Consider the following 57,671-nt stretch of genomic DNA (forward strand, 5'->3'; position numbering starts at 1 on the left):
TCCGCCACGCCCGCGGGTTCCGGAGCGGTGTAGGAGTAGAAGGCGGGCGAGGGGAAGTTGGCGTCGCCGAACCAGAAGCCGAAGGACACGACCTCCCGGGAGTACGCCTCCCGGGTCACCGGATCGACCTGCCGGGACGGGTCGGTCCGGTTGTCGGAGAACCGGGTGTGGGCGATGTCGAAGGTGTGCCAGAAGTGGTGCACCGGACTGACCTTGCCCGAGAACCCGGCAGCGAACTCCTCGAGCACCGAGGCCACTTGGCTGAGCACCCGCCAGTACCGATTGGCCCGTTCGGGATCGTAGGCCGCGTGCTCGGTGTCCTCTGCGAACGGCCGAGCGCTGTCGGGCAGGTCGAAGGGCCTGGGGACACTGATGCTCACCGCAACGCCGAGCGCCTCGAGCGCGGCGAGGGTGCTCCGGTGGAAGGACGCGACGGACTGGCCCACCAGCGGGAACGACTCCGCCCTGCCGTCGAGCGTGGTGACGAGCAGCTGATGGCCGACGAAGTCGAAGTCGATCGTGAAGAGAGGACCACCGTCGGGCTGCCGCATGGGACGTGTCGTGATACCGCGCCCGGTGAGATGGAACGGAGCGTTCCACCAATGGTTGCGCCGGGCGCTCGATGCGAGACGGATCTTGCCGACGATCTGTGCGAACCGGTGCAGCGTCTCTTTGGTGTCCCGCCACTCGGCGAGTGGCATCGCCGGGAACGGCTCCATCGCGTTCCCCTTCCTGCCCGGCACTTCTGCCGGCCGGACCCTTCCCATGATGACCACGCAGGCGCCGCTCGGCACCTCGCGGACGGCCCGCCGCAGGCCGGCGCCTCGGGCCGACACTTCGGTGCGCGGCGGAGCCTTGCACCGCCCCGGGGCCCCGTCACACTGTCTCCCTGCGCACCCTGTACGCGCTGTTCGAGGAACAGCAGGAGGGCGTCGCGACGTCCATCCGCCGCCGGCGGCTCGAGCGGAGCCGTGCCGACCTCGCCCGCCCCGAACTGCTCAGTCACCCGATCCAGGCGATCGCCGCCCGCTGGGGCTTCACCAGCGCCGCCGTCTTCAGCCGCTCCTTCCGTGGCGCATACGGCATCACTCCCACCGAATACCGTCACCAGCAGCGACCAGGGCTGGTCCGACCAGTACGAACACACTTGTCCGCAGCGCGAATCGCCTTTGCACTCCCAGCCCGAGGCATCAGGATCAGCGCCGGACCGTTTCTCGACATCGACTGCGGGCCGGTCCCGGGGGACCGGCCCATCGGAGGACATTCCCATGCCCCTTGAGCGCCTCACCGCCGCAGCCTCGCCGATCGCGCGCTTCGGCCTCGGCCTGGCCGCCGTAGGGCGTCCCGGCTACATCAATCTGGGACGCAACGAGGACCTGCCCGACGACCGCTCTGTCGACGTGCTGGCGGCCCGCACCCACCGACTGCTCGACGCCGCCTACTCCCAGGGCGTGCGGTACGTCGACGCGGCCCGCTCCTACGGCCGGGCCGAGGAGTTCCTCGCCGACTGGCTGGATGCGCGCCCCGAGGCTCAGGATGTGGTGGTCGGCAGCAAGTGGGGCTACACGTACGTCGCCGGCTGGCGCACGGACGCCGAGGTGCACGAGGTCAAGGACCACAGCGCCGCCACGTACGACCGTCAGCTCGCCGAGACGCGCGCGCTGCTGGGTGACCGGCTGGACCTCTATCAGATCCACTCGGTCACCCCGGACAGCCCCGCCCTGACCGACCCCGCCCTGCACGAGCGACTGGCCTCGCTCGCCGCCGAGGGCGTGACGATCGGGCTGTCGACCAGCGGACCGAGGCAGGCGGATGCCATCCGTGCGGCGCTGGCGATCACCGTGGGCGGCGAACCGCTCTTCGGCAGCGTGCAAGCCACCTACAACCTGATGGAGCCGTCGGCCGGTCCGGCGCTCGCCGAGGCGCACGCCGCGGGACGCATGGTGATCGTCAAGGAAGCGCTGGCCAACGGTCGTCTGGCCGATCGCCACGCCACGGGCCCGGAAACGGCCGTGCTGCGCGAGACAGCAGGAGCGGCGGGAGTCCCGTGCGACGCCATGGCGCTGGCCCCGGTCGCCTCACGACCATGGACGGACGTGGTGCTCTCGGGTGCGGCCACCGTCGAACAACTCACCAGCAACCTCATGGCGGCGGACCTGCACCTCGAGCCGGAAGAACTCGACCGGCTCGCCGCGCGGACCGAGCCCGCCGAGCACTACTGGGCGCACAGGGCGCGACTCGACTGGGCGTGAAGACAGCGAGGGCCCACAGCGCTCCCCCACCGGCCTGTGGTTCCGGCACCGCCGGAGGGGACGGCACAGCGGCGTGCATCCCTTCAACTGTGCCGGAGCGCCATGAGGATGAGGTGCATCGCACCGGCGTCCGCACCTCACCTGAGCAGCTCATCACCTTTTGCGCCGCCTCCGGCAGCCAGGTTTGGTGGGTTCATGCAGCCAGAATCAGCCGGTTCGGACAAGCGCGCAGCGCCGCCGCTCGAGTGGTCGCACTGGGTGGCGTTCGCCGGGACGCTTCTGCTCCTGAGCGGCTTGTTCGACATCATCAACGGCTTTGTCGCCCTGCTGGACCACGGGTACCACGAGACGACCGCCAATCATGGCAACCGGCTGCTCATCTTCAACTACGCCGCCTGGGGCTGGGTGTGGATCATCGTCGGCATCGCCCAGTTCCTGGCCGGCGTGGGCGTGTTCGCCGGGTCGAGGGCCGCGCGGCTCGTCGGCATCGTGCTGGCAGCCGCCTGCATGGTGGGCCAATTGATCTTCCTTTCCACCTTCCCGCTGTGGTCGGTGATCACCATGGCCCTGTCCGTGCTCGTCATCTACGGACTGATCGCCGAGCCGCGCCATGTTCCGGGTGCGCGGGTCTGAGCGAGTGGCGAAACGCCCTGCCGGGACCACTGGCGCGTCTCGTCGGCCGGCCGCGAAGCCATCCACCGCGCCACGGCGTACTCGTTGACCGACCGGCCTCGTTGACCGACCGGCCTCGTTGACCGACCGGCCTCGTTGACCGACCGGCCTCGTTGACCGACCGGCCTCGTTGACCGACCGGGCTCGCCGGCCGCCCGGTCGAAGCCGCTTGTCCAAACAAAGCCACTCGTCCGGACGAAGCCACTTGTCCGGCGCCTTCAGTTCGTTCCGACCAGATCCGCGGCCCTTTCTCCGATGACGACGGCGGGGGCATTGGTGTGGCCGCGGATGATCGTCGGCATGACCGACGCGTCCGCGACGCGCAGACCCTGCACCCCTCGAACGCGAAGCTGTGGGTCCACGACGGAGGCATCGTCGCGGCCCATTCGTGCCGTTCCCACGGGGTGGTAGAGGGTATGGGCGTGATCGGCCAGCGTGAGAGCGTCACGCCGGTCACGGGACAGGACCTCGGCCCCGGGCGGCATGAGGAAGCGACCCGAGGACAGCCCGCGGGCGGTGAGCCGGTCGACGATCTGCTCGCAGACATCGAGCCCGGCCAGCAGGGCGGCACGGTCGGCCCCGTCCGTGTCCGTGAGATAGCGGGGGTCGATGACCGGTTGGTCGAGCGGGTCCGGTGACGCAAGGGTGATCGATCCGGTGCTCCGGGGACGGAGCAGGATGGCGCCCACGGTCACTCCGTGTCCGGGCGGTTTGACGAGGCCCTCACCGATGAAGGGCACCGGGGCGAAGATGATTTCGAGGTCGGGGAGTTCGAGTTCGGGCCGGCTGCGGACGAATCCGTAGGCCTCGCCGACGTTCGAGGTGAGCATTCCTTGCCGGCGGACGAGGTAGTTCAGGAGCTCGATGGGCCGCTCGGCGGCGAACAGTGACCTGTCCGGAACATCGACGGCGAGTCCCGAGATGAGGTGGTCGGTGAGATTGGCGCCGACCTCGGGGGCGTCCACCAGGGTGTCGATCCCCAGGTCGCGCAGGCGAGCGGCGTCGCCTATGCCGGAGAGCATGAGCAGTTGCGGGGTGTTGACCGCGCCTCCGCACAGGACGACCTCGCGGCGTGCCGACACTGTGCGCGTGACGCCGCCCGTGACGTACTCGACGCCCACGGCCCGGTGCCCCTCGAAGAGCACGCGGGTGGCCTGCGCGTTCGTGATGACGTGCAGGTTCGACCGCCTGCGGGCGGGCTTCAGGTAGCCGTCCGCGGTACTGAACCGCGCGCCGCGTCGCTGGCTCACCATGGTCTGCGAGAACCCCGTGGGTGTGGCCGGGTTGGCAGGCTCCACGGCATGGCCGAGCTCCTTGACGGCGTCGAGGAAGGCGGCCGTGTGCGGGTTCGGGTTGCGCTGCGGCTCGATGTGCATGGGGCCCGCGCGTCCATGGTCCGGGTCGGTGGCCCCGGTGATCCTCTCCAGGCGGCGGAAGTAGGGCAGCAGGCCCTTCCACGACCAGTCGGGGCCGCAGAGTTCGCCCCACTCGTCATAATCCGCGGCGAACCCGCGCACCCACATCATGGCGTTGATCGAGGAGCAGCCGCCGAGCATCCGGCCCCTGGGCCAGTAGACGGAGCGGCCGGCGAGTTCGGTCTGCGGGACCGTCGTGTAGTCCCAGTCGAGTTCGGTCCTGAAGAGCTGGGAGAAGGCGGCGGGGATGTGGACGGCCGCCTTCTTGTCCGGGCCGCCCGCCTCCAGAAGGGCGACCGATGCCGTGCTCTTCCCGGTCAGCCTGCCGGCGAGGGCGGCTCCGGCCGAGCCGGCCCCGACGACCACGTAGTCGACGGTGTCGGGCAGTGTGCTCATCGGGCAGTCCCCTCGGTCGCGCCGGCATCCGCGGTACCCGCGTCCCGGAGCTCGCGCTTGAGGATCTTGCCGGTGGCGTTGGTGGGCAGTACGGCGAAGAACTCCACCAGGCGAGGGTACTTGTAGCCCGCCATCTCCTCCTTGCACCAGGCGATCAGCTCCGCCTCGGAGAGCGTTGCTCCCGGGGCGAGGACCACGCAGGCCTTGATCTCCTCACCGTGGCGCTCGTGCGGCATGCCGATGACGGCCGCCATGCTCACGGCGGGATGGGTGAGGAGCACTTCCTCGATCTCCCGCGGGTACACGTTGAAGCCGCCGCGGATGATCATGTCCTTGGCTCGGTCGACGATGTGGAGCCACCCGTCGGCGTCCCGACGGGCCAGGTCTCCGGTGCGGAACCAGCCGTCGCGCATCACCTCGGCGGTCGCCTCGGGCCGGTTGAAGTAGCCCTTCATCACGTTGTGCCCGCGGATGACGATCTCGCCGATCGCGTCGGCACCCTGGACCGGGGTCCAGTCCTTGCCGACCAGGTCCACTTCCACGCCCCAGACCGGACGCCCGATGGAGCCCGGCCGCACCTTCTCGCCGCGCGGCGAGAACGTGGCCACCGGGCTGGTCTCGGAGAGGCCGTACCCCTCGAGAATGGTGACGCCGAACCGCTCGGCGAACCGGCGGTGGATCTCGACCGGGAGCGCCGAGCCCCCCGAGCCGGCCATCCGCAGATTCCTGGCGATCTGAGGCAGGTCCACGTCGGGCGCTTCTTCTTCGAGCAGGGCCCAGTACATCGTGGGGACGCCCGCGAAGAAGGTGACGGCATGGCGCTGCATCAGGGCCAGGGCCGACCGTGCGTCGAAGCGCGGCAGCAGCACCAGCGTCGCCCCTGAGGCGAGGCCGGCGTTCATCTGGACGACCTGGCCGAAGGAATGGAACAGCGGCAGGGTGATCAGATGCACGTCGTGCTCGATCTCGCCGAACAGCTTGTGGCAGGTCAGCACGTTGAGCATCACGTTGGAGTGGGTGAGCTCGGCGCCCTTGGGCCGGCCGGTGGTGCCTGAGGTGTACAGGATGACCGCCGTGTCACCGGACTCGGTGGCCACCGTCTCGAAGTCCGCGCTCTGCCCGGCCAGCGCCGCCGTCAGGGTCTCGGCGCCCGTGACCGGGGAGTCCTCGGTGGGGGCGGCGGGCATCAGGAAGAAGTGCTCGCAGCCCGGCGTCTCGCCGAAGCCCGCCCAGCCCTCCTGCCCCAGCGGGAGCTCGGCGCTGCCTTCGAAGCAGAAGTAGGCCCTGGCCTCGGAGTCGGCCAGGTGGTACGCGATCTCCCGGCCCTTGAGCAGCACATTGAGCGGGACGACGACCGCGCCGGCCTTGAGGATGCCGTAGTAGACGATCGGGAACCAGGTCACGTTCGGGCAGGACAGCGCGACCTTGTCGCCCGGCACGATGCCGCGTGAGCGGAGCAGGTTGGCCACGCGGCGGGCCGCCGCGTCCAGCTCGGCGTAGGTCAGCCGCTGGATGCCCAGCACGACTGCCGTGCGGTCGGGCACCGTACGGGCGCTGTTCTCCAGGATGGCGGCGAGATTGAGCATGTGAGGTCTCCGTGGGATGTGTCGGTGGAAGCGGCGGAGGAGCGGAATCGGCCGGTGGAGTCCGTCCGTGGAACGGCACGTCACGGCAAGGGCAGTGCGCCGGCGAAGCATCCTGGTGCGCTGCGCCGAACCGATGCCTGCACCAGGCTCGAGGGCGTCAGCCCCGCAGCGCGGAGAGAAAGATGGCCGGCAGCTTCCTCACGCTCGGTGCGGCCGTGAAGCGGGTGACGCGCTCCACCGTGGTCAGTGCGGTGCGGTTGGTGACGAAGTACGGCGGGCGGGGGGACAGTGACGGGTCGCCCGTGACCAGACCGCGCGGAGCGGGCGTGAACGGGGCGCGCAGCACGGTCTTCTCGATGTCCTCGAGCATGAAGGCGTTGTGCACGAAGCCGATGCCGCTGCCGATGTCCTGGCGCGTGTGCCCGGGGTGGGCGCCCCACGGTGTGAAGCCGAGCAGGAAGCCGACCGCCGACCAGCAGTTGACGCCCAGGGTGCCGTAGCGCAGGTCGGCGATCGCGCTGCGCACCGCGTCCCGGTGGGCCTTCTCGGTCCTCGGGTGGACGATGAGCGTGGCGCCGAGCGTCCCCGGAAGAGTGTCGTTGGCGAAGTCGACGGCGTGGTGCAGGAATTCGGCCGGAGTGCGTCCGGGCAGGCGTACGACGCCCAGCGCGCTGCCGAAGACCTCCTCGGTGATGAGGACGTCGTCGTTATCGGTGATGTCGGGGACGAGGAGCCGGCGGCCGTCGCCGTGAGTCTCCGCCTGCGGGTGGGCGGCGAGGACGGAGGCGAGGCGATCGTCGGCGCCCGGGTAGTAGTCGGTGCGCGCAGGCAGCGCGCGCAGTACCCGCCGGATCTCTGCCAGGAGCCGCTCGGTGCCGTCCCAGTCGCGCGGCAGAACCAGGATCTGGCTGGCGATGCAGTTGTGCCCGGAGTTGTTCATCTTGCTGGTGACGATGTGTTCGGCCTGGAAGCGGAAGTCGGCGCCGCTCCACGGCCCCGGCACCACGATGCAGGGACTGACGCCGCCCAGTTCACTGCTGAAGGGCTTGTCCAGCAGCGGCCGGTCGTCGTGACGGCGCTGCTCGGCTTCCTCGCCGGTGCCCCAGACAATGGCGTCGTGGGTGCGGTCGCTGCCGGTGACGTGAATGGCGTCCACGCTCTTGTGCCCGGCGAGGTAACCGCCTTCGGCCGCGCCGCCGTCGACGAAACGCACCCAGCCGCGTTTGACGAACTCGGCGAAGACGTACTCGAAGTGGGGGCGCAGATAGTCGTTGACCGGGTTCATCTTGGCGATGACGACCTGGCCCTCGGCGAAGAGCTTGTGCAGGATGTCGAGCGCGGTGATGGCGGCGACGTTGCCGGCGCCGAGCACGAGAGCCACTGCCGGGCGGCCGGGCCTGTCCCGGTACTCGCCCGCCGCACGGCTGCGTGCCTGCTCCGCGTTGGTGCCGGGGCGCATCCACACCTGGGCCGAGAAGCCGCCCAGCAGAAGGGCGTCCCAGCCGGTGGCGGGGAAGACGTCGACCCGCGTGCGGCCGTCCTCCTCGTGGACGGCCCTGGCGTCGACGGGATCCTTGCCCGCGGCGATCCGCCGCAGCACGTGCAGATACGCCGCGGCGTTCTGCGCCAGGGCCCACGGCCCGCCGATCCAGTCCTCCGCGGCCCACGGCGAGTCGGGCGCGTACCCCTTCGCGCGGGCACCTGCGGAGGCCAGCTCGGAGGCACGGGAGACCACGCGCGGCAGCAGCCTCTCCAGGAGGGCGATGCGTTCGGTGAGCGGGGTGGCGGACCAGGACTCGGCGCTGCCGCGTACGGCGGTCACGGTGCGGTCGAGGAAGGAGGTGTCGAGGGTGCTCGTGTTCACGTCAATTCCCTGGGGAAGGTCGGGAGTCGGGCGGGCGGGGCCGCTTCCCGGCACTGTGGGAGTCCGGCCCCGGCCCGGAGGAGACCGGACGAGGATGCGTCGTCACTCGGACAGCAGGCGCGCGTCGCGGTCCGGGTCGATCAGCGTGACGGCGGCGGTTCCGCTCAGCAGGAGCACGCCACCGGTGATCAGGACGGCGTACTGGTAGCCCCCCGCCCCATGGGTGTCCACGAGGCGCCCGATCAGTGTCGGGGCGATCAGACCGGCGACGGTCACCACGGCGTTCATGATGCCCAGGGCGCCGCCCCGGCGATCGGCCGGGACCAGTTCGGCGACAGTGGTGACGGCGACGCTGCCCATCGCTCCGGCGAGCGCGAATCCGGCGACCAGAAGTACGACGGGCGCGGCACCGGGCGGGGCCGACGGCAGGGCGAGGCATGCCGCGGCCCCGGTGAGCAGAAGGACTCCCCCGACCCTGCCGCGGGCCCACCGGCTCGCGATGCCGCGGCGCAGCAGCCATCCGGTCAGGCCGGCCTGTCCGAGCACGACGAGGCCGCTCAGTCCCCAGAACAGCATCAGCAACCGGGTGGACGCGGCCGAGGAGTGGCCCAGCCCGTCACGGAGGTAGGAAGGGAGCCAGACCAGGGCGAAGGCGATGACCCAGTAGGTGCCGAAGTAGGCGGTCGTCGCACCGATCCAGGTACGGGTCGCGAGGATCCGGCGGTACGGCATCCTGAGCCGGGCCGGGCCCGTCCCGGTTCCGGCCCCCTCCCCCTCGTCCGTCCCCGTCCCGTCGCCGGAGCCGCCCGAGGCCGGGGAACGCTTGTCCGACGCGGCAGCGTACGGTCCCTCTCCGCCGAAGGGGATCCACAGCAGGGCCCACACCACACCGGCGAGCGCCACCACGGCGACGGCCGGGCGCCAGCCGTGGTGGTGGATCACCCACGTCAGTACGGGTGCGGCGACCAGGACTCCCAGGGTGACGCCCAGCACGATCAGCGCCCCCGGCAGATTCCGTCGGTGGTTGGGGAACCAGGACAGGGTGGCCTGCTGGGCGACGGGGAAGGCGGGCCCCTCGGCGGCGCCGAGGAGAACACGTGAGGTGATGAGCACCGCGAACCCTCCGCCCACGGCCAGCGGAGCCTGGGAGAGGGACCACAGAACGGCCATCGCCAGCAGCAGCCACTTGGGCCGTATGCGGTCGGCGAGCAGCCCCACCGCCGCGCCGCAGATCGAGAACAGCAGGAAGAAGGCGCTGTTGGCGAGGCCGAAGGCCGATGCGGAAAGGCCGAGGTCCTGGCGTATCTGGTCTGCGGCCAGACCGAGCACGGACTTGTCGGCGAAATTGATCATCATGAAGACGACGAGCAGCGCAGTGACGACCCACGCTCGGCGTCTCGTTCCGTTCGTCGGCTTCGTGAGGCCGGCGGGCACAGCGGGTGCGACATCGGTGTCGGTCACAAGGGCTCCGCGGAGACTGGACGCGGCGTTCCGCGCGGCGGGCGCAGGGGAGGGGAGTCCGGTGCCCGTTCAGGAGAGCGGGACGCCGGCGATCGCGATGCGCTCCATGACACGGCGCTGCGGGAAGTAGTCGCTGATCGCGTAGTGCTGGGTGGCGATGTTGTCCCAGATCGCGACGGAGCCCGGCTGCCAGCGGAAGCGCACCTGGTACTCGGGGATCCGGGCCTGGAGGACGAGCTCGTCGAGCAGTTCACGGCTCTCGGGGTCGGAGAGTCCGACGATCCGGATCGTGAAGGGCTCGTTGACGTAGAGGAGCTTGCGGCCGGTGCGCGGGTGGCGGACGACCACGGGGTGCTCGACGGCCGGCAGGTTCTCGCGGTGCGCGGCGATCTGGCTCTCGGTCATCAGGCAGCCCCAGCTGGGCACCCAGTCGTGCACAGCGGTGAGGTTCTCGATGCGGGCCTTCATGGCCTCGGAGAGGTTGTCGTACGCGGCCGACATGTCCGCCCACATGGTGTCGCCGCCCGCGGCCGGGACCTCGACGGCGCGCAGGACGGAGCCGAGTGCCGGCGCGGCCATGAACGAGTGGTCGCTGTGCCAGATGTTCTCGGTGCCGATGGCCATCGCGTCCTTGGCCAGGCGGGAGACGCCGACGGTGTCGCCCTTGGGGAAGAAGGGGTTGGGCTCCGGCTCGCCCCACAGGCCGGCGAAGGCGAGCTGGGACTGCGGGTCGAAGGCCTGCTGCTCGCGGAAGAACAGCACCTTCCACTCCAGCAGGGCCTGCCTGATCTCGTCCGCGAGGTCCGCCCCGATCGGGAGCGAGAGGTCGACGCCTTCGATCTCGGCGCCGATGTGCGGGGTGAGCGGACAGATGTCCAGGAGCCGGTAGTCGGGCTGGGGCATACCGGGCGCGATGCGCTCGAGCGTGCGCTTCCCGTAGTGCATCAGGGGCTTGTCGAGCGTGGGGGCGGGGGCGGTGACGACGCTGTCCATGAGTCCTCCGTAACGGGGGCCGGAAAATCGTTACCGGAAGTATCGTTATTAGGGTGTGCGACGGCAAGGGTCGTGGGCGTCAAAAATCGAGCCGGAGATCCGGCGCGGGAAAACCGCTCAGGCAGCCGAACGGACGGCGCGGCTGACGAGGTCCACCAGCGTGTCCACCAGCGCGGCGTCGGGCAGTTCCTGCTCGACGATCAGCCGGAAGAGCAGCGGTGCGGCCACCAGGGTCGCCGCGGCCCGGACATCGGTGTCGGGCCGCACCTCACCGCGAGTGATCCCGCGTTCCAGGATGCGCCTGGTCTCGCTCGTGATCCGCTCGGTGTACTCCGCGTACTGGCCCCGCACCGCGCCCGTCTCGGCCGCCGCACCGATCAGGCCCGCGATCAGCCGGTCCGAGCCCGGCAGCCGGTACGCCTCCAGACGAGTGGTGAGCACCAGACGGAGCTCCTCGCGGAAGTCGCCCAGATCCGGCACGGACAGGGCGCCGACACGCGTCTCGGCAGCGGCGATGATCAGGTCCTGCTTGGTGGGCCAGCGCCGGTAGATGGCGGGCTTGCTCACCCCGGCCCGTGCGGCGACGGCATCCATCGTGACGCTCCCGATCCCCTGTTCGGTGACCAGGTCGACGACCGCGTTCAGGACCGCCCCGGTGACCCGCTCCTCCCGCGGCCGCCCCGGCCCCCGCTCCGCCCCACGCGACTGTGTACCCGCCATGCCCAGAGCCTACGATCCCGCCGGACCACGTCGGACCAGGGGGCGCGCTCGGTGATCGGCGGTGATCGGGCACGTCTCCTGGACCCGGCAGACCCCCGGTGGTGCGCGGGGCCGGTCCTCAGCCGAGGACGTTCACGGCCCGGGCGATCACGAGTCCCAGGATGAGCAGGGAGATGAGGGACTGGACGGCCATGGCGATCTTGGCCCAGGGGGCCAGCGGCATGACGTCGGTGGGGCTGAAGGCGGTGGAGTTGGTGAGCCCGAGATAGAGGTAGTCCACGTATCGGGGGCGCCAGTGCGCGGCGCTCAGTTCGGGGTTGAGCTGCTGGGGGAAGGCGAGTTCGGGGGTGGCGGGCATGTGGTGGGCCCGGGCGGCGGCTCCGCCGCTGTCGAGTTCGAAGTACAGCAGGGAGAAGGCGAGGACGGTGGAGGCCCAGACGACGCCGCCGGCCTGCAGCAGGCCGGTGGCGGAACTCGTCTCGGCCCCACCGTGGATGAGGTCGTCGACCAACCGGACGGTCGACCAGATCGCACTGACGGCCAGCACACCGACCAGGGCGATCGACACTGCGCGCAGAACGGTCGAGCGACGGTCGATGCGGCCCGGGTCGCCCACGATCAGCGTCACCAGAAGCAGTCCTTCGACGAACGGGAGCAGCCAGCGGGGCCCCAGGCGCAGGTCGTCGGGCATCAGCAGGAGCAGCGCCATGGCGGCGACGACGGCTCCGGCCATCGGCCAGCGGGCCTCGCCGTACACCTCCTGCGACTCCGGCTCGTGCGGGCCGCTCGGACCGTCGGCGCCGACGGGGCGGTGTCCGGTCATGTCCGGCTGCCACGCAGGGTCGGGACGCGGATGCCTGCCTGCGGCTCCGGCCACGCCCCACGCAGTGCCGTCGTCACGGAGGCGGCGTGCCGGTCCGCCGGGACGACACGCCCCGTGCCGCGGCCCGTGACGGGATCGACGAATGGCGCGACCGCCCACCTGACCGCGCCGTCGGACCGGCGGGTCAAGGCCCCGTGCGGCATGCCCTCACCCCGGTCTCCTCAGGGGGCTGGGCGGCGCCGCCGCCCGCGTCGTCACCGAACGTACCTCGAAGCCCCGCGAGGGCACCTCCTGCCGGACCCGCGTGTCCGAGCCCCGGTCGAGTCAGGAGACCGGGTCCGCGGTGGCGGCCCCGGGACCCTCCGCCCCTCCAACCACCCTCCGCTCCGTACGGATCGGCCACACCGGCGGCCTCACCGCCGTCGAGCACGTCGACCGGCCTCGAGGCCGGCAGCCGGTCCGCGATCCCCGCTCGCCCGACCCTCCTCGCCCCGACCCGCTCCTCGGCCTGCACAGTTCAGCCAGGACCAGCAGGCAGACGCCGCAGGCGGCCCCCTGACGACGCGTCCGAACCGCACCAGGGGACCCGAGAGGCGGCCTGCACGGGCGGGACCGGTCGTCGCACGACCTGCTCGACCACCAGGGACCGGGGCCTCCGGCGCCACATGCGCCGCACGTCGGATCTGCCGTGAATCGGCGTCTCCCCGATTCCGTCCTCACGATCCCGACAACATGATCGATGGGAGCGACCCGGGACCCTCAGGCACCCGTTGAACCGACAAAGCCGCAGGTCAGATCGATTCTGCACCTGCGGCGCTCGGTGGGGCGGGTGGGACTCGAACCCACGGCCGACGGATTATGAGTCCGCTGCTCTAACCGGCTGAGCTACCGCCCCTAACGGCGCGTCGCGCACATTTGTGCGCGCCGTCTGCCGCAGCATAGCCGCTCATACGATCTCCTGCTTCGGATGGTCGGCAACGCCATGACCATGAGGACTGCGCTGCCGCCTGCGCGGTTCCGGAAGCCGGGGAACACATGAAAAAGGACCCCTAGGGGTCCTCTTCCGCTGTCGCTCCCCCGGCTGGACTCGAACCAGCAACCCTCCGGTTAACAGCCGAATGCTCTGCCAATTGAGCTACAGGGGATCGCGCTCCCCCGACTGGACTCGAACCAGTAACCTGCCGGTTAACAGCCGGCTGCTCTGCCAATTGAGCTACAGGGGATTGCTGCGTGTGCATCGAACGTACCTACCTCGGGCTTCCCGGGCGGCGCTCGCTCGCTGCGACACATACATTAGCGCAAGCAGGGGGGTGCTCCGCCAATCGGTTCCCCCCGTGACCTCGTGACCTCAGATCCCGGCGTCGGGGACGACGCAGGGGAAGGGTGGCAGCGATGCGATACCGGCTCACGTTCGTCGCCGGACTGGCCCTCGGTTACGTGCTCGGCACCCGTGCCGGGCGCGAGCGTTACGAGCAGCTGAAGAAGTCCGCACGGGAGTTCAAGCAGAACCCCGCCGTGCGCAACGCCGCGGAGTCCGCCGCACAGACGGGCCGCGAGGTGGCGGGCAAGGCCTACCACGCCGTGAGCGACAAGGTCTCGGACCGTGTGCCCGACTCGGTGGCCGCGCGGGTGCGGTCGCTGCGGGAGCGCAGTCAGAGCGGCGAGGACGACTGGGGTACGACCAATACGTGATCCAGCCCGGCCCGGCGCGGGCCGCCCGGGCTCATGTGTCCGGGCGGCCCGCGCGGCCGGTTCCGGCGGCGCGGCCAGGAGTGCGCAGGCCCCCGGGAGCACGGGCTGCGGCCCCGATCCCGTCGGCCCGCCCACCCGGCCCGCACTGTGGCCGACCGGGCGGGTGGACGGGCGAGGGCAGCCATTTGGCCGGGCCAGGGCCGTATCAGGCCCCGGAGTGCGGCAGAATCTGACGGCATGGGGATAGTCGCCGGGCTGGACAGTTCGTCCGCCTTCACTCGCATCGTCGTCTGCGACACGGACACGGGTGCCGTGCTGCGCCAGGGGTACGCGCCACATCCGGTCGAGGCGAAGGCGAGCGACGTCGATCCGCAGGCCTGGCTGCTGTCGCTGGGCGAGGCCGCGGCCGGGGGACTCCTCGAGGGTGTCCAGGCCATCGGCGTGTCCGCGCAGCAGTACGGGCTGGTCCCGCTCGACGCGACCGGGGCCCCGCTGCGGGCGGCGCTCGTCGGGAACGACAAGCGGGCACAGGTCGCGGCGGCGGATCTGGTCGAGTCGTTCGGCGGTCGTCAGGCATGGGCCGAGGCCGTCGGATGCGTACCGCAGTCCGGACTGCCCGTGGCCAAGCTGCGCTGGCTGGCACGGAGTGAGCCCGAGACCGCCAAGCGCACCGCCTTTGTGATGCAGCCGCACGACTGGCTCGTGTGGCAGCTGCTGGGCAGGCCCGCGCGCCGGACGACGGACCGGGGCGCGGCTTCGGCGACCGGGTACTGGTCGGCGGGCACGGGCTCGTACCGCCCCGATCTGGTGGAGCTCGCCCTGGGCCACCGTGCCGCGCTGCCCGAGGTGCTCGGCCCGTCCGATGCGGCAGGCACCACTCCGGAAGGACTGCTGATCTCCGCGGGCACCGGCGAGACCATGGCCGCCGCGTTCGGGCTCGGCCTCGGCGTCGGCGACGCGGTGGTGTCGCTGGGTGCCTCCGGGTCCGTGATGGCCGTGCATCACGAGGCGCTCGCCGACCCCTCCGGAATGATCACCTCCTTCGCGGACGCCACCGGAATGCATCTGCCGGTCGTCCATACCCTCAACGCCGTGCGCACCCTGCGCGGCACCGGCGAGCTGCTGGGCACGGAGGACCTCACGGAGTTGTCCGCGCTCGCGCTGAAGTCGACACCGGGCGCCTCCGGGCTCGTCCTGCTGCCCTATCTGGAGGGCGAGCGCACCCCGCACCTTCCGCACACGGCCGGCACTCTGTCCGGTCTGCGCCGTGAGTCGATGAAGCGTGAGCATCTGGCGCGAGCGGCGTTCGAGGGCATGCTCTGCGGGCTCGCGGATGCCCTGGACGTGCTGCGCGGACGGGGCGTGAGCGTGCGCCGGGTGTTCCTGCTGGGGCATGCCGCCGAGCTGCCCGCGGTGCAGGTGTCGGCGCCGGCGATCTTCGGCGCGCAGGTCGTCGTGCCCCAGCCCGCCGACTATGCGGCTCTGGGCGCCGCCCGGCAGGCCGCGTGGGCGCTCGGCGTGGCACAGGGCACGCTCGCACCGCACACCCCGCCGATCTGGCAGGGTGCGGCGGCGCAGGTCTTCGAGCCGGGTGACGAGCTGGCGGTGGGCCAGGCGGTGCGACAGCAGTACGCCTCGACGCGGGACGAGATCCATCCGGGGGCGTTCGGCCCTTCGATGTGAGCCCGTCGCAGTGAACGCGGCGCGATGGGCCCGTTGCAGGAACCCGGCGCCATGGGCGCCGACGCCGTGAGTCCGGTGTCACGGATCCCGTTGTCATGCGGTCCTGCGTCACGGAGTCCGTTGTCACGGGGCCAGGTACCGAGGACTCAGGTGCCGTAGGCCCGGCCGGGCGGGGTGCCGCGGGCGCGGTGCCGTGGGCCGTGTGCCGTGGCCCCGTGCCAGGAGCGCGTTCTTGACCTGGGTTTGGCGAAAACCTTTGGGCACCCGGGGGCCGCGTGTCGGAGTATTGGGGCGACTCCACGACCCAGTGCCGCCCCGGCCGACCGAGAGACGACGCGTGCTCATAAGACTGCTCCGGACGTTCCTGCGTCCGTATCGGAAACCGCTTGCCCTGCTGGTGGTGCTGCAACTGCTCCAGACCAGCGCCACCCTCTATCTGCCCACCTTGAACGCGGACATCATTGACAACGGTGTCGTCAAGGGTGACACCGGGTACATCCTGGCGTTCGGGGCGCTGATGATCGGCGTCAGTGTCGTCCAGGTGGTGTGCAACATCGGGGCCGTCTACTACGGCGCCAGGACCGCGGCCGCCCTCGGCCGGGACCTGCGGGCCGCCGTCTTCGACCGGGTGCAGTCGTTCTCGGCGCGTGAGGTCGGGCAGTTCGGCGCACCTTCACTCATCACCCGGACGACCAACGACGTCCAGCAGGTCCAGATGCTGGTGCTGATGGCGTTCACGCTGATGGTCTCCGCACCGATCATGTGCGTCGGCGGCATCGTGCTGGCCCTCGGCCTGGATGTGCCTCTGTCGGCGGTGCTGCTGGCGGTCGTGCCGGTACTCGGCATCGCCGTGTCGCTGATCGTGAAGAAGATGCGCCCGCTGTTCCGGACCATGCAGGAACGCCTCGACACGGTGAACCGGGTGCTGCGCGAGCAGATCACCGGAAACCGCGTGATCAGGGCGTTCGTGAAGGACGCCTACGAGGAGGAACGGTTCCGTGGAGCCAACACGGAGCTGACCGAAGTCTCCATGTCGACCGGCCGGCTCATGGCACTGATGTTCCCGACCGTCATGACGGTCGTGAACGTGTCGAGCATCGCGGTCGTCTGGTTCGGTGCGCATCGCATCGACAGCGGCGGGATGGAGATCGGCGCGCTCACCGCGTTCCTCGCCTATCTGATGCAGATCGTGATGGCCGTGATGATGGCCACCTTCATGTTCATGATGGTGCCGCGCGCGGAGGTCTGCGCCGAGCGGATCGAGGAGGTCCTGGGCACGGAGTCCAGCGTCGTACCGCCGTCGCGGCCGGTACGGGAGCTGCTGCGCCGCGGCCATCTCGAGGTGAAGGGCGCGCACTTCCGCTATCCGGGTGCGGAGGAGCCCGTGCTCCGGGACGTGGAGCTGGTGGCCCGGCCGGGTGAGACCACCGCGATCATCGGGTCGACAGGCAGCGGCAAGTCGACGCTGCTCGGGCTCGTCCCGCGGCTGTTCGACGTCACCGGCGGTGAGGTGCTCGTCGACGGCGTCGACGTACGGGAGCTGGATCCGGTGCTGATGGCGCGCACCGTCGGGCTCGTGCCGCAGAAGCCGTATCTGTTCTCCGGCACCGTCGCCACGAATCTGAGGTACGGAAATCCCGATGCCACGGACGAGGAGCTGTGGCACGCGCTGGAGGTGGCGCAGGCAGCCGACTTCGTGCGGGACCTCGAGGGCGGACTGAACGCGCCGGTCGCGCAGGGCGGCACCAATGTGTCGGGCGGTCAGCGCCAGCGGCTCGCGATAGCCCGGACGCTGGTGCAGCGGCCGGAGATCTATCTCTTCGACGATTCCTTCTCGGCACTGGACTATGCGACGGACGCGGCGCTGCGCGGGGCGCTGACCCTCGAGACGGCCGAGTCGACCGTCGTGATCGTCGCGCAGCGGGTGTCGACCATCCGTGATGCCGACCGGATCGTGGTCCTCGACGAGGGCCGTGTCGTGGGCACGGGCCGCCATCACGAGCTGATGGAGAGCAATGAGACCTACCGGGAGATCGTGCTCTCCCAGCTGACCGAGGCGGAGGCTGCCTGATGGCGGGTCCTGGCGGACGCATGATGATGGGCGGCTCCGGCGAGCGGTCCATGGACTTCAAGGGCTCGGGCAAGCGGCTGCTCGCCCAGCTCGCACCGGAACGGCGCACCCTGTGGGTGATGCTCTCCGCCGGTGTGCTGAGCGTGGCGCTCGCGGTGGTCGGGCCGAAGATCCTCGGCCAGGCGACGGACCTCGTCTTCGCGGGGGTCGTCGGGCGGGAGATGCGGGACGGGATGACCAAGGAGCAGGCCATCGAGGGCCTGCGCGCGAAGGGCGACGGCGGGCTCGCCGACATGCTGTCCGGGGTCGCCTTCACCCCGGGACAGGGCATCGACTTCACCGCGGTCGGGAACGTCCTGCTGGTGGCGCTCGCCGTCTACGTCGCGGCCGGGCTGCTGATGCTGGTGTCGACCCGGATGTCGATCCGGGTGATCAACCGGACCGTGTACCGGATGCGTGAGGACGTCCAGACGAAGCTGTCGCGGCTGCCGCTGTCGTACTTCGACAGGGCCAAGCGCGGTGAGGTGCTCAGCCGCGCGACCAATGACATCGACAACATCTCGCAGACCATGCAGCAGTCGATGGGCCAGCTGATCAACTCACTGCTGACCATCGTCGGTGTGCTGGCGATGATGTTCTGGATCTCGCCGCTGCTGGCGCTGGTCGCCCTGGTCACGGTGCCGCTGTCCGTGTACGTGGCGGCGAAGGTGGGCAAGCGCTCACAGCCGCAGTTCGTGCAGCAGTGGAAGTCCACGGGGCGGCTCAACGCCCATGTCGAGGAGATGTACACCGGCCATGCGCTGGTGAAGGTCTTCGGGCGCCAGGAGGAGTCGGCGAAGGACTTCGCCGAGCAGAACGAGGCGCTCTACGAGGCCGGGTTCCGGGCCCAGTTCAACAGCGGGATCATGCAGCCGCTGATGTTCTTCATCTCGAACCTCAACTATGTGCTGGTGGCCGTGGTCGGCGGGCTGCGGGTCGCGTCGGGCACGCTCTCGATCGGCGATGTGCAGGCCTTCATCCAGTATTCGCGGCAGTTCTCGATGCCGCTGACCCAGGTCGCGTCGATGGCGAACCTGGTGCAGTCCGGGGTCGCTTCGGCCGAGCGGATCTTCGAGCTGCTGGACGCGGACGAGCAGCAGCCGGACCCGGTGCACGGGACCCGGCCCGAGATGCTGCGCGGGGCGGTGTCGCTGGAGAAGGTGTCGTTCCGCTACGACCCCGAGAAGCCGCTCATCGAGGACCTGTCGCTGGCCGTCGAGCCGGGCCACACGGTCGCGATCGTCGGCCCGACGGGTGCGGGCAAGACCACGCTGGTCAATCTGCTGATGCGGTTCTACGAGGTCACGGGTGGCCGGATCGCCCTCGACGGCGTCGACGCCGCCACGATGTCGCGGGACGAACTGCGGTCGGGCATCGGCATGGTGCTCCAGGACACCTGGCTGTTCGGCGGCACGATCGCCGAGAACATCGCCTACGGCACCTCCCGTGAGGTCTCGCGGGAGGAGATCGAGGCGGCTGCGCGCGCCGCGCACGCCGACCGGTTCATCCGCACCCTGCCCGACGGGTACGACACCGTCATCGACGACGAGGGCTCGGGCGTCAGTGCCGGCGAGAAGCAGCTGATCACCATCGCGCGGGCGTTTCTGTCCGACCCTGTGATCCTGGTGCTCGACGAGGCGACGAGTTCGGTCGACACCCGCACCGAAGTACTGATCCAGAAGGCGATGGCGCGGCTCGCCCACGGCCGTACGTCTTTCGTGATCGCGCACCGGCTCTCCACGATCCGGGACGCGGACGTGATCTTGGTGATGGAGAATGGCTCCATCGTCGAACAGGGCACGCACGAGGAACTGCTGCTCGCAGAGGGTGCGTACGCACGGCTCTATTCGGCGCAGTTCGCGCAGGCGGTCGCCGAGATCGACTGATGCGGACGGCATGCCTGCGGACGGAAGGGCCGTTCGCAGGACCGCGATCACGCGGACCACGGGGAGGAACGGGGACATGGGCGAGGAGTTGGGCGTCGAGGACCGGGCACCAGCGGGCAAGGACCGCAATCCGGCGGGCACGACCACGGCGACGGGGATGTCGCTGGGCATGGTCTTCGGGGTCTCGTTCGGGTACGCCGTCGACAACGTGGGACTGGGCATCGGTCTGGGGATGGCCTTCGGTGCCGCCGTCGGCGCCGTTGTCGAAGCCCGTACGAAGCGGCAGGGGCAGGCCGCGGGCTCCCCGGAAGGCTCCGAGCCGGCGCCGGGTGGCGACGCTCAGTCCAGGTAGCCGCGCAGCTGGTCCGCGAAGGCGTGGTCCCGCAGCTTGTTGAGGGTCTTGGACTCGATCTGGCGGATGCGTTCGCGCGTCACGCCGAAGATGCGTCCGATCTCCTCCAGGGTGCGGGGCCGCCCGTCGGCCAGCCCGTAGCGGAGCTGGACGACTTTGCGCTCGCGCTCGCCGAGGGTGGACAGGACGGCTTCGAGATGCTCGCGGAGCAGGAGGAAAGCCGCCGACTCCACCGGCGATGCGGCGTCGCCGTCCTCGATGAGGTCGCCGAGTGCGACATCGTCCTCCTCACCGACGGGGGCGTGCAGCGACACCGGTTCCTGGGCGAGCCGCAGGACTTCGCCGACCCGGCCGGGGGCGAGGTCGAGCTGGGCGGCCACCTCTTCGGCGGTCGGTTCGTAGCCGCGTTCCTGGAGCATGCGGCGCTGGACCCTGACGACGCGGTTGATCAGCTCGACGACATGGACGGGGACGCGGATGGTCCTGGCCTGGTCGGCGAGTGCCCTGGACATGGCCTGGCGGATCCACCAGGTCGCGTAGGTCGAGAACTTGTAGCCGCGGGCGTAGTCGAACTTCTCGACCGCCCGGATCAGCCCCAGATTGCCCTCCTGGACGAGGTCGAGCATGGTCAGCCCGCGGCCGACGTACCGCTTGGCGACCGAGACGACCAGGCGGAGATTGGCCTCGATGAGACGGCGCTTGGCCATCCGGCCCATGACGACGAGCTTGTCGAGGTCGAGGGCGAGCTGCGAGTCGAGGTCCGGGGTGCTGCCGAGTTTCTCCTCGGCGAAGAGGCCCGCCTCGACTCGGCGGGCGAGCTCCACCTCCTCTGCGGCGGTGAGAAGGGGTATGCGGCCGATCTCCCGGAGGTACTGCCGGAAGAGGTCGGAGGAAGGCACGCCGCTCTGCTGGTCGATCCGCGCAGGCGGCTCGGGTGGCTCGGGAATCTCGTACGCCTCCGGCTTCGCGGCCGGCGGCGGCTCGTTCTCGGGGTGGTGAGCGGCCCGGCTCTGCGGTGGTACGGCCGTGACCGGATCTGCCTCTGTCAGGGTCTGGGTCTGCACGGTGGCGGCCTCCAGGGTGGGCACTGCCGGTTGGGGGGCAGGCGGCAGCGGGACGGGGACGGCGGCCGGGCCGCTGTCCGTCCCGTACACATTGAGCGGATCCGCGGGGGTGAGTGGCCCAGTTTCCGTGGGCCGGCCGCGCTCCGAGGACTCAGGCACCGCACCCCAGTGTGGGGTACGACACATCACTGCCACGAGGGGCGTGCGGTGACTTTTTGAGTCCGTGCGGTTACGGGACCGGAGCCGGAGGGGATCCGGGAGCCCGACTCGGCTCCCGGGGTCCGGTCAGGCGGGCCGGACACGCGGGTGCTCGGGCCGGTGCCCGCCAGGGCCCCGGGCGAGCCGGGGAGGGAGCGCCGGCGGCGCCGCTTGGACCGGGCTCCGGCCTTCGGGCGGACGACGCTGCGCGGATACGTCCTAGAGCGCGTCCATGCCCCTGTTGCGCAGCGACTGCCCGTACTGCTGGAGCACCCACAGTTCGTTCTGCACTGCGGCGAGGTGCTCCGGGTCGCCGTGGGAGCCGAGGCGGGCGAGGGTGCCCTGGACCTCCCGGATGCGGCGGTCGACCGCCCGGAGGCGGACCTGGACGAGCTGTACGCCCGCATAGGTCTCGTCCACCGTGCGGGCATGGACGGCCTCCACCGCGAGTTCGGTGACCATCGCGCGGACGGTGTCGTCGGGAGCAGCCTCGCGCACCCGGGCGAGATAGCCGGGTCCGTCGGGGACACCCTGCTCGGCGCCGCCCGCATCCACGATGGCCTGGCGCACGGCGGCGTAGGGCGGGGCGGTGAACTCGTCCGCGCCGTAGGCGTCGAAGGCCGGGGAGACCAGCTCCGGGTGCTGGAGGGCCAGCTTGAGCAGCTCGCGCTCGGTGCGGTGGGCGGGGCTGCGGAGGTTGAGCGCGGGGCCGCTGGGAGCCGCAGGAGGCCGGGAGTCATACGACGGCGCCTGACGGCCCTGGGCACGCCCCTGGCCGGGACCGCCCTGGCCCTGGCCACCGCTCCCCCGGTCCCGTGCCCACCGCGCGAGCTGGGCGACGCGCTTCACCACGAACTGTGTGTCGAGGATGCCGAGCAGGCCCGCGAGCTGGACGGCGACCTCGTGCTGCGACGCGCTGTTCTTGATCCGGGCGACGATCGGGGCGGCCTCGTCGAGGGCGGCGGCCCGGCCGACAGGGGTTTCCAGGTCGTAGTTCTTCACGATCTGCCGGATCGCGAACTCGAAGAGCTGGTTGCGCGGCTCGGCCAGCTCGCGCACCGCCTCGTCGCCCTTCGCGAGGCGCAGTTCGCACGGGTCCATCCCGTCCGGCGCGATCGCGATGAACGTCTCGGCGGCGAACTTCTGGTCGTCCTCGAAGGCCCGCAGTGCGGCCTTCTGTCCGGCTGCGTCACCGTCGAAGGTGAAGATCACCCTGGCGCTTCCGTTGTCCATCAGCAGCCGCCTGAGGATCTTGATGTGCTCGCCGCCGAAGGCCGTGCCGCAGGTGGCGATGGCCGTCGGCACCCCGGCGAGATGGCAGGCCATCACATCCGTGTAGCCCTCGACGACCACGGCCCGGCTCGACTTGGCGATCTCCTTCTTCGCCAGGTCGATCCCGTAGAGCACCTGGGACTTCTTGTAGATCGCCGTATCGGGGGTGTTCAGATACTTCGGGCCGTTGTCGTCGTCGCGGAGCCTGCGCGCACCGAAGCCGACGACATCGCCAGATATATCGCGAATGGGCCACATCAGCCGGCCACGGAACCGGTCGATGGGGCCGCGGCGGCCCTCCTGGGAGAGCCCGGAGAGGACGAGCTCCTTGTCGGAGAAGCCCTTTCCGCGCAGAAAGCGGGTGAGGTGGTCCCAGCCCGCCGGGCTGTACCCCACGCCGAAGTGCTGCGCGGCGGCCTGGTCGAAGCCGCGCTCGGCGAGGAACGTGCGGCCGATCTCGGCCTCCGCGCCGGACTCCAGCTGGTCGGCGTAGAACCGCGCGGCGATCTGATGGGCCTCGACCAGGCGGATGCGCTCACCGCGCTGATGGCTCGGGTTGTACCCGCCCTCCTCGTACCGCAGGGTGATGCCGGCCTTGGCGGCGAGCCGCTCCACCGCTTCGGAGAAGGACAGGTGGTCGACCTTCATCACGAAGGTGAGGGTGTCCCCGCCCTCCTGGCAGCCGAAGCAGTGGAAGAGTCCCTTGGCCGGACTGACCTGGAAGGAGGGGGACTTCTCGTCGTGGAAGGGGCACAGGCCCTTGAGGTTGCCGCCGCCCGCATTGCGCAGCTGCAGGTACTCGGACACGACGGAGTCGATCGGGACCGCGTCCCGTACCGCCTTCACGTCGTCGTCATTGATCCTGCCTGCCACACGTGAATCCTAAGGTGCCCGGGTGACAGCGCCGAGCGGAGTCGCGGGGTCGGCGAGCGCGTCGGTGTCCACGGGGGCCCCGGAGCGGATCAGCTCCTGGATCGGCTCGGTGACGTCCCACACATTGACGTTCATTCCGGCGAGAACCTTCCGCTCCTTCAGCCAGAACGCGATGAACTGCCGCTTTCCCACATCGCCGCGGAGGACGACCTGGTCGTACGAGCCGGGCGGCGCCCAGCCCGAGTACTCCATGCCGAGGTCGTACTGGTCCGAGAAGAAGTACGGGACGCGGTCGTAGGAGACGTCCTGGCCGAGCATGGCGCGGGCCGCGGCGGGTCCGCCGTTCAACGCGTTCGCCCAGTGCTCGACGCGGAGCCGGATGTCGAGGAGCGGGTGGTGCACCGCGGCCACGTCCCCGGCCGCGTAGATGTCGGGGTCGGAGGTGCGCAGCGAGGCGTCGACGGCGACGCCCCCGCCGTGGGCCCGGTCGACGAGGGCGAGCCCTGCCGCCTCGGCGAGCCCGCTGCGCGGGGCTGCGCCGATCGCCGCGAGGACGCTGTGGGCGGGGTGCTCCTCGCCGTCGTCGGTCCGTGCGGCGAGGACCATGCCGTCCTGGCCGGTGATCTCGGTGAGGCGGGCGCCGAAGTGGAACCGTACGCCGTGCTCACGGTGCAGATCGGCGAAGATCTGGCCGAGTTCCGGGCCGATGACCTGGTGCAGCGGGGTGGGCTCGGGCTCGACGACGGTGACCTCGGCACCGTAGCCGCGGGCGACGGCGGCGACCTCCAGGCCGATCCAGCCCGCTCCGGCGATCACCAGGTGGCCGTTGTCCCGACCGAGTCCGGCCAGGACCTGCCGCAGCCGGTCGGAATGGGCGAGCCGGCGCAGATGGTGCACACCGGCCAGTCCGGTCCCGGGGATGTCGAGCCGGCGCGGCTCGGCGCCGGTGGCGAGCAGCAGCTTGTCGTAGTGGACGGTGGTGCCGTCACCGAGGCGTACGGACCGCCCCGCGCGGTCGACGGAGGTGACGGGCTGGCCAAGGTGCAGCTCGACGTCGTTCTGGGCGTACCAGGCCGGCTCGTGGACGAAGACGCTGTCGCGCTCCTCCTTGCCTGACAGATAGCCCTTGGACAGCGGGGGGCGTTCGTACGGGTGGTCGCGTTCGTCGCCGATCAGGATGACCCTGCCGGTGAATCCCTCGGCGCGGAGGGTTTCCGCCGCCTTGGCCCCGGCGAGCCCCCCGCCCACGATGACGAATGTCCGATGCGCGTCGACCACTTCGCTCCTCCTTGTTCACTGCCGGGGACCCGGGGGTTGTCCCCCCGGACAACACAGCACGCTACGCCGCCTTCTGCGAGCGTCCCGCACGGAGCGTGATGGGGGAAGAGGGGGTGACCCGGTGGGCGTGTCGGATCAGGCCATGCCGTACGCCCGCTCAGCGCTGCCGCGCGGTGAGGCGGGCGTGCAGGGTGCGGGCCGAGGCGTCCGTGAGCGAGGAGATCTGGTCGATGATCACGCGCTTGCGCGACCGGTCGTCGGCCGCTGCTTCGAACAGCGCGCGGAACTGCGGGTCCAGGCCCTCGGGGGCGCGCGCGGCCAGGGCCTCGGCGAGCTCGGCCACGACGATGCGCTGCTCGGCGCGGAGTGCCTCCTGCTCGGCCCGCTGCATCACATAGCGGTCGGCGACCGCCTTGAGAACCGCGCATTCGAGGTGGGCCTCGTCCGGGACGACGAGCTCGGCGGCGTACCGGGTGAGCCGGCCGGTGCCGTAGGCCTGCCGTGTCGCCGCCTCGGCGGCCAGACAGAACCGGCCGATGAGCTGGCTCGTCGCGTCCTTGAGACGCGCCTGCGCGACGGCGGTGCCGTCGTAGCCGTGCGGCCACCACTCCTCGTCCACGAGGCGGTCGAGGGCCTCCGAGAGTGCGCCCGGATCGGTGTCCTCGGGGACGTAGCGGCCGATGGCAACCTTCCAGATCTCCTGGCGCTCGTGCTCGGACAGGAGCGCGTTCGGGTCGATGTGACCGGCGTGGAGTCCGTCCTCGAAGTCGTGGACCGAGTACGCCACGTCGTCCGACCAATCCATGACCTGTGCCTCGAAGCACTTGCGATGGGCGGGGGCGCCTTCCCTGACCCAGGCGAAGACCGGGAGGTCGTCCTCGTACACCCCGAACTTGGGCGAGCCGGGCTCGGTGGGGTGACCGCCGCGTGCCCAGGGGTACTTGGTCGCGGCGTCGAGGGTCGCCCGGGTGAGGTTGAGGCCGACGCTGACCAGTTCGCCGCCCGCCCCGGCGGCGGCCGGGGCCACGGCGTGGGCATGGACGAACCGCTTGGGCTCGATGCGGGTGAGCAGCCGCAGCGACTGGGCATTGCCCTCGAAGCCCCCGCAGTCCTTGGCGACGTCGTTGAGGGCCTGCTCGCCGTTGTGGCCGAAGGGCGGATGGCCCATGTCGTGGGCGAGGCAAGCCGCTTCCACCAGATCGGGGTCACAGCCGAGAGCCGCGCCCAGCTCACGGCCCACCTGGGCGCACTCCAGGGAGTGGGTCAGCCGGGTACGCGGGCTGGGGTCCCAGGCCGCGCTGCGCGAGCCGGGGGTCACTACCTGTGTCTTGCCGGCGAGACGGCGCAGTGCGGCGGAGTGCAGCACGCGCGCGCGGTCGCGCTGGAAGGCCGTGCGGCCCGGGCGCTTGTCGGGCTCGGCGGCCCAGCGCGCGGTGGCCGCGTCGTCGTAGTCGCCGAGGTCGATGGTGGTGCCAGTGGTGCCTTCCATGCCCCCGACGGTAACCGCTGGCGCCTACAGCGTGGCTCAGGCGGTGATCCCGAACAGTGCCCGGGCAGCTCTCCGACAGTTCTCGGGTGCCTCTCGGGCGGTTCCCCGGCGGGGTTCCGCGGGATTCCCGGGCGGGCTCTCAGGCGGTGATCAGCCGGCGCGGGTCCACGGTCGCGCGTGCCGTCATGGCCACCGTCTCGTCGTAACGCTGCAGAACGAGCCGTGCGAGCGCGGGGTGCGCACCGAGCGGGGCGGCCGCGAGCCAGGGAGCGGCGGCCGAGGCCGCGGAGGCGAACCGCCCCGGCGCGGTGAAGTACGAGGCGACGGCCACCCGGTGCCTCCCACGGGCCGAGAGCGCGCGCACCGCCTCGGGCACGCCGGGCGAGACCGCGGAGGTGTACGCCGGGACGACCGGCACCCCGCCCAGCCGTTCGCTCAGCATGTCGGCGGTACGCCGGGCGTCGGCGGCCGAATCCGGGTCGCGCGACCCGGCCGCAGCGAGCACCACGCCCGCGCTGCGGCTGCCGTGGTCCGCGGGGCGCCATCCGGCCTCGGCGAGCCGTGCGTACAGCGCCTCGACGAGCAGCGGATGCGGCCCGAGCGGCTTCGCGATCCGGGCCCGCAGCCCCGGCGTACCGTCGACGGCGGCCGGTATGTCCCGCTTGACGTGATACCCACGGCCGAGCAGAAGCGGCACGAGGACGGCGTCGTGCCCGCCCGGAGCCGTGGGGCCGGCGAGTCCGGCGAGGGTGTCGGGCAGCAGGGGCGCGTCGAGCTCGATGTGACCGAGGCGCACGTCCAGGCAGGGACGCAGTTCCCGGACCCGGTCGAGCAGCCGGACGACGGTGCGCACGGCACGCGGGTCCCGGCTGCCGTGCGCGACGGCGACCAGGGCCGGGGCGGGCACCGATGCGGGTGTGGCGGGGCCCCCGGTCCTGTGCGGGGACGGGCCTGCGGTGGTCGTGGCGGGAGAACTCATAGGCCTGCGCACTCCGTTGAGCTGGACGTGACTGAGCTGCGCCCCGAGCTGCGCGGTGATCCGCGTGAGCAGCTCCGCGGTGGTGCCGAGGGGCAGCGTGTTCGGGGCCGTGGACTCGCGAGGGTGTGCCGACGCCGTCATGGACCGATCCTGGCGGGCGGAGATTGCCATGTCGTTGCGCCGGGGTGACAGGTGTTTTCCAGCGCCTCACCAGTGCGCCGGGGGCGATGTCAGCCGGTCGACCGGGGTGGCGCACCGGACGGGCCCACCGGCCGCTGCGGCCCGGGGCCCTGCTCACCGGGTCGGACCGGACAGAGCCGTCGGGTTGCCCGGACGCCGCGCCCCGTGTACCGCTCCGGCGGCTCCTCGCTCACCCTGCCGGGCCCCGTGGCCGCCGGTTTGCGGCCCGGATGCAGGAGGCCCGCGCCGCTCCGACCGCTGCCTGCCGACCGTGGCCGGGCCTGCGGGGGGCTCCATGGTCTCCGGCCGTGGGCGGGCCCCGGGCTCCCCCTCCGCGGCCGGCGCACCGCCCCCGCCCGCCGACGCCCGCTCACTGGTGCCGGGCGCCGCACGTGCCCCGGACCCCCAGGCCCGGGGGGAGCGTCAGCTCGCCAGCCAGACGCGCAGCTCCGGGCCGGGCACACAGCCCAGGTGCGCTGCCGCGGTGAGGGAGTCGCCGTGCTCGTAGCCGACGACCGGGATGCCGGGCCAGAGGCGGGCGACCGCGGCGAGGCAGCCGGACCAGGCGCTGTCGAGGTCACCGTCGGCACCGAAGAGGTTGGAGATGCCGACGACGGCGGCGCTGCGGCTCACCACTGCCCCGGCGACCGTGCGGGTGCCGTCCTCGGTCGTACCTGCGAGGACGGTCGTGGCACGCTCGGTGAGCAGTTCGGGCCGGAAGATACCGGCGAGGTCCTCGTCGCTGTCGGACCAGGCCGCCTCCCAGGCGGCGAGGTTCCCGGCCGTGCGGACCGGCCGCCAGACGACGTCGTCGGGCGCGACGGGTGCCGCGAGGGTGGCCGGGCGGTGGATCCAGCGCGCCTCGAAGAGCACGTCGAAACCGTCCGCCGAGAGGTCGAGGTGCCCGAAGCTGTCCTTGACCGAGCAGCCGCCCGCGCGGTCGACCTCGTCCAGCACGTCGCGCGCGGTCGCGGCCGGGGACAGGGTGACGGCGTCCGGGTAGAGCAGCGGGGTGCGCCGTTCGCTGGTCCAGGCACGTTCGCCGAACACTCCGGGGATCCCGTGCGCGCGGCACATCGTGTCGCACCATTCGGCATTGTTCCGCGCAGACTCAGCGATCATGAGCCAATCATGCCGGAAGCCGTCGGCCGGAGTCGCACCAATTCCGGGGCCCGGGGCCGTCGGACGCCACCACCGGCACGCACGCCTCGTCCGCCCCGCCCGTACGGCCTTGGTCCGGCCGGAGTCCGGCGGCGGCCCGTCCGTACCGCGCACAGTCTTCCTGGTCACATCCGCAGGGTCCAGTGAACCAACTCCGCCCCATCGGCGTCGCATGAGGTGAGTCGGGCACGACACGGGGCACGACACAAGGGATCAGGGGGACTCATTCCCATGCGCAAGCTCACGCTCCTGCCCAGAACCCGGCGCGGGCGGCGCCGCGCCGTGCAGGCCGTGATGCTCGGATCCGTACTGGCGCTGGCGCCGGCGACATGGATGCATGCCGCCGCCGACAGCCGGGTCCGTACCGTCGCCGACGTCCCGGCGCAGGACGTCGCCATCGTCTTCGGCGCCGGGCTGTGGAAGGGCAGGCCGACCCCGTACCTCGCGCATCGGCTCGACACGGCCGCCGAGCTGTACCGGTCCGGCAAGGTCAAGGTCGTGCTCGTGACCGGGGACAACAGCCGGGCCGAGTACGACGAACCGGACGCGATGCGCACGTATCTCACCGAACGCGGGGTGCCGGACGGGCGCATCGTCAGCGACTACGCCGGTTTCGACACCTGGGACTCGTGCGTACGCGCGAAGAAGATCTTCGGGGTCGACCGGGCCGTCCTGGTGACGCAGGGATTCCACATCAAGCGCGCGGTCGCGCTGTGCGACGCGGCCGACGTGGAGTCGTACGGCGTCGGGGTCGCCGAGCCTCTCGACGCGACCTGGTACTACGGCGGAACGCGGGAGATCCTCGCCGCGGGGAAGGCCGCTCTGGACGCGGCGTTCGAACCGGACCCGCAGTTCCTCGGGCGCCAGGAACCCGGCGTCACCGAGGCGCTGGCCTCGACCACGACGCCCTGAACGGCTCACCGCGGGCCGGGGGCCGCTGGGAGGCCGGTGTACCGGGGCTGTAATGCCGGGGGCCGGTCGCCGTAACACGGACCGTGCACGCTGGCACCATGTCCCCTGCACCGGCCGACGCGCTCGTTCCGACCCACTGCCCGTACTGCTCACTGCAGTGCGGCATGAACCTGCGCGCCCGGGGACCGGAATCCGTCGAGGTCGTCGAGCGTCCGGACTTCCCCGTGAACCGGGGCGCCCTGTGCGGCAAGGGCCGCACGGCACCCGCGGTGCTCTCCTCCCAGGTGCGGCTGACCGGGCCCCTGGTCCGGCGCCCCGCCACAGGCAGGCTCGAACCGGCCACCTGGGAGGAGGCCCTCCGCGCCACGGCCGAGGGGCTCGGGCGGGTCCGGGCCGGCCACGGCGCCGACGCGGTCGGGGTGTTCGGCGGCGGAGGTCTGACGAACGAGAAGGCGTACGCGCTCGGGAAGTTCGCCCGGGTCGTGCTCGGCACCTCGCAGATCGACTACAACGGCCGCTTCTGCATGTCGTCCGCCGCCGCCGCACACAACAGGGCCTTCGGGCTCGACCGGGGACTGCCCTTCCCGCTGGAGGACATTCCCCGCACCGGGTGCGTCGTCCTCGTCGGATCGAACCTCGCCGAGACGATGCCGCCCGCGCTGCGCTATCTGACCGAGCTGAAGGAGAACGGCGGCACTCTGATCGTCGTCGACCCGCGCCGTACCAGGACCGCCGAGCAGGCCGATCTGCATCTCGCACCCCGGCCGGGGACGGACCTCGCACTCGCGCTCGGGATGCTGCATCTCGTGGTGGCCCAGGGCCGTACGGACGAGGAGTTCATCCGGGAACGCACGAACGGGTGGGAGGAGACCAGGGCCGCGGCGATGGCCCACTGGCCCGAGCTGGTCGAGCGGATCACCGGGGTCGGTGTGCCCCAGCTGCGCACCGCGGTGAGCATGTTCTGCGACGCGCCCTCCGCGATGGTCCTCACGGCCCGCGGACCCGAGCAGCACTCGAAGGGCACGGACACGGTCGGCGCCTGGATCAACCTCGCCCTGGCGACCGGGAAGGCCGGCCGGCCGCTGTCCGGATACGGATGCCTCACCGGTCAGGGCAACGGGCAGGGCGGAAGGGAGCACGGGCAGAAGGCCGACCAGCTGCCCGGCTACCGCAAGCTCGACGACCCGGCGGCCCGGGCACATGTGGCCGGGGTGTGGGGGATCGACCCCGGCACGCTGCCCGGGCCGGGCCGCAGTGCGTACGAACTGCTCGACGCGCTCGGCCGGGATGTGAAGGCCCTGCTGCTGATGGGGTCCAACCCGGTGGTCTCGGCGCCTCGTGCCGCGCATGTGGAGGAGCGGATCCGGGCCCTGGACTTCCTCGCCGTCGCCGACGTGGTGCTGTCCGAGACGGCGGCGCTGGCGGATGTGGTGTTCCCGGTGACCCAGTGGGCGGAGGAGACGGGAACGACGACGAATCTGGAGGGCCGGGTGCTGCTGCGGCGGCGCGCGATCACCCCTCCGGAGGGGGTGCGGAGCGATCTGCAGGTCCTGCACGGGCTTGCCGCACTGCTGGGCCACGAGAAGGGGTTCCCGACCGATCCGGAGGAGGTCTTCGAGGAACTGCGCCGGGCATCCGCGGGCGGGGCCGCGGACTATTCGGGGATCAGCTACCGGCGGCTGGAGGAGGAGAACGGCGTCTTCTGGCCGTGCCCGGAAACGGCCGGGGGGAAGGAGGCCGCGACGGAGTCCGGTTCCGCGGCGTCCACGGCAGGTTCCGGTTCCGCGGTGGAGTCCGGTTCCGCGGTGGAGTCCGGTTCCGCGGTGGAGTCCGGTTCCGCGCCAGGAGAGGGAAGCGGAACCCGGACCGGCCCCGTGCCTGTCGCACACCCCGGGACACCGCGGCTGTTCCTGGACCGGTTCGCCACTCCGGACGGCCGGGCACGGTTCGTGCCCGTCGTGCACCGGCCGGCCGCCGAGGAGACCGAAGCGGAGTACCCGGTCCTGCTGACGACGGGTCGGGTCGTGGCCCAGTACCAGTCCGGGGCACAGACCCGCAGGGTCCCCGAGCTGAACGCCGCCGCGCCCGGGCCGTTCGTCGAGCTGCATCCGCGTCTCGCAGCACAGATCGGTGTGGCGGACGGGGAGCAGGTCGCCGTCGTCTCACGGCGGGGGCGGGCGGTCGCGCCGGCGCGGGTGACCAGCGCGATCCGGCCGGACACCGTCTTCATGCCGTTCCACTGGCCGGGTGAGGGACGGGCCAACACCCTCACCAACCCGGCGCTCGATCCGACCTCGCGCATGCCGGAGTTCAAGGTGTGCGCGGTGCGCCTGGAGGCCACCGGGAGCTGATGCCCCTCACCCGGCGGCCGACCAGTCGCCCCCGGCAATGACCGTTCCCCGCGCCCTCAGCTCCCCGGCCTTCGTCTCCGCCGCCACGTAGACCCAGGCCGTCACGTCCCCCTTCGCCGTGTGGACCTCCCGGGCCACCCGTACGTACAGATTCCGCGGGTCGCCCGGGCCGAAGTACTCCTCCAGGTGGTCCAGCACCGCTGTCAATTCGCGGTAGTGCCCCGGCGCCGCGGTGACGAGTTCACCGGTCACGGTGCCGTCGCCCTCGACCGCGTACGGGTACCCCGGGCCGTCGTACAGCACCGCGCCCCGCAGCCGGGCCGGCTCCTCGGCGGAGGTGCGCCCGCGCAGGAACAGGTCGTGGTTGTGCTCCCCCGCGCGCAGGGTGCCGTAGACGAAGAACGGCAACTGCCTGGTTTCCGCCCCGCTCATGGACTCGCCGGTGCCGTCGTCGCGGCAGCGATCCAGTCGAGGTATCCGGCACTCCCACGCACCACCGGTGTCGCGATGATCTCCGGGGTCTCGTAGTCGTGGCGGGCCAGGAGGTGCGCCTCCAGCGCGTCGTAGCAGGCCTCGGTGGTCTTGAAGAGGATCTGCCATTCCTGGCTCGTCTCGATCGCGTTCTGCCAGTGGTACACGGAGGTGACGGGCGCGGAGATCTGTGCGCACGCCACCAGTCGCGCCTCCACCGCTCCCCGCGCCAGCGCCTCGGCCTTGGCAGCGCTGTCGGTGGTGGTCAGGACCGTCAGGGCCCGGGTCGCCTCGGTCATGAGCACTCCTCACTGGGGACCTCACTCGTACGGTCCATAACCTAAGGGCTGCGCCCACGCGGGCGGCGATCGGCCCGTGCACGGGCACCTGGCCTCTGCCTCCCGCAGCGCCGTGCCCCGCCGTGCGAGCCGGTCGAGCAAGTCGGGTGCACGGGCGGGAATCGGGTGGCTTGGCAATCGGATGGACGCGCCGCTCCGGAACGGGAGCCCGTGTACGACGCGATCCGCCGGAACAGGCACCGACACGCCGCGTCCGGACGGAACATCACCCGATCGGCACGTCCGGCGGCATGCCACACCCGAAGGCCCAGCCCACCCCCCGTGACCTGCGATGACGTGGCGCAGCCCGGGCATCGCGCCCCCCGTCGGGGAAATATCTGATCGCCCATCAGCAGGCGTGTGCGACGGACTGGCTCTTATCTCTGAGGTGAGGAGCACGACATCGCCCCCGGAGGACACACCATGCACACCACAGCCCGCTGCCTGCTGACCGGCAGGTCCGGCCATGCGCTGGCGGCCGCGGTGTGTCTGGGAGCGTTCACCACCGTCCCGTCGGCGCACGCGGAGGAGATCGGGGCGCTGGAGATCACGCCTTCGACCGTGTCCCCCGGTGCCACCGTCACCGTGAAGTCCACCGCCTGCGGCAACGGCGCCCACGCCACGGGTGACGCACAGTCGATAGGAGCGGGGGACTTCAAGGTGTCGCCGTCCAAGGACAAGGGAGTCGTGGCCGGCCGCTTCAAGGTGCCGGAGAAGGCGAGGCCGGGGAACTACGGCATCGCCCTGTTGTGCGACAACGGCAAGGAGGCAACCGGGGACCTGATCGTCCGGTCCCACGGGCAGCAGCCGAGCGGCCATGTGAAGACGGGCGTCGGCGGCAGCGTCGGGCCCGACACCACCCAGATCGCGGCGGGAGTGGCCGTTCTGGCCGCGGCCGCCGCCGGCGGGGCGTCGTTCCTGCGCCGTCGGGCGAGCGGCGCGCAGGACAGCTGACGGGGCTCGGCCTCCACCGTCCTCGTACCGCCGTCCCCGCCCCCGTCATGCGTTCGGCTGACGGGGGCGGGGAGCCATTCCCCGGCTTGCGGAGGACCACTGATGCAGGGCACACCCGGAGGCAGGAGCCGGGGCGGGAGCAGGGGCAGGGGACTGCTGATGGCCGTCGCCGTATGCACGGGCCTGTGGCTGGTGCAGAACGGTTCCAGGAACATCACACCGCCCGCGCCTTCCGCCGCCGAGGCGTTCGCCGCAGGCCGGCACACGGAAGCGGCGGCGGCCCCGCTGACGCCGTCCCCGCCCGTCCGCTTCCGTATACCGCGGATACGGGTCGACGCCCCGGTGACCGGGCTCGGCCTGGCCGCCGACAACAGCCTCGAAATACCGCCTCCGGGGATCGGCAATCTGGCCGGCTGGTACGAGGACGGCACCGCGCCGGGCGCCCGGGGCACCGCGATCGTCGCCGGTCATGTGGACAACGCCCGGGGCCCGGCCGTCTTCTACCACCTCGGCACTCTGAGGAAGGGCCACCGGATCGAGGTCCTCCGCGAGGACGGCCGCACGGCGGTGTTCACGGTCGACGCGGTGGAGGTGTACGAGAACGAGGACTTCCCGGACGGAAAGGTGTACGGGCCCTCGTCCCGGGCGGAGCTCCGTGTGATCACCTGCGGCGGCGGATTCGACAGCAGATCCGGCTACCGGGGCAATGTGGTGGCGTACGCACATCTCATCGGCGCCCGCGGTCCGGCAGGCCCGCCGGCCCGCCCCGCCCCGCCCCGGGAACGGGCCCGTCCCCCGGCCTCCGGCCCGGTGCCCTGACCGGAGGGGACACCGGCTCGCGGCGCCCCGCAGGTCCTCCCGCCGCTTTGCCGGAGACACCCGGGTACGCCCGGCACACGGCTTGAGGATCGATCCGTGGGTCCGTCCCGCAACTCCCGGTGGGTCGGCACGCGGCCATCGGACGGCCGGGGTCCCGCCATCGGACGGTCGGGGTCGCGCCGCCGCGGACCACGGGACGGCCCTCAGCCAGACCACTGGTCGAAGGCGAGCTTGGCGACCAGCGAGAACACGACCACGAGCAGGACTCCGCGGACGAACTCCGCGCCCTTGCGCAGCGCCATGCGCGCACCGAGCATGCCGCCCGCCAGGTTGAACACCGCCATCACTGCGGCCAGCTGCCACAGGACATTGCCCTGGTAGGCGAACATCGCGAGAGCGCCCGCATTGGTGCCGACGTTGACGATCTTGGCGGTGGCGGATGCCGTGACCAGGTCGAGATGGAGGAGCGCGGTGAGCGCGAGGACCAGGAAGGTACCGGTGCCCGGCCCGAAGAGGCCGTCGTAGAAGCCGATTCCACCGCCGACGAGGACGATCGCGGCGATGACCCGGGCGCGGGTGGCCGGGCCGCGGTCCTCTGCGGTGCCGAACGACGGGCGGAGCATCACGAACGCGGCGACGCCCAGCAGCACCACCATGATCAGGGGGCGCAGCACATCGCTGCTGAGTCCCCCCGCGAAGAAGGCTCCGACCATGGAGCCCGCGAGTGCGGCGAGCCCGATCCGCACGGCCGTCCCCACCTGCACCCGGGCCTTGCGGACGTATGTCACGGCCGCACCGCTGGTTCCGACGATGGCCACGGCCTTGTTCGTCCCGAGGATGTGCACCGCGGGCACGCTCGGCATCCCGATCAGCAGGGCGGGCAGCAGCAACAGCCCGCCACCGCCCACGACCGCGTCGATCCATCCGGCCGCGGCGGCGGCGATGCAGAGGAGGACCAGGGTGGTCAGCGATATGTCGGGCATGCCTGTGACCCTATGGAGGAGATAAGTGCGTGGTCCATCTTTCTCCGGATTGTTGAGCCAACTCTGAGGTTCGCTCCCCCGCGCGCAGCCACGCCCCGGTCCGGGTCCGGTCACCGCTGCCTCACATGCGGGCCGGGCCCGCGCTGAGGGCAGCGTTCCGCGGGGGAAACAGACGGGATGCGGGCAGGTAACAGCGGCACCGCATGCTGCGTACATGATTTCGAGGATCGTGGTGATCGGCGCAGGGATGGCGGGAGCGCGGCTGGCGCGGCTGCTCGCGCCCGCGTGCAGCGTCACGCTCCTCGGCGAGGAGCCGCACGCCCCGTACAACCGGGTTCTGCTCGCCGAGGTTCTCGCCGGGAGGTACGGCCCCGAGGTGATCGCCCTGCCGCCGGTGCCCGGCGGTCCGGACACGGTCCGGCGCGGGGTTCGGGCGGTACGCATCGACCGCGCGACCCGTACGGTGCACTGCGCCGACGGCTCGGCGGTGCCGTACGACCGGCTGGTCCTGGCGACGGGCTCCAATCCGGTGCTGCCACCGCTGCGCGGCCTGGGCGGAGGGCGACTGCCGGAAGGTGTCCATCCGTTCCGCACGCTCGACGACTGTGTGGCGCTGGCGGCGACTGCCCGCACCGGGACCCGTGCCGTGGTCATCGGCGGCGGCCTGCTCGGCGTCTCCGCCGCCCGGGCCCTGGCCGAGCGCGGCGCGGACGTGGTCCTGGTCCACCAGGGCGACTCACTGATGGACCGCCATCTCGACCCGGCGGCGGGCGCCCTGGTCCGGGACCACCTGGAGGGCCTGGGCGTGGAGGTCCACACGGAGTGCCACGCCCGTGGACTGCGCAGCTCCGGGGCCGGTGTGTCGGGGGTCGAGCTCGCCGACGGATTCGTCCTCGACGCCGAGTGCGTGGTCCTTGCCTGCGGTGTCCGGCCGCGCACCGGCCTGGCCCTCGATTCGGGCCTGGAGGTGCGGCAGGGAATCGTCGTCGACGACGGTCTGCGCACGTCGGACCCGTCCGTCCACGCCATCGGCGACTGTGCCGAACACGCAGGGACGGTCTACGGGCTGGCGACCGCGGCGCTGGAGCAGGCGGATGCCCTGGCGGCCCTGCTGGTCCACGAGTGCGCCCCCGGGCCCGGCGGGCTCGTGGCCGGGTCCGGCGACGCCGGCCCCCCGGAGGGACCGGACGGACCGTACGCCACGGCTCGGGCAGGCCACGACGACGAACCCCGGCACGGCCTCACGGACGTGCCCCGGGCGGGGCGCACCGACGCCCCCAGCACTGCCACCGCGTCGCCCGACCGGGCGGACGGTCACCCGCCAGCCCCCCAGCCGGAGGGACCCGGTAGCCGGTCTCCCCGCTACACCGGCACCCGCGCTCTCACCCGGCTCACGCTGGGCAGCACCGGCAGCTTCGAGCTCGCCGCGTTCGGGGAACCGTCCCCGCGGCCCGGCGATGACGTCGTGCAACTGGCCGACGCCACCCGCGGGGCCTACCGGAAGGTCGTCGTCCGTGGCGACCGCCTGGTCGGCGGCGTACTGCTCGGGGATCTCGCCGGTGTCGGCGCGCTCGCCAGGGCCTGGGAGGGCGACGACCCCCTCCCCGACGCCCCGCTGCTCCACCTGCTCACCACCGATGGAGGACTCTGAGATGACCACGCCCACGATCGTGCTCGTCGGCCACGGGATGGTCGGCCAGCGCTTCCTGGAGGCCCTCGCCGAGCGGGGCGTCACCGGGCGGGCGCGGGTCGTCGTGCTGTGCGAGGAGCCGCGGCCGGCATACGACCGCGTCCAGCTCACCTCGTACTTCTCCGGCCGTACCCCCGACGAACTGTCCCTCGTCGAGGACGGCTTCATGGACCGGCACGGGATCGAGCTCCACCTCGACGACCCGGCCGAGCACATCGATCGCGCATCACGCACGGTGACCTCACGCGCCGGGCGGACGTTCACGTACGACACCCTCGTGCTGGCCACCGGCTCGTACCCGTTCGTGCCGCCCGTCCCCGGTCGGGACGCCGAAGGCTGCTTCGTGTACCGCACCATCGAGGACCTCCTCGCGATCGAGGAGTATGCGAAGACCGCCCGCACGGGTGTCGTCGTGGGCGGCGGCCTGCTCGGGCTGGAGGCGGCGGGTGCGCTGAGCGGCCTGGGCCTGGACACCCATGTCGTCGAGTTCGCACCGCGTCTGATGCCGGTACAGGTCGACGAGGGCGGCGGCGCCGCCCTGCTGCGGACCATCGAGGGCATGGGGCTGACCGTGCACACGGGTGTCGGCACCCAGGAGATCGTGACCGCCGACGGCGTCGCCACCGGCATGAGCCTCTCCGACGGATCCACGCTCGACACCGACCTGGTCGTCTTCTCGGCGGGCGTGCGCCCCCGTGACCAGCTCGCCCGCGACATGGGTCTGGCCGTCGGCGAGCGCGGCGGCATCGTCGTCGACGAGCAGTGCCGTACCTCGGACCCCGACGTGTTCGCGATCGGAGAGTGCGCGCTGGCCTCGGACGGCCGGGTCTACGGACTGGTCGCACCCGGCTACGAGATGGCCAAGACCGTCGCCGACGTCGTCTGCGGCGAGGAGGGCGGATTCACCGGTGCCGACATGTCGACGAAGCTGAAGCTCCTCGGTGTGGACGTGGCGTCGTTCGGTGACGCACACGGCACGACCGACGGCTGCCTGGACGTCGTGTACTCCGACTCCCGCTCCGGTGTCTACAAGAAGCTGGTGATCGGCCGGGACGGTGAGCTGCTCGGTGGTGTACTCGTCGGTGACGCCGACTCGTACGGCATGCTCCGCCCGCTCACCGGCAGTGTCCCGCCCGTTGCGCCCGAGCAGTTGGTGCTGCCGGCAGGTGCGGGAGCGCCGGTGGCCCTGGGCCCTTCCGCACTCCCCGACGACGCCGTCATCTGCTCCTGCCACAACGTCACCAAGGGCGAGATCTGCGCCCACACCTCGCTGCCCGAGGTGAAGAAGTGCACCAAGGCGGGCACGGGCTGCGGGAGTTGCGTCAAGGTCATCGGCCAGCTGCTGCCGCAGTCCACGGACAAGGGGCTGTGCGGCTGTTTCCCGCACACGCGCAGCGAGCTGTACGAGATCGTCCGCACCCTGCGCCTCACCTCGTACGATGCCCTGCTGGACTCCCACGGCCGCGAGGAGGCCCGCGGCAGCAACGGCTGCGAGATCTGCAAGCCCGCGGTCGCGTCCATCCTGGCGTCGCTCGGCGGCGGCTACATCCTCGACGGGGAACAGTCCGCCCTCCAGGACACCAACGACCACTTCCTCGCCAATATGCAGCGCAACGGCTCGTACTCGATCGTGCCGCGTATCCCGGGCGGCGAGATCACCCCCGACAAGCTGATCGTGATCGGTGAGGTGGCACGGGACTTCGGCCTCTACACGAAGATCACGGGCGGGCAGCGGATCGACATGTTCGGTGCACGCGTGGATCAGCTCCCGGCGATCTGGACCCGTCTCGTCGACGCCGGCTTCGAGTCGGGACACGCGTACGGAAAGGCTCTGCGCACCGTCAAGTCCTGCGTCGGGCAGACCTGGTGCCGCTACGGCGTCCAGGACAGCGTTCGCATGGCCATCGACCTGGAACTGCGCTACCGGGGGCTGCGCGCCCCGCACAAGCTGAAGTCGGCCGTGTCGGGATGCGCCCGCGAATGCGCCGAGGCCCAGTCGAAGGACTTCGGTGTGATCGCCACCGCCAGCGGCTGGAACCTGTACGTCGGCGGCAACGGCGGCGCCACGCCGCGCCACGCCGATCTGCTCGCCCAGGATCTGTCCGACGCCGAACTCGTCCGGCTCATCGACCGGTTCCTGATGTTCTACATCCGCACCGCCGACCGGCTCGAGCGCACCTCCACCTGGCTGGAGCGCCTGGAGGGCGGCCTGGACCACCTCCGGGACGTCGTCGTGCACGACTCCCTCGGACTGTGCGACGAGTTGGAGGCCCTGATGGCCGAGCATGTCGCCGGCTACCGCGACGAGTGGGCCGAGACCCTGGACGACCCGGACCGGCTGCGCCGCTTCGTGTCGTTCGTGAACGCACCGGACACGCCGGACCCCTCGGTGAAGTTCGTCCCGGAGCGCGACCAGACGAAGCCCGACCTGACCATTCTGACCCTGGAAGGGACCCTCACCCGATGACGCTCCAACTCCAGCTGGAAGAAGACTGGTTCCCGGTCTGCGAGCTCGCCCGCCTCACCCCGGGCCGGGGCATGGCCGCGCTGCTGCCCGACGGGCGCCAGGCCGCCCTCTTCCTGGACCGCTCGGGCCGGGCGTACGCGATCGACAATCGTGACCCCTTCACCGGCGCCCAGGTCCTCTCCCGAGGTCTGATCGGCTCCGCGGACGGCCGGCCCTTCGTGGCATCGCCTCTGCTCAAGCAGCGGTTCGACCTGGAGACGGGCCGGTGCCTGGACGACGAGGCGGTGTCGGTGAGCACGTTCACGGTCCGCACGGGCTGACACCGTGAACCCCGTGACCCTCCCCCGACCGCGACGCCCGGTCCGCAGGACGCGTCGAGCCCTGACCGGCTCCGCCTCGGGGGAGGGACAATGGCGGGATGAGCACGGTGACCGCTCCCTGCGCGGAAGGGACGGATGACTGGGTCCGCTACTGGCGTGACCCGGACCGTCCGCTGGAGGCCATGCACGCGCGCTACTCGGAGCACGTGTACGCGCGGCACAGTCATGACGCCTACTCCTTCGGGCTGACCGAGGCGGGCGCGCAGGCCTTCACGTGCCGGGGCGGGGCGCACACCAGCGGCGAGGGTCTGGTGATGGCGTTCAACCCGGACGATCCGCACGACGGGCATGCGGCGTCGGAGTCCGGCTATCAGTACCGGATCGTGCACCTCGGACCCGATGTGGTGCGGGAGGTGCTGGGTGACGCGACCGCCGGGCGGGCACCGATGCCCCTGTTCACGGCGCCGGTACTCCACGATCCGGCGCTGCGCGCCACGCTGCTGCGGCTGCACACGGCGCTGGCCGGCGGGGCGGATCCGCTGGTGCGCGACGAGCGGCTGACGGCAGCGGTGACGGCGATGGTGCGACGGGGTGCCTCCGGGCGGATCCGGATGAGCGAGGTGGCAGGCGGCGCCCGGTCACGGGCGGCGCGCAGGGTCCGCGAACTGCTGCGGGAGCGGTACGACGAGCAGATCCCCGCCCAGTGGCTGGCGGATACGGCGGGGCTGAGCCGGTTCGCGCTGTACCGGGCGTTCCACGCCGAGTACGGGATGACACCCGGCGGCTATCAGCGGCTGCTGCGGCTGCGGCGCGGGCGTGAGCTGCTGGCGGAGGGAGTCACGGCCGCGGATGCGGCGGTGCGCGCGGGCTTCGTGGACCAGCCGCACTTCCACCGGTGGTTCGTACGGTGCTACGGGGTGACGCCAGGGGCGTATCAGCGCGCCACCGCGACACCGCACGACCGTATGCCTGCGCGTCCCCCCACGTCACCGCATGGATCGCCGCCGGGGCTGCGGTCTGCGCGCTGACCCGGGCCGCTGCCGCGACCACATGCTCGAGGGAGTACGCATCAACGCCGTCGGCCCGGGCGCCGCCGACGGGCCCATGTCGTTGCGTGCGGGGAGACCGAGGCCGAGCGGGCCGAGCGGCCGCGCGGATCGGTCGGAATCCGCCGGGCCGGACAGCCTCGGCGGAGGAGGTCGCGGCGGCCGTCCTCCATCCGGCCTCTCCGCTCACGGGCTCCGTCGTCGGCACGGAGGTGGTGACCGACTCGGCTCGGACGCAACGGACGCAACGGACGCAACGGACGCAACGGACTTGACCATACGCAGACGTACGGTCGGCCGTTACCCTGGCAGGACACGGGTCTACCCACCGACGAGTTCCACCGAGTGACCGAGTACCGGAGGAGCACCGCATGCCGACGACCGGCTGGACCACGCGCGACATTCCCGACCAGAGCGGCCGCACGGCCGTGGTCACCGGAGCCAACAGCGGAATCGGGCTCGTCACCGCCCGGGCTCTCGCCCGCCGCGGAGCCCGCGTGGTCCTCGCGTGCCGCAGCGAGGCCCGCGGCAAGGAGGCCGAGGCGCTCATCAAACGGCAAGTACCGGGTGCGGACGTGCAGTTCGGGCCGCTGGACCTGGCCGACCTCAGCTCGGTGAGGCTATTCGCGGACTCGTACGAGCCGGAAACCCTGGACCTGCTCATCAACAACGCCGGTGTGATGGCCCTGCCTTTCGGCAGGACCGCCGACGGCTTCGAAACCCAGTTCGGGGTCAATCACCTGGGGCACTTCGCCCTCACCGGGCTGCTGCTGCCGAAGCTGCTGAACACACCGGCCGCCCGTGTGGTGAGCGTGTCGAGCGGGATGCACGCAATCGCCGATGTCGACCTGGGCGATCTCAACAGCGAGCGCCGGTACCGCCGCTGGGTGGCATACGGCCGTTCCAAGTCGGCGAACCTGCTGTTCGTGCACGAGCTGGCACGACGGCTGGCGGCGGCGGCCTCGGACGTCATCGCCGCTGCCGCACATCCGGGCTACGCGGCGACCAACCTCCAGACCGCGGGGGCGCGGATGGAGGGCCGCCGCACGGCCGAGCGGCTCGCCGAGTTCGGCAACCGTCTCCTCGCCCAGCCCGCGGAGACGGGCGCGCTGCCGACGCTGTACGCCGCGACCGCGCCGGGCGTGGAGCCCGACTCGTTCACCGGGCCGAGGATCCAGGGCCTGCGGGGCACCCCGGCCAGGTCGTGGCGGGCCGGGCGCACCCGGGACGACACAAGGAGCGAGCTGCTCTGGGCGGCGTCCGAGCAGCTCACGGGCGTGACGTACGAGGGTCTGAAGCGCTGAGCCCCACGCTGCGGGGCGCCGGCTCCACGGCCGGCTCCACGGGCCGGCCCCCGGCTCCACGGGCCGGCCCCGGCTTCGCGCGGGCCACGCCCTATGCGCCTTCGACCGCCTTCGGGTCCATCCACACGACCTCCCAGATGTGGTGATCGGGGTCCTGGAAGGAGCGTCCGTACATGAAGCCGTGGTCCTGGGTCTCGTTGGCCGGGGATCCCCCGGATGCGAGCGCCGCGTCGGCCAGCTCGTCGACCTCCTCCCGGCTCTCGGCGCTGAGCGCGAGGATCACCTCGGTGCTGACGGTCGCGTCGACGATGCTCTTCGTCGTGAAGTCCTTGAAGCGGGGCTCGGTCAGGAGCATCGCGAAGATGGTGTCGCCGAGGACCAGGCAGGCTGCGTTCTCGTCACTGAACTGCGCGTTGAAGGAGTAGCCGAGACTCCTCCAGAAGGACTTCGACTTCTCGAGGTCCCTCACCGGCAGGTTCACAAAGATCATCCGGGTCATCACGGTTCTCTTTCGCTCGTCGTCGCACCCTGCGGTGTCGCTTTCCGTGGGGTGGACCGGTACGTCGCGCGGAACTCATCGCAGTCGCGGCAAGGAATTCCCCCGCGTGCCGTCCCATGGCAGCCCCGCCCGCGGGGCACGGGCGGGGCGGGAAAGGAGCGCCGCCGCGCCGTGGGGCCTGCGGGGCGTGCCCCCGACGCCCGCCCGCAGGGCTCGCCACCTGCGCGGTACCGTCGTGCCATGGGCAGTGCGGGCAAGAAGATCACCGAGAAGATGTCGGGTGAGGCGCTGAGCGAGTCCACCGGCAGGGACTGGGACGGCTGGTTCGCCCTCCTCGACGCCTGGGGTGCCACCGCCCATTCCCACACCGCCATCGCCCGTCATCTCGTCGACGTCCACGGCGTGGCCGGCTGGTACGCCCAGTCGATCGCCGTCGGGTACGAGCAGGAGCGCGGCATGCGCGCCGTGGGCCAGGCCTGCGACGGGGACTGGCAGGCCTCGGGCAGCAGGACGGTCTACGCACCGGCCGAGGTGGTCACCGACTGGTTCGTCGACGACACCCTGCGCTCGCGGTGGCTCCCCGGGACCGCATTCGCCCTGCGCACCCACCGCCCGGGCAAGTCCCTGACCGCGGACTGGGACGGCACCAGCCGGATCTCCGTCCATCTGACGCCGATGGGCGAGCGGAGGACACGGATCGGCCTCGGCCACACCAGGCTTGCGGACGCCGATGCCGTCGCGGCGTACAAGACGTTCTGGAAGGGGCGCCTGGCGGAGCTCAAGAAGCAGGTGGAGGGCTGACCGGGCCGGCCGCCCGCCGCCGCCCTGCCCGCCGCCCTGCCCGTCGGCCGCCGCCCCGCATACCGACGTTTCCGCTTCACCGCCTGTTGAAGGTGCGTCAACTCCGCGCTTCTATCGTCCGTTGGCGCGCGACCCCGCACGCCGCCCGGCGGCGCGGGGCAGTCACGACCTCATGGAGTGACAGTGGAACGACGCAGCTTCCTGCGCGGAGCGGTCATCGGCACCTCCGCCGCCGCCTTCGGCGGCACCCTGTGGCAGGGCGCGGCCTCCGCGGCCCCGGCTCAGCCCGGCCCGGGTCCCTACGGGGCGCTCGGCACGGCCGACGCGAACGGCATCCGGCTGCCCGCCGGGTTCACCAGCCGGGTGATCGCCCGGTCCGGGCAGACGGTCTCCTCCACTTCCTACACCTGGCACAGCGCCCCGGACGGCGGCGCCTGCTTCGCCGACGGCTCGGGCTGGATCTATGTGTCCAACTCCGAGATCAACCCGTCCGGCGGGGCGAGCGCGGTCCGCTTCTCCTCGGCCGGTGCGATCACCGGCGCGTACCGCATCCTGTCCGGCACCCGCCAGAACTGCGCGGGCGGCAGCACTCCGTGGAACACCTGGCTGTCCTGTGAGGAGGTCAGCCTCGGTCTGGTCTACGAGACCGACCCGTGGGGCGTGAACGCCGCCGTCGCCCGGCCGGCCATGGGCCGGTTCAAGCACGAGGCGGCGGCCGCGGACCCGGTCCGCAGGGTCGTCTATCTGACGGAGGACGAGACCAACGGCTGTTTCTACCGCTTCATCCCCAGCACCTGGGGCAGCCTTTCCTCCGGCACCCTGCAGGTGCTGGTCGCCGGCACCGCCTCGTCGGGCTCGTTCAGCTGGGCGAACGTCCCGGACCCGGACGGTTCGCCCACCGCGACCCGCAGCCAGGTGTCCGGCGCCAAGAAGTTCAACGGCGGCGAGGGCTGCCACTACGCCGACGACACCGTCTGGTTCACCACCAAGGGCGACAACCGGCTCTGGCAGCTCAACCTGGCCGCGGGCACCTACGAGCTGGCGTACGACGACTCACTGGTCGTCGGCGGCTCCGCTCCGCTCACCGGCGTCGACAATGTCACCGGCGCCTCCTCCGGCGATCTGTATGTCGCCGAGGACGGCGGAAACATGGAGATCTGCCTCATCACCCCGGACGATGTCGTCGCACCCTTCCTGCGGATCAACGGCCAGTCCGGCTCCGAGATCACCGGACCGGCCTTCTCGCCGGACGGGACACGGCTGTACTTCTCCAGCCAGCGCGGCACGAGCGGCAGTTCGTCGGGCGGCATCACCTACGAGGTGACCGGCCCGTTCCGGGCGTAACCACCCCCCGGAGCCACCGGATCCCGCTGGGTGCCGCCCCTCAGCAGAGCGGTGCCCAGCGGTGTCATCGTGTGCAGCACGGCGTTGCCGTTCCGCAGGGTGACCACGAGACCCGCCTCCCGCAGCACGCAGGCGTGCTGACTGGCGGAGGCCAGCGACACCCCTGCCCTGCGGGCCAGTTCGCTCGTCGTGCAACCGTTGCCGATGGACCGCAGAACGGCCGAACGGGTGTGGCCGACGAGCCGGCCGAGGGAGACCCGGTCCCGCTCGGCATCGACGGCGGACGGCCCGCCCGTGTGCGTGACGGGATAGACGAGCGCGGGAGGAAGCTCCGGGTCCCGACGGACGACGGGAGCGCCCCGGCAGAAGTACGAAGGCTGCAGCAGCAGCCCACGTCCCTCCAGATGGATCTCCCGGTCGACCGGGTAGTCCGCCTCGAGCACCGGCGCGCGCCAGCGCAGCATCGGCGGCAGCGAGGCGAGCAGCTCGTCCGCACCGCCGTCGAGCAGGGCACGGCCCCGGGCGGCGCGGTCGGCCTCCACAGCGGCCTGGATCTGTGTCCAGTACGGCTCGATGGCGGCCCTGTGGTAGCTGCGCAGTGCCCCGATGAGCCGCGCCATGGCCTCGCTCGCGCCCTCCGTGAGTCCGGCGAGCCTGGCGGGCAGCCCCGCTTGCGGGCGGTCGGCGGCGAGCAGGCCGAGTTCGGCGCGCAGTCGGCGCACCGGGGTGGCCCGTACCGCTTCAAGACCGTCGTCGAGCCCGTGCAACCCCTCGGGCGGGGTGAGGAAGTCGGGGAAATATCCGCGCGACGGCACGAGTGCCGCCAGCAGACGTGTTTCACCATTCAACCGGGCCCGGGTTTCGGTGCGCCATTCTCCGTAGACCGTGGCGCCCCGGCGGTCCCGTAAACGGTGGAAGCTCAGAATCGTCTCCCACAAAACGTCCGGTCTGGCCGCCATTCGTACCCTCGCAAGGTCCTCGCCGGTGAAATGGATACGCAGCACGGAACCCCCACTGTTGCATCCGCAATCGTCCCAGCCACTGAGTATGCACGCAATCACAGGCCGTCACCACGGAGTTTCAGCCACACTTGAAACGCAGTGCGGAGAACCACCTCGAACCGAAAAGCTGTACGACGTCGGGCACGAAACCTTCGGGTACCGAGGGGCGAGGTAAAGACCGTGGGGGGCTTTCCACGCCTGGCGGCGGTCGGCGGAGGTTGCGGCTCCGTGTCCGACATTGGTAATGGGGCGCGGCCGGCGGGTGGGGATCCGCCGACCGCGCCCCGCCTGTTCTTTGCTCAATGAATGGCGGAAATCCAACTTCCGTTAAAGCCCGCTACTGCTCCGCCGTTCAGCAGGCGGCGCACACAGGAAAAAGCGACGGGCGGGGCAAGCACCTCCGCACAAGGTGCTTGCCCCGCCCGTCTCCTGGTGCACCGGAGCCGCCGGCGGGTCGGTGAGGGTCGTGATGAACCGCCGACAGCTCCGGGTCATATGCGGGGCGGCCGAAAAGGCGGCCCCGCAAGGATCAACGGCTGTCGCTGCCGGTCGACTGCGCCGCCGCGCGGCCCGCCTCCAGCCGCGCCACCGGGATCCGGAACGGCGAGCAGGACACGTAGTCGAGGCCCACCTCGTGGAAGAAGTGCACCGACTCGGGGTCGCCGCCGTGCTCACCGCAGACACCGAGCTTGAGGTCCGGGCGGGTGGCCCGGCCGGCGGCCACGGCGTTGCGGACGAGCGAGCCGACGCCGTCCTTGTCGATGGTCTCGAACGGGCTGACGCCGAAGATGCCCTTCTCCAGGTACGCCGTGAAGAAGCTGGCCTCCACGTCGTCGCGGCTGAAGCCCCACACGGTCTGGGTGAGGTCGTTCGTACCGAAGGAGAAGAACTCGGCGGCCTCGGCGATCTGCCCCGCCGTCAGCGCGGCGCGGGGCAGCTCGATCATCGTGCCGAGCGCCAGCTTCAGCTCGATGCCGGTCTTCGCCTCGACCTCGGCGATGACCTGCTCGGCCTCCTCGCGGACGATCTCCAGCTCCTGGACGGTGCCGACCAGCGGAATCATGATCTCGGCGCGCGGGTCGCCCTTGGCGTTCTTGCGCTCGGCCGCGGCCTCGGCGATGGCCCGCACCTGCATGGTGAACAGACCGGGGATGACCAGGCCGAGACGGACACCGCGCAGACCCAGCATCGGGTTCTGCTCGTGCAGCCGGTGCACGGCCTGGAGCAGGCGCAGGTCGTTCTCGTTGTGGTCCTTGCGGGCCTCGGCGAGGGCGACACGCACCGACAGCTCGGTGATGTCCGGCAGGAACTCGTGCAGCGGCGGGTCGAGCAGCCGCACGGTCACCGGCAGCCCGTCCATCGCCTCGAAGAGCTCGACGAAGTCCTTCTTCTGCAGCGGCAGCAGGTTCTTCAGGGCCTCTTCGCGCTCGTCGTCGGTGTCGGCGAGGATCAGCTTCTCGACCATCTCGCGGCGCTCGCCGAGGAACATGTGCTCGGTCCGGCACAGGCCGATGCCCTGGGCGCCGAAGCGACGGGCGCGCAGCGCGTCCTCGGCGTTGTCGGCGTTGGCCCGTACCCGCAGGCGGCGTACCCGGTCCGCGTACGCCATGATCCGGTGCACGGCCTGGACGAGCTCGTCGGCGTCGTCGGCGCCCGCATGCATCCGGCCCTCGAAGTACTCGACGACCGGGGACGGTACGACGGGAACCTCGCCGAGGTAGACCTTGCCGGTGGAGCCGTCGATGGAGACGACGTCGCCCTCCTCGACGACCGTGCCGTTCACGGTCATCCGGCGGCGCTTGGTGTCGACCTCGAGGTCCTCGGCTCCGCAGACACAGGTCTTGCCCATGCCACGGGCGACGACGGCGGCGTGCGAGGTCTTGCCGCCACGGCTGGTGAGGATGCCCTCGGCCGCGATCATGCCGTCGAGGTCGTCGGGGTTGGTCTCACGGCGGATGAGGATGACCTTCTCGCCGGAGCGCGACCACTTGACGGCCGTGTACGAGTCGAAGACGGCCTTGCCGACGGCGGCACCGGGTGACGCGGCGATACCGCGGCCCAGCAGCTCGGTCTTCGCCTTGTCGTCGAAGCGGGGGAACATCAGCTGCGCGAGCTGGGCGCCGTTGACGCGCTGCAGTGCCTCGGCCTCGTCGATCAGGCCCTGGTCGACGAGCTGGGTGGCGATACGGAAGGCGGCACCGGCGGTGCGCTTGCCGACACGGGTCTGCAGCATCCACAGCTGGCCGCGCTCGATGGTGAACTCGATGTCGCACAGGTCCTTGTAGTGCGTCTCGAGGGTTTCCATGATCTGCATCAGCTGGTCGTACGACTTCTTGTCGATCGCCTCGAGCTCGGCGAGCGGCACGGTGTTGCGGATACCGGCTACGACGTCCTCGCCCTGCGCGTTCTGGAGGTAGTCGCCGTAGACCCCCTGGTGGCCGGAGGCGGGGTCGCGGGTGAAGGCGACGCCGGTGCCCGAGTCGGGGCCGAGGTTGCCGAAGACCATGGAACAGACGTTGACGGCCGTGCCCAGGTCGCCGGGGATGCGCTCCTGACGGCGGTAGAGCTTGGCGCGGTCGGTGTTCCAGGAGTCGAAGACCGCGTGGATGGCGAGGTCCATCTGCTCACGCGGGTCCAGCGGGAAGTCCCGTCCGGCCTCGGCCTTGACGATCTTCTTGAACTGCTTGACCAGCTTCTTCAGGTCGGCCGCGTCGAGGTCGGTGTCGACCGTGACCTTCTTGGCCTGCTTGGCCTCGTCGAGCGCCTCCTCGAAGAGCTCGCCGTCGACGCCGAGGACGGTCTTGCCGAACATCTGGATGAGCCGCCGGTAGGAGTCCCAGGCGAAGCGCTCGTCACCGGCCTGCTTGGCCAGGCCCTCCACCGACTTGTCGGAGAGACCGATGTTGAGGACCGTGTCCATCATTCCGGGCATGGAGAACTTGGCGCCGGAACGTACGGATACGAGAAGGGGGTCGTCGGCCTGGCCGAGCTTCTTCCCCATGCGCTGCTCCAGCGCGTCGAGGTGCGCACTCACCTCGTCGCGCAGTGCCGCGGGCTCCTCGCCGCTGTCGAGGTAGACCTTGCACGCCTCGGTGGTGATGGTGAAGCCCGGGGGGACGGGCAGACCGAGGTTGGTCATCTCGGCGAGGTTCGCGCCCTTGCCACCGAGGAGGTCCTTGAGGTCCTTGTTGCCCTCGGTGAAGTCGTAGACGAACTTCTGATCTTTGTTTTCCGACACGGGTCTCGACTCCTCGAGGACTCGGTGGCTGCCCTGACGGCGAGGAACATACCCAGATCGAAGGTGTTTGGGTACGTGCACTTGTCTGTCATTCGGGCTTAACCACCCGTCCGCCAGTAGATCGCAGGTTACTGATGCGTTAACGCTTCCGCTCCGTCTTCTTCACCCCTCGAAAGGCGCTTGACTCAAAGCGGATACATCGCGCTCACATGAGCGTCCATCGAGGCATTTGAGTTCAACTCTTGAACACGGAAGGGGTGGCACTCAGTGCCACCCCTTCTAAGGTTGCAGCCACCCCGGAAACGCTCATCTGAGCGCACCCCTGATCAGGGGTGGCGAGAATCACGCCGGTACGCACGGTCGGATTCCAGTATCCGGACCCTGTCCCACCCGGGTCCGGATCAGCCCCCCGAGGTGTCCAGTTCCGCATCCTCACTCACACCCGCACAGTCGTAAGGGTCCTTCAACCAGCCATCGGGCAGCACGACCCGGTTGTTCCCGGACGTACGCCCGCGAGGCCCGTCGGCACCCACCGGCCACGGCTGGTCCAGATCGAGCTCGCTCAACTGAGCGCGCAGCTCCTCCAGCGACGACGTCACCGCGAGCTTCTTCCGCATCTCGGAACCGACCGCGAAGCCCTTCAGATACCAGGCCACATGCTTTCGGAAGTCGACCACTCCACGCGACTCGTCACCGATCCACTCCCCCAGCAGCCGGGCATGGCGCACCATGACGTCCGCGACCTCGCGCAGCGCGGGACGGGCACAGGTCCCCCCGCCCTCGAAGGCCGCGACCAGATCCCCGAAGAGCCATGGCCGTCCCAGACAGCCGCGCCCGACGACCACGCCGTCACAGCCGGTCTCACGCATCATCCGCAGGGCGTCGTCCGCGGACCAGATGTCGCCGTTGCCGAGCACCGGGATCTCCGGCACATGCTCCTTGAGCCGCGCGATGGCATCCCAGTCGGCCGTGCCGCCGTAGTGCTGCGCCGCCGTGCGTCCGTGCAGCGCGATCGCGGTGACGCCCTCCTGCACCGCGATCCGGCCCGCGTCCAGATAGGTGGGGTGATCGTCGTCGATGCCCTTGCGCATCTTCATGGTCACCGGCAGGTCGCCGGCGTTGCCCACGGCCTCGTTCAGGATCGCGCGCAGCAGATTCCGCTTGTACGGGAGGGCCGAGCCGCCGCCCTTGCGGGTCACCTTCGGGACCGGGCAGCCGAAGTTCAGATCGATGTGGTCGGCCAGACCCTCGTCCACGATCATGCGCACCGCCTTGCCGACGGTGACCGGATCGACGCCGTACAGCTGGATCGAGCGCGGCGTCTCGGTCTCGTCGAAGTGGATGAGCTGCATCGTCTTGTCATTGCGCTCGACCAGCGCCCGCGTCGTGATCATCTCGCTGACGAACAGCCCCTTGCCGCCGGAGAATTCGCGGCAGAGGGTGCGGAACGGGGCGTTGGTGATGCCGGCCATGGGGGCGAGCACCACAGGGGGCTGTACGGCGTGGGGGCCGATGGACAGCGTCGAGGGCTGGGCGAGCGTGGTCATTCGCCCATTGTCGCGCACTGTCAAGTTCATTAGTTAGGCGTACTATGCATACATGTGTGCGTCCGAGCCGAGCCGCCGACGACGGCTCCTCATCCTGGCGATCTGTTGCATGAGCCTGCTGATCGTCAGCCTGGACAACACCGTCCTCAACGTCGCCCTGCCCTCCATCCGCAGAGACCTCGGCGCGTCCGTCGCCGGAATGCAGTGGACGATCGACGCCTACACCCTCGTCCTCGCCTCACTGCTGATCCTCGCCGGATCCACCGCCGACCGGATCGGGCGCCGGAAGGTCTTCAAGACCGGACTGGTCCTCTTCACCCTCGGCTCGGTCCTCTGCTCCCTCGCACCCAATCAGGAGTCGCTCATCGCCTTCCGCATGGTCCAGGCGGTGGGCGGGTCCATGCTCAACCCGGTCGCCATGTCGATCATCACCAACACGTTCACCGATCCACGCGAACGCGCCCGCGCCATCGGCGCCTGGGGCGGCGTCGTCGGCATCTCGATGGCCACAGGACCTGTCGTCGGCGGCCTCCTCGTCGAGACCGTCGGCTGGCGCTCCATCTTCTGGATCAACGTCCCGGTCGGCCTCGCCGCACTCCTCCTCACCTGGCGCTACGTCCCCGAGTCCCGCGCCCCCAAGCCCCGCCGCCCCGACCCCATCGGCCAGCTCCTCGTCATCGCCCTCCTCGGCTCCGTCACCTACGCGATCATCGAGGCACCCGGCGAGGGGGCCGACGCCGTGCTCCCGTTCGCCGGAATCGCCGTACTCGCCCTGGCCGGTCTGCTGCTGTACGAGCCCAGACGCGACGAGCCCCTCATCGATCTCCGCTTCTTCCACTCGGCCCCGTTCAGCGGCGCCGTCATCATCGCGATCAGCTCGTTCGCCGCCCTCAGCGGCTTCCTCTTCCTCAACACCCTCTATCTGCAGGACGCACGGGGACTGTCCGCACTCGACGCCGGGCTCCACATGCTCCCCATGGCCGCACTCACCTTCGTCTGCGCCCCACTCTCGGGCCGCCTCGTCGGCAGTCGTGGACCACGACTGCCCCTGACCGTCGCCGGAATCGCCATGGCTGCATGCGGCCTGCTCTTCGCCGCGTTCGAGGCCGAGACGAACACCACGTTCCTCTTCACCGGCTACGTCCTCTTCGGACTCGGCTTCGGCATGGTCAACGCCCCCATCACCAATACCGCCGTCTCCGGAATGCCCCGGTCCCAGGCCGGCGTCGCCGCCGCAGTGGCCTCCACCAGCCGCCAGACCGGCGCCACCCTCGGTGTCGCCGTCATCGGCTCGGTCCTGGCGGCGGGCACCGTCGCCGCCGGCCACGCCGACGGCTTCGTGGAAGCGAGCCGGCCCGCCTGGTGGATCATCATGGGCTGCGGACTGTCCGTACTGGTCGTCGGGCTGGCGACCAGTGGTCGATGGGCCAGGGAGACGGCCCGGCGGACGGCGGAGGAGCTGGAGTCGGCGCGGTCACGGGTGCCCGCGGAAAGCAGATCGTGATTCCTGCACATCACATGGCCGTGGATCGTGTTCCGCCGTCACACGGCCTGAACCAGCGTCCCCGGCGGCTGTGGGCTTGAGCAAGAATGGGAACGTGAGTGCGAAAATAAACGAGGCCCGGCCACCGCTGACCACTGGCCTCTCGGGGCGCGAACTGGAGCGCTGGTACTGGACCCTGAGCGAACTCACCGGCCTCGCCCGGTCGATGGGCCTCCCGACCGGAGGCGGCAAGGCCGCACTGACCGTGCGGCTCGCCGCGGCGCTCGACGGAGACCCCCTCCCGGACATCCCGCCGACCACGACCACGCGACGACGACGCTCGGCATCACAGCTTGCCGCACCGGTCGACGGGGACACGGTCATCCCCGAAGGCCAGCGGTGCAGTCAGGTACTGCGGGCCTTCTTCACCACGGAGATCGGGGCGGCCTTCCATTTCGACGCGTTCATGCGCACATTCATCGCGGAAGGCGCGGGCAGAACACTCTCCGAAGCCGTACGGCACTGGCACGACACCCGCGAAGAGGCGGCCCGGCCGCAGGAGATCGGCACACAGTTCGAGTTCAACCGCTATCTGCGCGCCTGGCACGCCGAGCACCCCTCGGGCTCGCACACCCAGGCACTGAGTGCCTGGCAAGAGCACCGCGCGGGCCCCAGGGACTGCGTCTAGCGAAAAGCCGATGGGTCCGGTTCACATGAAGTGAACTCGGACCCATCGTCATACCGCGTGGTGGGTGTCAGCCCTGCGCGCCGCCCTCGGCGGGCGCTTTCGGCTGCTGGGCCTCCTTGCCCTGGGCTCGCTCGCGCATCTTGCGCAGCAGCTCCTGCTTCTGGTCGGCGGACGCCTTGCGCTCGGCGTTGCGCACCGGTCCATTGCCGTGCTGGTCGGCGTGGGACAGCTTCTTGCGCTGCCCGCCCACGCCAAGGAGGTTGTTTCGGCTCTTGGCCACGGGGGTTCTCCCGTCCTGGTGAGAAGTGATCCGGATGTCAGCTGGTGAGGGCGGTACGAAGCCGCCGCTCGCTCACTCGTAGATCTGGAAGAAGGAGAACATGCGGCGAGGCTACAGCGCCCGGACCAGCACGGCATCCGGTTTTCCACGTGTCGAAAGGGGTCCGATGCGCTCCGGCCCCGGGCGCAGACGCATTGCGGGGGCTGTGCAGAAGGGTGCCGGAAACACCCGGGCGATGGCGTGGATGCTTCGCTGCGGAGCCGGCACACGGACGGAAGCATGGAAGGAGAGCCCGGAGGCTGTCGAGCAACTGACACAGGCGGGATGACGAGCGATGACTGACAGATATTGAAATCTGTCAGCCGTCATGCCATAGTTGTTGCCCGGCACCCCCTCCCCCTACTCCCTCCACCGCCTCACCCCCAGGAGTCCCCGATGACTTCCCCCACCCCCCACACCGTCCCGACCCGCTCCCTCGGCACCACCGGCCCCCGGGTCTCCGCCCTCGGCCTCGGCGCCATGGGCATGTCCGCGCTGTACGGAGAGTCCGACCGGGCCGAGTCCATCGCGACGATCCATGCCGCGCTCGACGCCGGGGTCACGCTGATCGACACCGGCGACTTCTACGGAATGGGCCACAACGAACTGCTGATCAACGAGGCGCTGCGCACAGCACCGGCCGCGGCCCGCGAGAGGGCGCTCACCAGCGTGAAGTTCGGTGCTCTGCGTGACCCGGACGGCGGCTGGTCCGGCTACGACGGCCGACCGGCCGCAGTGAAGAATTTCGTGGCGTACTCACTGCAGCGACTCGGCACCGACCACATCGACATCTACCGGATCGCCCGTGTGGACCCCGGCGTCCCCGTCGAGGAGACGGTCGGCGCCATCGCCGAACTGGTCGAGGCCGGCCATGTGCGGCACATCGGTATGTCGGAGGTCGGCGCGGCGACCCTGCGCCGCGCGGCCGCCGTCGCACCGATCTCCGACCTCCAGATCGAGTACTCGTTGATCTCGCGCGGCATCGAGGCGGAGATCCTGCCCACCGCCCGTGAGCTGGGCATCGGCATCACGGCCTACGGTGTGCTGTCCAGGGGGCTGATCAGCGGCCACTTCACCCGTGACCGGGAGCTCGCGCCGAACGACTTCCGCGGTATGAGCCCGCGTTTCCAGGGCGAGAACCTGAGGCACAACCTCGACCTGGTCGAGCAGCTCCGCAAGATCGCCGAGGAGAAGGGCGTCTCGGTCGCTCAGATCGCCATCGCCTGGGTGCTCGCGCGCGGTGAGGACATCGTTCCGCTCGTCGGTGCCCGTCGTCGCGACCGGCTCTCCGAGGCGCTCGGCTCACTCGACGTCGTTCTCGACTCGGACGATCTGGAAGCGATCGAGCGTGCCGTCCCGGCGGATGCGGCGGCCGGTGCCCGCTACCCGGAGGCGCAGATGGCGCATCTGGACAGCGAGCACTGATTGCGGTGAGCGGGAAGCCTGAGGGTACCTTCGGTGGCATGCCGACCACCGAGACCCTGACGAGCGAGCGCATCCTCGAAGCCACGGAGGAGGTGCTGCGCCGCTACGGTCCGGCGAAGGCCACGGTCGTCGACGTGGCGCGGGTGCTCGGCGTGAGCCACGGGAGTGTCTACCGGCATTTCCGTACGAAGGCGGCGTTGCGCGAGGCCGTGACGGCGCGCTGGCTGGGCAGGACCGAGGCGCTGCTCTCGGAGATCACGGAGGCTCCGGCCCGTTCGGCGGACGAGAAGTTGCGGGCGTGGCTGTCGGGTCTCTTCGAGGCGAAGCGCCACAAGGCGGGCGACGATCCCGAGCTCTTCGCCACGTACGGTGTGCTGATCACCGAGGCCAGCGGGGTGGTGGACGAGCATCTGGTGGTGCTGGTCAGCCAGCTCACGAGGATCGTCGAAGAGGGCGTCCGCAGCGGAGAGTTCGTGGCCTCCTCCCCGGTCTCGGCGGCGCAGGCGGTGTTCGACGCCACCGCTCGTTTCCATGATCCGGTCCATGCGCCGGAGTGGCTCCGACCTGCGATCGACGATGAATTCCGTGCGGTGTGCGAGCTGTTGCTGCGGGGGCTGCGCGCCCGGGGCTGAGTTCTCCGGGGCTGAGGACTCGGGGCCCGGGCCAGGGCCGGGATCCAGGACTCGTCGCCAGGGAGCCTAGGAGCCGGGGCCCATGCCTCACGGCCCGGGACGCGGGACGCGCGCCTGCGGATGTGGATGTGGGACGCCGGGAACGCCGGAACTCAGGTGGTCCGGTTGCCGGCCGCAGGGTCAACGGTGGCCTGGTGGGCCTCTGCAAGGTGTTCCTCCGCCTTGAGCCAGGGCAGGAACTGCGCGCCCTTGCGCCAGCCGCAGGTGTCGCACGTCAGTGTGCGCTGTATGCCCGACTTCTTCACGTGCACGACATGTTCGCGCCCGTGCTGATCCCATCTGCTGACCTTGCTGCTGGTCATGGACGGCATCGTTCCTCCTGGTGACGAGTGCGCCCAGTGTGCAGCATGACCAATATCAACAGCACTACCCGGTGTTGCTGTTGTCCAGTGCGTTGCCTTCCCGATATTCAGCTGCCACTTTCCAGGTGGCGCAGCATGCGGATGAACTCCTCCACATCGGCGACGCGTTGGTTGAGGAGGTGGCCGATGCCGCTGGTGCTGGCGGGATCAGCTCCGTGGCACAGCGCTCTTCGACGTATTGGGACAGCATCAGGACTGCTGTGTCGGGCCATTGGCGGCGGATGTGCAGTGCGGCGCGTACGCCTTCGTCCGTGAATCGGGGCGGCATGCGTACGTCGATGACGGCGATGCGGGGGTGGTGTCGTCGACGACGGCGATGCGGGGGTGGTGTTCGGCGACTGCGGCCAGGAGTCCTTCGGCGTCGTCGGCTTCGGTGACGCCGGCGAATCCTCGGGGGCGGTGGTGCCGGCGGTCGGTGCGGGGTTGCCTCTCGCGGCCGTGTGCGGGGTCCTGGCGGTAGGGGGGTGGGTTCGGGCGGGGGCCCTGGGCGTGGCCGCGGGTCCGGGCGCGCAAAGGCCGGCCGGGCTGGGGCCCGGCCGGCCTTTGCGGGGGTTGGTGTCAGCAGCCGATGAGGCGGGTGGCGAGATAGCCCTGGATCTGGTCCAGGGAGACGCGCTCCTGCTTCATGGTGTCGCGCTCGCGCACGGTCACGGCGTTGTCGTCGAGGGTGTCGAAGTCGACGGTGACGCAGAACGGGGTGCCGATCTCGTCCTGGCGGCGGTAGCGGCGGCCGATGGCGCCGGCGTCGTCGAACTCGATGTTCCAGTTCTGCCGGAGGTCGGTCGCGAGGCCCTTGGCCTTCGGGGAGAGCTGCGCGTTGCGGGACAGCGGCAGGACGGCGACCTTGACCGGGGCGAGGCGGTGGTCGAGGCGCAGGACGGTGCGCTTCTCCATGACGCCCTTGGCGTTGGGGGCCTCGTCCTCGTTGTAGCCGTCGAGGAGGAAGGCCAGCATGGTGCGGCCGACGCCGGCGGCGGGCTCGATGACGTACGGGGTCCAGCGCTCGCCGGCCTCCTGGTCGAAGTACGACAGGTCCTGGCCGGATGCCTTGGAGTGGGCGGAGAGGTCGTAGTCGGTGCGGTTGGCGACGCCCTCGAGCTCGCCCCATTCGCTGCCGCCGAACTGGAAGCGGTACTCGATGTCGGCGGTGCGCTTGGAGTAGTGGGAGAGCTTCTCCTGCGGGTGCTCGTACCAGCGCATGTTCTCCTCACGCAGGCCCAGGCCGGTGTACCAGTTCCAGCGCTGCTCCATCCAGTACTCGTGCCACGTCTCGTCCTCGCCCGGCTTGACGAAGAACTCCATCTCCATCTGCTCGAACTCGCGGGTGCGGAAGATGAAGTTGCCGGGCGTGATCTCGTTGCGGAACGACTTGCCCATCTGGGCGATGCCGAACGGCGGCTTGCGGCGCGAGGTCTGCTGGACCTGGGCGAAGTTGGTGAAGATGCCCTGGGCGGTCTCGGGACGCAGGTAGGCGACGGAGCCGGTGTCCTGGGTGGGGCCGAGGTGGGTGGAGAGGAGGCCGGAGAACTGCTTGGGCTCGGTGAACTGGCCCTTGTTGCCGCAGTTGGGGCAGTTGACGTCGGCCAGGCCGTTCGCGGGGGCGCGGCCGTGCTTCTCCTCGTACGCCTCTTCCAGGTGGTCGGCGCGGAACCGCTTGTGGCAGGAGGTGCATTCGGTCAGCGGGTCGGTGAAGGTGGCGACATGGCCGGAGGCCTCCCAGACCTCGGTCGCCAGGATCACCGACGAGTCGAGACCGACGACGTCCTCACGCGCGGTGACCATGTAGCGCCACCACTGGCGCTTGATGTTCTCCTTGAGCTCGACACCCAGCGGTCCGTAGTCCCAGGCGGCCTTCTGGCCACCGTAGATCTCGCTGCACGGGTAGACAAAGCCACGGCGCTTGCTCAGGTTGACGATCGTGTCGATCTTGTCGGCGGCCACGATGCTCTCTTCATTACGACGACGGGATGGGACGGGGGCGGCGCGAAGCGCCTCGATGAGGGGGTGGTGGTCGGGAGACGGGCTGGGCGAATGCTTCAGATTACCGGCGGCCGCACCCCTCGGATCAAATCGGTATCGGGGGTGGGCGGCACCGAGCGTTGTTGACAATCGTTTCCAGTCTTGTTGAAAATGACTGTCATGAACGTACGACGCCTCATACCCGCCACCGCCGTCGCCGGAGCGACCGCGCTGAGCCTTCTCACGCTCTCCGCATGCT

47 protein-coding genes, 3 tRNA genes and 3 pseudogenes (2 of these 53 only partly in view) are annotated in these 57,671 nt (G+C 70.7%); 25 read left to right on the forward strand and 28 right to left on the reverse strand.

The window, feature by feature from the left end:
- Positions 1–719, reverse strand: the 5' portion of a protein-coding gene (locus tag AC068D_RS06040; RefSeq protein ID WP_478821741.1) for a DUF5996 family protein. The gene continues 226 nt to the left of window position 1, outside the view; the window shows 719 of its 945 coding nt (coding positions 1–719); the start codon lies at positions 717–719; its stop codon lies beyond the left edge, outside the window.
- A gap of 155 nt (positions 720–874) precedes the next feature.
- Here AC068D_RS06040 and AC068D_RS06045 point away from each other — a divergent pair.
- From AC068D_RS06045 to AC068D_RS06055, 3 genes and pseudogenes are all read left to right on the forward strand, one after another.
- Positions 875–1,105 (forward strand): annotated as a pseudogene (locus AC068D_RS06045) (helix-turn-helix domain-containing protein); the annotation flags it as partial.
- 163 nt (positions 1,106–1,268) lie between these two features.
- Positions 1,269–2,252: an aldo/keto reductase gene (locus AC068D_RS06050; protein ID WP_478821742.1), complete on the forward strand. Its 984-nt coding sequence runs from the start codon at positions 1,269–1,271 to the stop codon at positions 2,250–2,252.
- 195 nt (positions 2,253–2,447) lie between these two features.
- Positions 2,448–2,885 (forward strand): DUF7144 family membrane protein, encoded by a 438-nt coding sequence (locus tag AC068D_RS06055; RefSeq protein WP_478821743.1) that lies wholly within the window; start codon positions 2,448–2,450, stop codon positions 2,883–2,885.
- 257 nt (positions 2,886–3,142) lie between these two features.
- On the opposite strand, the gene AC068D_RS06060 is transcribed toward AC068D_RS06055, so the two are convergent.
- The 10 genes from AC068D_RS06060 to AC068D_RS06105 form a co-directional block, all read right to left on the reverse strand.
- Positions 3,143–4,735 carry a GMC family oxidoreductase gene (locus AC068D_RS06060; protein ID WP_478821744.1) on the reverse strand — a complete coding sequence of 531 codons (1,593 nt, stop codon included), beginning with the start codon at positions 4,733–4,735 and terminating at the stop codon, positions 3,143–3,145.
- Entirely contained in the window at positions 4,732–6,321 is a 1,590-nt protein-coding gene (locus tag AC068D_RS06065) for a long-chain-fatty-acid--CoA ligase (protein WP_478821745.1), read from the reverse strand. Before AC068D_RS06065 ends, AC068D_RS06060 begins: the two co-directional genes overlap by 4 nt.
- A 157-nt stretch (positions 6,322–6,478) precedes the next feature.
- Positions 6,479–8,185, reverse strand: coding sequence for an aldehyde dehydrogenase family protein (locus AC068D_RS06070; protein WP_478821746.1), 1,707 nt, complete (start codon positions 8,183–8,185; stop codon positions 6,479–6,481).
- A gap of 102 nt (positions 8,186–8,287) precedes the next feature.
- Positions 8,288–9,646 (reverse strand): MFS transporter, encoded by a 1,359-nt coding sequence (locus AC068D_RS06075; protein ID WP_478821747.1) that lies wholly within the window; start codon positions 9,644–9,646, stop codon positions 8,288–8,290.
- 69 nt (positions 9,647–9,715) lie between these two features.
- Entirely contained in the window at positions 9,716–10,639 is a 924-nt protein-coding gene (locus AC068D_RS06080) for a TauD/TfdA dioxygenase family protein (RefSeq protein ID WP_478821748.1), read from the reverse strand.
- 117 nt (positions 10,640–10,756) lie between these two features.
- Complete coding sequence (locus AC068D_RS06085; RefSeq protein WP_478821749.1) at positions 10,757–11,359, reverse strand: TetR/AcrR family transcriptional regulator; 603 nt, start codon at positions 11,357–11,359, stop codon at positions 10,757–10,759.
- A gap of 118 nt (positions 11,360–11,477) precedes the next feature.
- Positions 11,478–12,182 carry a hypothetical protein gene (locus tag AC068D_RS06090; RefSeq protein ID WP_478821750.1) on the reverse strand — a complete coding sequence of 235 codons (705 nt, stop codon included), beginning with the start codon at positions 12,180–12,182 and terminating at the stop codon, positions 11,478–11,480.
- 821 nt (positions 12,183–13,003) lie between these two features.
- A tRNA-Ile gene (locus tag AC068D_RS06095) sits at positions 13,004–13,077 on the reverse strand.
- Positions 13,078–13,254: 177 nt separating this feature from the next.
- A tRNA-Asn gene (locus AC068D_RS06100) sits at positions 13,255–13,327 on the reverse strand.
- A gap of 5 nt (positions 13,328–13,332) precedes the next feature.
- Positions 13,333–13,405, reverse strand: a tRNA-Asn gene (locus AC068D_RS06105).
- Positions 13,406–13,574: 169 nt separating this feature from the next.
- Here AC068D_RS06105 and AC068D_RS06110 point away from each other — a divergent pair.
- The 5 genes from AC068D_RS06110 (at position 13,575) to AC068D_RS06130 (ending at position 19,905) form a co-directional block, all read left to right on the forward strand.
- On the forward strand, positions 13,575–13,874 hold the full coding sequence (locus AC068D_RS06110) for a YtxH domain-containing protein (protein WP_478821751.1): 300 nt from the start codon (positions 13,575–13,577) through the stop codon (positions 13,872–13,874).
- A 237-nt stretch (positions 13,875–14,111) separates the two neighbouring features.
- Positions 14,112–15,557 carry an FGGY family carbohydrate kinase gene (locus tag AC068D_RS06115; RefSeq protein ID WP_478821752.1) on the forward strand — a complete coding sequence of 482 codons (1,446 nt, stop codon included), beginning with the start codon at positions 14,112–14,114 and terminating at the stop codon, positions 15,555–15,557.
- 337 nt (positions 15,558–15,894) lie between these two features.
- The gene (locus AC068D_RS06120) at positions 15,895–17,628 is read left to right on the forward strand and encodes an ABC transporter ATP-binding protein (RefSeq protein WP_478821753.1); all 1,734 of its coding nucleotides are present in this window, start codon (positions 15,895–15,897) and stop codon (positions 17,626–17,628) included.
- Positions 17,628–19,553, forward strand: a complete 1,926-nt coding sequence (locus tag AC068D_RS06125; protein ID WP_478821754.1) for an ABC transporter ATP-binding protein — start codon at positions 17,628–17,630, stop codon at positions 19,551–19,553. The genes AC068D_RS06120 and AC068D_RS06125 overlap by 1 nt, the downstream gene beginning before the upstream one ends.
- A gap of 76 nt (positions 19,554–19,629) precedes the next feature.
- Entirely contained in the window at positions 19,630–19,905 is a 276-nt protein-coding gene (locus AC068D_RS06130) for a glycine zipper domain-containing protein (protein ID WP_478821755.1), read from the forward strand.
- Here the strand turns inward: AC068D_RS06130 and AC068D_RS06135 are convergent.
- From AC068D_RS06135 to AC068D_RS06160, 6 genes are all read right to left on the reverse strand, one after another.
- The gene (locus AC068D_RS06135) at positions 19,893–21,128 is read right to left on the reverse strand and encodes an RNA polymerase sigma factor (protein WP_478821756.1); all 1,236 of its coding nucleotides are present in this window, start codon (positions 21,126–21,128) and stop codon (positions 19,893–19,895) included. The genes AC068D_RS06130 and AC068D_RS06135 overlap by 13 nt on opposite strands.
- A 258-nt stretch (positions 21,129–21,386) precedes the next feature.
- Positions 21,387–23,312 (reverse strand): DNA primase, encoded by a 1,926-nt coding sequence (gene dnaG / locus AC068D_RS06140; RefSeq protein ID WP_478821757.1) that lies wholly within the window; start codon positions 23,310–23,312, stop codon positions 21,387–21,389.
- Between the two features lie 9 nt (positions 23,313–23,321).
- Positions 23,322–24,590, reverse strand: a complete 1,269-nt coding sequence (locus tag AC068D_RS06145) for an NAD(P)/FAD-dependent oxidoreductase (protein ID WP_478821758.1) — start codon at positions 24,588–24,590, stop codon at positions 23,322–23,324.
- Positions 24,591–24,747: 157 nt separating this feature from the next.
- Positions 24,748–26,079, reverse strand: a complete 1,332-nt coding sequence (locus AC068D_RS06150; RefSeq protein ID WP_478821759.1) for a deoxyguanosinetriphosphate triphosphohydrolase — start codon at positions 26,077–26,079, stop codon at positions 24,748–24,750.
- A 139-nt stretch (positions 26,080–26,218) separates the two neighbouring features.
- Positions 26,219–27,199, reverse strand: a complete 981-nt coding sequence (locus tag AC068D_RS06155; RefSeq protein WP_478821760.1) for a sirohydrochlorin chelatase — start codon at positions 27,197–27,199, stop codon at positions 26,219–26,221.
- A gap of 462 nt (positions 27,200–27,661) precedes the next feature.
- Complete coding sequence (locus tag AC068D_RS06160; RefSeq protein WP_478821761.1) at positions 27,662–28,360, reverse strand: hypothetical protein; 699 nt, start codon at positions 28,358–28,360, stop codon at positions 27,662–27,664.
- 270 nt (positions 28,361–28,630) lie between these two features.
- On the opposite strand from AC068D_RS06160, the gene AC068D_RS06165 reads away from it, so the two are divergent.
- On the forward strand, positions 28,631–29,311 hold the full coding sequence (locus AC068D_RS06165; protein ID WP_478821762.1) for a SanA/YdcF family protein: 681 nt from the start codon (positions 28,631–28,633) through the stop codon (positions 29,309–29,311).
- 98 nt (positions 29,312–29,409) lie between these two features.
- Positions 29,410–31,662 (forward strand): molybdopterin oxidoreductase family protein, encoded by a 2,253-nt coding sequence (locus tag AC068D_RS06170; RefSeq protein ID WP_478821763.1) that lies wholly within the window; start codon positions 29,410–29,412, stop codon positions 31,660–31,662.
- A 6-nt stretch (positions 31,663–31,668) separates the two neighbouring features.
- Here the strand turns inward: AC068D_RS06170 and AC068D_RS06175 are convergent, their stop codons facing one another.
- Positions 31,669–32,094: a gamma-glutamylcyclotransferase family protein gene (locus AC068D_RS06175; protein ID WP_478821764.1), complete on the reverse strand. Its 426-nt coding sequence runs from the start codon at positions 32,092–32,094 to the stop codon at positions 31,669–31,671.
- On the reverse strand, positions 32,091–32,432 hold the full coding sequence (gene cutA, locus AC068D_RS06180; protein ID WP_478821765.1) for a divalent-cation tolerance protein CutA: 342 nt from the start codon (positions 32,430–32,432) through the stop codon (positions 32,091–32,093). Before cutA ends, AC068D_RS06175 begins: the two co-directional genes overlap by 4 nt.
- A gap of 462 nt (positions 32,433–32,894) precedes the next feature.
- Here cutA and AC068D_RS06185 point away from each other — a divergent pair, with 462 nt between their 5' ends.
- Together AC068D_RS06185 and AC068D_RS06190 are read left to right on the forward strand one after the other, a co-directional pair.
- Positions 32,895–33,425 carry a hypothetical protein gene (locus AC068D_RS06185; protein WP_478821766.1) on the forward strand — a complete coding sequence of 177 codons (531 nt, stop codon included), beginning with the start codon at positions 32,895–32,897 and terminating at the stop codon, positions 33,423–33,425.
- Positions 33,426–33,584: 159 nt separating this feature from the next.
- A complete protein-coding gene (locus AC068D_RS06190; protein ID WP_478821767.1) occupies positions 33,585–34,244 on the forward strand; it encodes a class F sortase in 660 nt (219 codons plus the stop codon).
- 203 nt (positions 34,245–34,447) lie between these two features.
- On the opposite strand, the gene AC068D_RS06195 is transcribed toward AC068D_RS06190, so the two are convergent.
- Positions 34,448–35,227, reverse strand: a complete 780-nt coding sequence (locus AC068D_RS06195) for a sulfite exporter TauE/SafE family protein (protein WP_478821768.1) — start codon at positions 35,225–35,227, stop codon at positions 34,448–34,450.
- A 214-nt stretch (positions 35,228–35,441) separates the two neighbouring features.
- Here AC068D_RS06195 and AC068D_RS06200 point away from each other — a divergent pair, with 214 nt between their 5' ends.
- From AC068D_RS06200 to AC068D_RS06225, 6 genes and pseudogenes are all read left to right on the forward strand, one after another.
- Positions 35,442–36,878, forward strand: a complete 1,437-nt coding sequence (locus AC068D_RS06200; protein ID WP_478821769.1) for an NAD(P)/FAD-dependent oxidoreductase — start codon at positions 35,442–35,444, stop codon at positions 36,876–36,878.
- Position 36,879: 1 nt separating this feature from the next.
- Positions 36,880–39,384: a nitrite reductase large subunit NirB gene (nirB, locus tag AC068D_RS06205; RefSeq protein ID WP_478821770.1), complete on the forward strand. Its 2,505-nt coding sequence runs from the start codon at positions 36,880–36,882 to the stop codon at positions 39,382–39,384.
- Positions 39,381–39,704 carry a nitrite reductase small subunit NirD gene (nirD, locus tag AC068D_RS06210; protein WP_478821771.1) on the forward strand — a complete coding sequence of 108 codons (324 nt, stop codon included), beginning with the start codon at positions 39,381–39,383 and terminating at the stop codon, positions 39,702–39,704. The genes nirB and nirD overlap by 4 nt, the downstream gene beginning before the upstream one ends.
- 98 nt (positions 39,705–39,802) lie before the next feature.
- Positions 39,803–40,732, forward strand: coding sequence for an AraC family transcriptional regulator (locus tag AC068D_RS06215; RefSeq protein WP_478821772.1), 930 nt, complete (start codon positions 39,803–39,805; stop codon positions 40,730–40,732).
- Positions 40,684–41,025: pseudogene (locus AC068D_RS06220) on the forward strand (SDR family oxidoreductase); the annotation flags it as partial. The gene AC068D_RS06215 and the pseudogene AC068D_RS06220, both read left to right, overlap by 49 nt.
- Positions 41,026–41,121: 96 nt before the next feature.
- Positions 41,122–42,054 carry an oxidoreductase gene (locus AC068D_RS06225; RefSeq protein ID WP_478821773.1) on the forward strand — a complete coding sequence of 311 codons (933 nt, stop codon included), beginning with the start codon at positions 41,122–41,124 and terminating at the stop codon, positions 42,052–42,054.
- A gap of 91 nt (positions 42,055–42,145) precedes the next feature.
- Here AC068D_RS06225 and AC068D_RS06230 read toward each other — a convergent pair whose 3' ends face one another.
- Positions 42,146–42,553 carry a VOC family protein gene (locus AC068D_RS06230; RefSeq protein ID WP_478821774.1) on the reverse strand — a complete coding sequence of 136 codons (408 nt, stop codon included), beginning with the start codon at positions 42,551–42,553 and terminating at the stop codon, positions 42,146–42,148.
- A gap of 240 nt (positions 42,554–42,793) precedes the next feature.
- On the opposite strand from AC068D_RS06230, the gene AC068D_RS06235 reads away from it, so the two are divergent.
- Together AC068D_RS06235 and AC068D_RS06240 are read left to right on the forward strand one after the other, a co-directional pair.
- Positions 42,794–43,354, forward strand: coding sequence for a hypothetical protein (locus AC068D_RS06235; protein ID WP_478821775.1), 561 nt, complete (start codon positions 42,794–42,796; stop codon positions 43,352–43,354).
- Between the two features lie 183 nt (positions 43,355–43,537).
- Positions 43,538–44,698, forward strand: a complete 1,161-nt coding sequence (locus tag AC068D_RS06240; protein ID WP_478821776.1) for an alkaline phosphatase PhoX — start codon at positions 43,538–43,540, stop codon at positions 44,696–44,698.
- On the opposite strand, the gene AC068D_RS06245 is transcribed toward AC068D_RS06240, so the two are convergent.
- The 3 genes from AC068D_RS06245 to dusB form a co-directional block, all read right to left on the reverse strand.
- Complete coding sequence (locus tag AC068D_RS06245; RefSeq protein ID WP_478821777.1) at positions 44,668–45,702, reverse strand: ArsR/SmtB family transcription factor; 1,035 nt, start codon at positions 45,700–45,702, stop codon at positions 44,668–44,670. The genes AC068D_RS06240 and AC068D_RS06245 overlap by 31 nt on opposite strands.
- Positions 45,703–46,228: 526 nt before the next feature.
- Positions 46,229–48,937, reverse strand: coding sequence for a pyruvate, phosphate dikinase (gene ppdK, locus AC068D_RS06250; protein WP_478821778.1), 2,709 nt, complete (start codon positions 48,935–48,937; stop codon positions 46,229–46,231).
- A 401-nt stretch (positions 48,938–49,338) separates the two neighbouring features.
- Entirely contained in the window at positions 49,339–50,484 is a 1,146-nt protein-coding gene (gene dusB, locus AC068D_RS06255) for a tRNA dihydrouridine synthase DusB (protein WP_478821779.1), read from the reverse strand.
- A 52-nt stretch (positions 50,485–50,536) separates the two neighbouring features.
- Between dusB and AC068D_RS06260 the strand changes: the two genes are divergently transcribed.
- Both AC068D_RS06260 and AC068D_RS06265 read left to right on the forward strand, forming a co-directional pair.
- A complete protein-coding gene (locus AC068D_RS06260; RefSeq protein ID WP_478821780.1) occupies positions 50,537–51,988 on the forward strand; it encodes an MFS transporter in 1,452 nt (483 codons plus the stop codon).
- A 94-nt stretch (positions 51,989–52,082) separates the two neighbouring features.
- Positions 52,083–52,655 carry a DUF6434 domain-containing protein gene (locus AC068D_RS06265; RefSeq protein ID WP_478821781.1) on the forward strand — a complete coding sequence of 191 codons (573 nt, stop codon included), beginning with the start codon at positions 52,083–52,085 and terminating at the stop codon, positions 52,653–52,655.
- 67 nt (positions 52,656–52,722) lie between these two features.
- On the opposite strand, the gene AC068D_RS06270 is transcribed toward AC068D_RS06265, so the two are convergent.
- Complete coding sequence (locus tag AC068D_RS06270) at positions 52,723–52,935, reverse strand: DUF6243 family protein (RefSeq protein ID WP_478821782.1); 213 nt, start codon at positions 52,933–52,935, stop codon at positions 52,723–52,725.
- A 435-nt stretch (positions 52,936–53,370) separates the two neighbouring features.
- On the opposite strand from AC068D_RS06270, the gene AC068D_RS06275 reads away from it, so the two are divergent.
- Entirely contained in the window at positions 53,371–54,399 is a 1,029-nt protein-coding gene (locus AC068D_RS06275; RefSeq protein ID WP_478821783.1) for an aldo/keto reductase, read from the forward strand.
- Positions 54,400–54,437: 38 nt separating this feature from the next.
- Positions 54,438–55,031 (forward strand): TetR/AcrR family transcriptional regulator, encoded by a 594-nt coding sequence (locus tag AC068D_RS06280; RefSeq protein WP_478821784.1) that lies wholly within the window; start codon positions 54,438–54,440, stop codon positions 55,029–55,031.
- Positions 55,032–55,183: 152 nt separating this feature from the next.
- Here AC068D_RS06280 and AC068D_RS06285 read toward each other — a convergent pair whose 3' ends face one another.
- The 3 genes and pseudogenes from AC068D_RS06285 to AC068D_RS06295 form a co-directional block, all read right to left on the reverse strand.
- Positions 55,184–55,402 (reverse strand): hypothetical protein, encoded by a 219-nt coding sequence (locus tag AC068D_RS06285; protein ID WP_478821785.1) that lies wholly within the window; start codon positions 55,400–55,402, stop codon positions 55,184–55,186.
- Between the two features lie 104 nt (positions 55,403–55,506).
- A pseudogene (locus AC068D_RS06290) lies at positions 55,507–55,843 on the reverse strand (response regulator); the annotation flags it as partial.
- A 168-nt stretch (positions 55,844–56,011) separates the two neighbouring features.
- Positions 56,012–57,394, reverse strand: coding sequence for a glycine--tRNA ligase (locus tag AC068D_RS06295; RefSeq protein WP_478821786.1), 1,383 nt, complete (start codon positions 57,392–57,394; stop codon positions 56,012–56,014).
- A gap of 198 nt (positions 57,395–57,592) precedes the next feature.
- Here AC068D_RS06295 and AC068D_RS06300 point away from each other — a divergent pair, with 198 nt between their 5' ends.
- Positions 57,593–57,671, forward strand: partial view of a metal ABC transporter substrate-binding protein gene (locus tag AC068D_RS06300; RefSeq protein ID WP_478821787.1) — the beginning only. 890 nt of this gene lie beyond the right edge of the window; only the first 79 of its 969 coding nucleotides appear in the window; it begins with the start codon at positions 57,593–57,595; its stop codon lies beyond the right edge, outside the window.

This window comes from Streptomyces sp. NPDC043861 (assembly GCF_056435905.1).

Excerpts from the sequence above, each read along its gene's own strand:
- AC068D_RS06050 (WP_478821742.1), top strand. The coding sequence starts at position 1,269 with ATGCCCCTTGAGCGCCTCACCGCCGCAGCCTCGCCGATCGCGCGCTTC.
- AC068D_RS06055 (WP_478821743.1), top strand. The coding sequence starts at position 2,448 with ATGCAGCCAGAATCAGCCGGTTCGGACAAGCGCGCAGCGCCGCCGCTC.
- AC068D_RS06060 (WP_478821744.1), bottom strand. The coding sequence starts at position 4,735 with ATGAGCACACTGCCCGACACCGTCGACTACGTGGTCGTCGGGGCCGGC.
- AC068D_RS06065 (WP_478821745.1), bottom strand. The coding sequence starts at position 6,321 with ATGCTCAATCTCGCCGCCATCCTGGAGAACAGCGCCCGTACGGTGCCC.
- AC068D_RS06080 (WP_478821748.1), bottom strand. The coding sequence starts at position 10,639 with ATGGACAGCGTCGTCACCGCCCCCGCCCCCACGCTCGACAAGCCCCTG.
- AC068D_RS06085 (WP_478821749.1), bottom strand. The coding sequence starts at position 11,359 with ATGGCGGGTACACAGTCGCGTGGGGCGGAGCGGGGGCCGGGGCGGCCG.
- AC068D_RS06090 (WP_478821750.1), bottom strand. The coding sequence starts at position 12,182 with ATGACCGGACACCGCCCCGTCGGCGCCGACGGTCCGAGCGGCCCGCAC.
- AC068D_RS06110 (WP_478821751.1), top strand. The coding sequence starts at position 13,575 with ATGCGATACCGGCTCACGTTCGTCGCCGGACTGGCCCTCGGTTACGTG.
- AC068D_RS06115 (WP_478821752.1), top strand. The coding sequence starts at position 14,112 with ATGGGGATAGTCGCCGGGCTGGACAGTTCGTCCGCCTTCACTCGCATC.
- AC068D_RS06125 (WP_478821754.1), top strand. The coding sequence starts at position 17,628 with ATGGCGGGTCCTGGCGGACGCATGATGATGGGCGGCTCCGGCGAGCGG.
- AC068D_RS06130 (WP_478821755.1), top strand. The coding sequence starts at position 19,630 with ATGGGCGAGGAGTTGGGCGTCGAGGACCGGGCACCAGCGGGCAAGGAC.
- AC068D_RS06150 (WP_478821759.1), bottom strand. The coding sequence starts at position 26,079 with ATGGAAGGCACCACTGGCACCACCATCGACCTCGGCGACTACGACGAC.
- AC068D_RS06155 (WP_478821760.1), bottom strand. The coding sequence starts at position 27,199 with ATGACGGCGTCGGCACACCCTCGCGAGTCCACGGCCCCGAACACGCTG.
- AC068D_RS06160 (WP_478821761.1), bottom strand. The coding sequence starts at position 28,360 with ATGATCGCTGAGTCTGCGCGGAACAATGCCGAATGGTGCGACACGATG.
- AC068D_RS06165 (WP_478821762.1), top strand. The coding sequence starts at position 28,631 with ATGCGCAAGCTCACGCTCCTGCCCAGAACCCGGCGCGGGCGGCGCCGC.
- AC068D_RS06170 (WP_478821763.1), top strand. The coding sequence starts at position 29,410 with ATGTCCCCTGCACCGGCCGACGCGCTCGTTCCGACCCACTGCCCGTAC.
- AC068D_RS06175 (WP_478821764.1), bottom strand. The coding sequence starts at position 32,094 with ATGAGCGGGGCGGAAACCAGGCAGTTGCCGTTCTTCGTCTACGGCACC.
- cutA (WP_478821765.1), bottom strand. The coding sequence starts at position 32,432 with ATGACCGAGGCGACCCGGGCCCTGACGGTCCTGACCACCACCGACAGC.
- AC068D_RS06185 (WP_478821766.1), top strand. The coding sequence starts at position 32,895 with ATGCACACCACAGCCCGCTGCCTGCTGACCGGCAGGTCCGGCCATGCG.
- AC068D_RS06190 (WP_478821767.1), top strand. The coding sequence starts at position 33,585 with ATGGCCGTCGCCGTATGCACGGGCCTGTGGCTGGTGCAGAACGGTTCC.
- AC068D_RS06195 (WP_478821768.1), bottom strand. The coding sequence starts at position 35,227 with ATGCCCGACATATCGCTGACCACCCTGGTCCTCCTCTGCATCGCCGCC.
- AC068D_RS06200 (WP_478821769.1), top strand. The coding sequence starts at position 35,442 with ATGATTTCGAGGATCGTGGTGATCGGCGCAGGGATGGCGGGAGCGCGG.
- nirB (WP_478821770.1), top strand. The coding sequence starts at position 36,880 with ATGACCACGCCCACGATCGTGCTCGTCGGCCACGGGATGGTCGGCCAG.
- nirD (WP_478821771.1), top strand. The coding sequence starts at position 39,381 with ATGACGCTCCAACTCCAGCTGGAAGAAGACTGGTTCCCGGTCTGCGAG.
- AC068D_RS06215 (WP_478821772.1), top strand. The coding sequence starts at position 39,803 with ATGAGCACGGTGACCGCTCCCTGCGCGGAAGGGACGGATGACTGGGTC.
- AC068D_RS06225 (WP_478821773.1), top strand. The coding sequence starts at position 41,122 with ATGCCGACGACCGGCTGGACCACGCGCGACATTCCCGACCAGAGCGGC.
- AC068D_RS06230 (WP_478821774.1), bottom strand. The coding sequence starts at position 42,553 with ATGACCCGGATGATCTTTGTGAACCTGCCGGTGAGGGACCTCGAGAAG.
- AC068D_RS06235 (WP_478821775.1), top strand. The coding sequence starts at position 42,794 with ATGGGCAGTGCGGGCAAGAAGATCACCGAGAAGATGTCGGGTGAGGCG.
- dusB (WP_478821779.1), bottom strand. The coding sequence starts at position 50,484 with ATGACCACGCTCGCCCAGCCCTCGACGCTGTCCATCGGCCCCCACGCC.
- AC068D_RS06260 (WP_478821780.1), top strand. The coding sequence starts at position 50,537 with ATGTGTGCGTCCGAGCCGAGCCGCCGACGACGGCTCCTCATCCTGGCG.
- AC068D_RS06275 (WP_478821783.1), top strand. The coding sequence starts at position 53,371 with ATGACTTCCCCCACCCCCCACACCGTCCCGACCCGCTCCCTCGGCACC.
- AC068D_RS06280 (WP_478821784.1), top strand. The coding sequence starts at position 54,438 with ATGCCGACCACCGAGACCCTGACGAGCGAGCGCATCCTCGAAGCCACG.
- AC068D_RS06285 (WP_478821785.1), bottom strand. The coding sequence starts at position 55,402 with ATGCCGTCCATGACCAGCAGCAAGGTCAGCAGATGGGATCAGCACGGG.